Annotated in this window: 41 protein-coding genes and 12 pseudogenes (2 of these 53 cut by a window edge); 24 read left to right on the forward strand and 29 right to left on the reverse strand. The window is 63.8% G+C overall.

Annotation, left to right across the window (positions count from 1 at the left end; genetic code table 11):
* The 4 genes and pseudogenes from MB84_RS25055 to MB84_RS31775 form a co-directional block, all read left to right on the forward strand.
* Positions 1 to 700 carry the final stretch of a hypothetical protein gene (locus tag MB84_RS25055; protein ID WP_052654325.1) on the forward strand. 1,532 nt of this gene lie to the left of the window's left edge, so 700 of the gene's 2,232 nt are visible here — the last part of the coding sequence; its start codon lies beyond the left edge, outside the window; its stop codon occupies positions 698 to 700.
* Positions 697 to 1,239, forward strand: coding sequence for an autotransporter outer membrane beta-barrel domain-containing protein (locus MB84_RS25060; RefSeq protein WP_052654327.1), 543 nt, complete (start codon positions 697 to 699; stop codon positions 1,237 to 1,239). The genes MB84_RS25055 and MB84_RS25060 overlap by 4 nt, the downstream gene beginning before the upstream one ends.
* Positions 1,240 to 2,279: 1,040 nt before the next feature.
* Positions 2,280 to 2,636 (forward strand): hypothetical protein, encoded by a 357-nt coding sequence (locus MB84_RS25070; RefSeq protein ID WP_052654331.1) that lies wholly within the window; start codon positions 2,280 to 2,282, stop codon positions 2,634 to 2,636.
* Positions 2,637 to 2,716: 80 nt separating this feature from the next.
* Positions 2,717 to 3,155, forward strand: a pseudogene (locus MB84_RS31775) (DDE-type integrase/transposase/recombinase); the annotation flags it as partial.
* On the opposite strand, the pseudogene MB84_RS30120 reads toward MB84_RS31775, so the two are convergent.
* The 3 genes and pseudogenes from MB84_RS30120 to MB84_RS25080 all read right to left on the reverse strand — a co-directional run.
* Positions 3,130 to 3,488, reverse strand: a pseudogene (locus tag MB84_RS30120) (IS66 family transposase); the annotation flags it as partial. The pseudogenes MB84_RS31775 and MB84_RS30120 sit on opposite strands and share 26 nt — an antisense overlap.
* Positions 3,370 to 3,981, reverse strand: coding sequence for a transposase (locus MB84_RS31130; protein WP_245725608.1), 612 nt, complete (start codon positions 3,979 to 3,981; stop codon positions 3,370 to 3,372). The gene MB84_RS31130 and the pseudogene MB84_RS30120, both read right to left, overlap by 119 nt.
* Positions 3,982 to 4,095: 114 nt before the next feature.
* Positions 4,096 to 5,007, reverse strand: a complete 912-nt coding sequence (locus MB84_RS25080) for a hypothetical protein (protein ID WP_157122941.1) — start codon at positions 5,005 to 5,007, stop codon at positions 4,096 to 4,098.
* 204 nt (positions 5,008 to 5,211) lie between these two features.
* Between MB84_RS25080 and MB84_RS30125 the strand changes: the two are divergent.
* Positions 5,212 to 5,612: pseudogene (locus MB84_RS30125) on the forward strand (DDE-type integrase/transposase/recombinase); the annotation flags it as partial.
* Positions 5,613 to 6,039: 427 nt separating this feature from the next.
* On the opposite strand, the gene MB84_RS31510 reads toward MB84_RS30125, so the two are convergent.
* Together MB84_RS31510 and MB84_RS31780 are read right to left on the reverse strand one after the other, a co-directional pair.
* Complete coding sequence (locus tag MB84_RS31510; protein WP_281192332.1) at positions 6,040 to 6,162, reverse strand: hypothetical protein; 123 nt, start codon at positions 6,160 to 6,162, stop codon at positions 6,040 to 6,042.
* Positions 6,141 to 6,245 carry a hypothetical protein gene (locus tag MB84_RS31780; protein WP_169835075.1) on the reverse strand — a complete coding sequence of 35 codons (105 nt, stop codon included), beginning with the start codon at positions 6,243 to 6,245 and terminating at the stop codon, positions 6,141 to 6,143. The genes MB84_RS31510 and MB84_RS31780 overlap by 22 nt, the downstream gene beginning before the upstream one ends.
* Before the next feature lie 484 nt (positions 6,246 to 6,729).
* On the opposite strand from MB84_RS31780, the gene MB84_RS25095 reads away from it, so the two are divergent.
* On the forward strand, positions 6,730 to 7,482 hold the full coding sequence (locus MB84_RS25095) for a hypothetical protein (RefSeq protein WP_052654338.1): 753 nt from the start codon (positions 6,730 to 6,732) through the stop codon (positions 7,480 to 7,482).
* A gap of 67 nt (positions 7,483 to 7,549) precedes the next feature.
* On the opposite strand, the pseudogene MB84_RS30135 reads toward MB84_RS25095, so the two are convergent.
* Positions 7,550 to 8,434 (reverse strand): annotated as a pseudogene (locus MB84_RS30135) (IS3 family transposase); the annotation flags it as partial.
* Between MB84_RS30135 and MB84_RS31135 the strand changes: the two are divergent.
* A pseudogene (locus MB84_RS31135) lies at positions 8,374 to 9,163 on the forward strand (IS5 family transposase). The pseudogenes MB84_RS30135 and MB84_RS31135 sit on opposite strands and share 61 nt — an antisense overlap.
* Before the next feature lie 6 nt (positions 9,164 to 9,169).
* Here MB84_RS31135 and MB84_RS25105 read toward each other — a convergent pair.
* A complete protein-coding gene (locus MB84_RS25105) occupies positions 9,170 to 11,323 on the reverse strand; it encodes a phage integrase family protein (RefSeq protein ID WP_052654340.1) in 2,154 nt (717 codons plus the stop codon).
* 819 nt (positions 11,324 to 12,142) lie between these two features.
* On the reverse strand, positions 12,143 to 13,993 hold the full coding sequence (locus tag MB84_RS25110) for a soluble NSF attachment family protein (protein ID WP_157122947.1): 1,851 nt from the start codon (positions 13,991 to 13,993) through the stop codon (positions 12,143 to 12,145).
* A 180-nt stretch (positions 13,994 to 14,173) separates the two neighbouring features.
* Between MB84_RS25110 and MB84_RS29275 the strand changes: the two are divergent.
* A pseudogene (locus MB84_RS29275) lies at positions 14,174 to 14,930 on the forward strand (DDE-type integrase/transposase/recombinase).
* A gap of 447 nt (positions 14,931 to 15,377) precedes the next feature.
* Here MB84_RS29275 and MB84_RS30145 read toward each other — a convergent pair.
* Positions 15,378 to 15,539, reverse strand: coding sequence for a hypothetical protein (locus MB84_RS30145; protein ID WP_157122949.1), 162 nt, complete (start codon positions 15,537 to 15,539; stop codon positions 15,378 to 15,380).
* Between the two features lie 424 nt (positions 15,540 to 15,963).
* Here MB84_RS30145 and MB84_RS25125 point away from each other — a divergent pair, with 424 nt between their 5' ends.
* From MB84_RS25125 to vsr, 3 genes are all read left to right on the forward strand, one after another.
* The gene (locus MB84_RS25125) at positions 15,964 to 16,281 is read left to right on the forward strand and encodes a hypothetical protein (protein WP_052654347.1); all 318 of its coding nucleotides are present in this window, start codon (positions 15,964 to 15,966) and stop codon (positions 16,279 to 16,281) included.
* 134 nt (positions 16,282 to 16,415) lie between these two features.
* Complete coding sequence (locus MB84_RS25130) at positions 16,416 to 17,447, forward strand: DNA cytosine methyltransferase (RefSeq protein WP_245725609.1); 1,032 nt, start codon at positions 16,416 to 16,418, stop codon at positions 17,445 to 17,447.
* Positions 17,448 to 17,450: 3 nt separating this feature from the next.
* Positions 17,451 to 18,809, forward strand: coding sequence for a DNA mismatch endonuclease Vsr (gene vsr, locus MB84_RS31640; protein ID WP_342672667.1), 1,359 nt, complete (start codon positions 17,451 to 17,453; stop codon positions 18,807 to 18,809).
* Between the two features lie 59 nt (positions 18,810 to 18,868).
* On the opposite strand, the gene MB84_RS25140 is transcribed toward vsr, so the two are convergent.
* From MB84_RS25140 to MB84_RS25150, 4 genes and pseudogenes are all read right to left on the reverse strand, one after another.
* Entirely contained in the window at positions 18,869 to 20,701 is a 1,833-nt protein-coding gene (locus tag MB84_RS25140; RefSeq protein ID WP_169835076.1) for a tetratricopeptide repeat protein, read from the reverse strand.
* Positions 20,702 to 21,210: 509 nt separating this feature from the next.
* Positions 21,211 to 21,825 (reverse strand): annotated as a pseudogene (locus MB84_RS31150) (IS3 family transposase); the annotation flags it as partial.
* A 103-nt stretch (positions 21,826 to 21,928) separates the two neighbouring features.
* Entirely contained in the window at positions 21,929 to 22,123 is a 195-nt protein-coding gene (locus tag MB84_RS30150) for a hypothetical protein (RefSeq protein ID WP_211279399.1), read from the reverse strand.
* Positions 22,124 to 22,507: 384 nt separating this feature from the next.
* Complete coding sequence (locus MB84_RS25150) at positions 22,508 to 23,293, reverse strand: hypothetical protein (protein ID WP_052654352.1); 786 nt, start codon at positions 23,291 to 23,293, stop codon at positions 22,508 to 22,510.
* Between the two features lie 1,315 nt (positions 23,294 to 24,608).
* On the opposite strand from MB84_RS25150, the gene MB84_RS25155 reads away from it, so the two are divergent.
* Together MB84_RS25155 and MB84_RS25160 are read left to right on the forward strand one after the other, a co-directional pair.
* Entirely contained in the window at positions 24,609 to 24,941 is a 333-nt protein-coding gene (locus MB84_RS25155) for a hypothetical protein (protein WP_157122953.1), read from the forward strand.
* 272 nt (positions 24,942 to 25,213) lie between these two features.
* Positions 25,214 to 26,161 (forward strand): hypothetical protein, encoded by a 948-nt coding sequence (locus tag MB84_RS25160; protein WP_052654356.1) that lies wholly within the window; start codon positions 25,214 to 25,216, stop codon positions 26,159 to 26,161.
* A 295-nt stretch (positions 26,162 to 26,456) separates the two neighbouring features.
* On the opposite strand, the gene MB84_RS25165 is transcribed toward MB84_RS25160, so the two are convergent.
* From MB84_RS25165 to MB84_RS25180, 4 genes are all read right to left on the reverse strand, one after another.
* Complete coding sequence (locus MB84_RS25165; RefSeq protein WP_052654358.1) at positions 26,457 to 26,753, reverse strand: hypothetical protein; 297 nt, start codon at positions 26,751 to 26,753, stop codon at positions 26,457 to 26,459.
* Positions 26,754 to 26,807: 54 nt separating this feature from the next.
* Entirely contained in the window at positions 26,808 to 26,954 is a 147-nt protein-coding gene (locus MB84_RS30155; RefSeq protein ID WP_157122955.1) for a hypothetical protein, read from the reverse strand.
* Positions 26,955 to 27,096: 142 nt separating this feature from the next.
* Positions 27,097 to 27,303, reverse strand: coding sequence for a hypothetical protein (locus MB84_RS30160; protein ID WP_169835077.1), 207 nt, complete (start codon positions 27,301 to 27,303; stop codon positions 27,097 to 27,099).
* An 883-nt stretch (positions 27,304 to 28,186) separates the two neighbouring features.
* On the reverse strand, positions 28,187 to 28,813 hold the full coding sequence (locus MB84_RS25180) for a hypothetical protein (RefSeq protein ID WP_052654364.1): 627 nt from the start codon (positions 28,811 to 28,813) through the stop codon (positions 28,187 to 28,189).
* Positions 28,814 to 29,266: 453 nt separating this feature from the next.
* Between MB84_RS25180 and MB84_RS25185 the strand changes: the two genes are divergently transcribed.
* The 3 genes and pseudogenes from MB84_RS25185 (at position 29,267) to MB84_RS25200 (ending at position 33,408) form a co-directional block, all read left to right on the forward strand.
* Entirely contained in the window at positions 29,267 to 30,289 is a 1,023-nt protein-coding gene (locus tag MB84_RS25185) for an IS110 family RNA-guided transposase (RefSeq protein WP_052654366.1), read from the forward strand.
* A 1,909-nt stretch (positions 30,290 to 32,198) separates the two neighbouring features.
* Positions 32,199 to 32,396 (forward strand): annotated as a pseudogene (locus MB84_RS25190) (hypothetical protein); the annotation flags it as partial.
* A 502-nt stretch (positions 32,397 to 32,898) separates the two neighbouring features.
* Complete coding sequence (locus tag MB84_RS25200; RefSeq protein ID WP_052654632.1) at positions 32,899 to 33,408, forward strand: ferritin-like domain-containing protein; 510 nt, start codon at positions 32,899 to 32,901, stop codon at positions 33,406 to 33,408.
* 97 nt (positions 33,409 to 33,505) lie between these two features.
* Here the strand turns inward: MB84_RS25200 and MB84_RS25205 are convergent, their stop codons facing one another.
* From MB84_RS25205 to MB84_RS25215, 4 genes and pseudogenes are all read right to left on the reverse strand, one after another.
* Positions 33,506 to 34,726: an ISL3 family transposase gene (locus MB84_RS25205; protein WP_046292470.1), complete on the reverse strand. Its 1,221-nt coding sequence runs from the start codon at positions 34,724 to 34,726 to the stop codon at positions 33,506 to 33,508.
* Positions 34,727 to 35,019: 293 nt separating this feature from the next.
* Positions 35,020 to 36,155, reverse strand: a pseudogene (locus MB84_RS31785) (helix-turn-helix domain-containing protein).
* Positions 36,156 to 36,349: 194 nt separating this feature from the next.
* Positions 36,350 to 36,636: pseudogene (locus MB84_RS31160) on the reverse strand (transposase); the annotation flags it as partial.
* Between the two features lie 328 nt (positions 36,637 to 36,964).
* The gene (locus MB84_RS25215; protein WP_157122957.1) at positions 36,965 to 39,115 is read right to left on the reverse strand and encodes a hypothetical protein; all 2,151 of its coding nucleotides are present in this window, start codon (positions 39,113 to 39,115) and stop codon (positions 36,965 to 36,967) included.
* Positions 39,116 to 40,214: 1,099 nt separating this feature from the next.
* Here MB84_RS25215 and MB84_RS30170 point away from each other — a divergent pair.
* Both MB84_RS30170 and MB84_RS31165 read left to right on the forward strand, forming a co-directional pair.
* Positions 40,215 to 40,412, forward strand: coding sequence for a hypothetical protein (locus tag MB84_RS30170; protein ID WP_157122959.1), 198 nt, complete (start codon positions 40,215 to 40,217; stop codon positions 40,410 to 40,412).
* A 1,836-nt stretch (positions 40,413 to 42,248) separates the two neighbouring features.
* Positions 42,249 to 42,638, forward strand: a complete 390-nt coding sequence (locus MB84_RS31165) for a group II intron maturase-specific domain-containing protein (protein WP_245725611.1) — start codon at positions 42,249 to 42,251, stop codon at positions 42,636 to 42,638.
* Positions 42,639 to 43,065: 427 nt separating this feature from the next.
* Here MB84_RS31165 and MB84_RS25225 read toward each other — a convergent pair.
* The 4 genes and pseudogenes from MB84_RS25225 to MB84_RS25240 all read right to left on the reverse strand — a co-directional run.
* A pseudogene (locus MB84_RS25225) lies at positions 43,066 to 43,521 on the reverse strand (integrase core domain-containing protein); the annotation flags it as partial.
* Positions 43,522 to 43,537: 16 nt separating this feature from the next.
* Positions 43,538 to 44,623, reverse strand: coding sequence for an IS110 family RNA-guided transposase (locus MB84_RS25230; RefSeq protein WP_046289963.1), 1,086 nt, complete (start codon positions 44,621 to 44,623; stop codon positions 43,538 to 43,540).
* A gap of 238 nt (positions 44,624 to 44,861) precedes the next feature.
* Complete coding sequence (locus tag MB84_RS25235; RefSeq protein WP_084010107.1) at positions 44,862 to 45,536, reverse strand: DDE-type integrase/transposase/recombinase; 675 nt, start codon at positions 45,534 to 45,536, stop codon at positions 44,862 to 44,864.
* Positions 45,533 to 46,027 (reverse strand): transposase, encoded by a 495-nt coding sequence (locus tag MB84_RS25240; protein ID WP_245725619.1) that lies wholly within the window; start codon positions 46,025 to 46,027, stop codon positions 45,533 to 45,535. Before MB84_RS25240 ends, MB84_RS25235 begins: the two co-directional genes overlap by 4 nt.
* 97 nt (positions 46,028 to 46,124) lie before the next feature.
* Here MB84_RS25240 and MB84_RS31790 point away from each other — a divergent pair, with 97 nt between their 5' ends.
* Positions 46,125 to 46,301, forward strand: coding sequence for an IS3 family transposase (locus MB84_RS31790; RefSeq protein WP_084010108.1), 177 nt, complete (start codon positions 46,125 to 46,127; stop codon positions 46,299 to 46,301).
* A 907-nt stretch (positions 46,302 to 47,208) separates the two neighbouring features.
* On the opposite strand, the gene MB84_RS25245 is transcribed toward MB84_RS31790, so the two are convergent.
* Positions 47,209 to 49,209 (reverse strand): metallophosphoesterase, encoded by a 2,001-nt coding sequence (locus tag MB84_RS25245; protein WP_052654374.1) that lies wholly within the window; start codon positions 49,207 to 49,209, stop codon positions 47,209 to 47,211.
* A gap of 478 nt (positions 49,210 to 49,687) precedes the next feature.
* Here MB84_RS25245 and MB84_RS31880 point away from each other — a divergent pair, with 478 nt between their 5' ends.
* The 4 genes and pseudogenes from MB84_RS31880 to MB84_RS30610 form a co-directional block, all read left to right on the forward strand.
* Positions 49,688 to 49,990: a hypothetical protein gene (locus MB84_RS31880; protein WP_483825101.1), complete on the forward strand. Its 303-nt coding sequence runs from the start codon at positions 49,688 to 49,690 to the stop codon at positions 49,988 to 49,990.
* Positions 49,991 to 50,566: 576 nt separating this feature from the next.
* Complete coding sequence (locus MB84_RS25250) at positions 50,567 to 50,893, forward strand: transposase (RefSeq protein WP_245725612.1); 327 nt, start codon at positions 50,567 to 50,569, stop codon at positions 50,891 to 50,893.
* 23 nt (positions 50,894 to 50,916) lie between these two features.
* Complete coding sequence (gene tnpB / locus MB84_RS29300; RefSeq protein ID WP_281192333.1) at positions 50,917 to 51,060, forward strand: IS66 family insertion sequence element accessory protein TnpB; 144 nt, start codon at positions 50,917 to 50,919, stop codon at positions 51,058 to 51,060.
* A 118-nt stretch (positions 51,061 to 51,178) separates the two neighbouring features.
* Positions 51,179 to 51,544, forward strand: a pseudogene (locus MB84_RS30610) (IS110 family transposase); the annotation flags it as partial.
* Positions 51,545 to 51,803: 259 nt separating this feature from the next.
* On the opposite strand, the gene MB84_RS25260 reads toward MB84_RS30610, so the two are convergent.
* The 3 genes from MB84_RS25260 to MB84_RS25270 form a co-directional block, all read right to left on the reverse strand.
* Positions 51,804 to 52,682, reverse strand: a complete 879-nt coding sequence (locus MB84_RS25260; protein ID WP_052654380.1) for a hypothetical protein — start codon at positions 52,680 to 52,682, stop codon at positions 51,804 to 51,806.
* A 1,291-nt stretch (positions 52,683 to 53,973) separates the two neighbouring features.
* On the reverse strand, positions 53,974 to 54,570 hold the full coding sequence (locus MB84_RS25265) for a plasmid pRiA4b ORF-3 family protein (RefSeq protein WP_052654382.1): 597 nt from the start codon (positions 54,568 to 54,570) through the stop codon (positions 53,974 to 53,976).
* A gap of 245 nt (positions 54,571 to 54,815) precedes the next feature.
* A complete protein-coding gene (locus tag MB84_RS25270) occupies positions 54,816 to 56,036 on the reverse strand; it encodes an ISL3 family transposase (protein WP_046289972.1) in 1,221 nt (406 codons plus the stop codon).
* Between the two features lie 1,519 nt (positions 56,037 to 57,555).
* Here MB84_RS25270 and MB84_RS25280 point away from each other — a divergent pair.
* Positions 57,556 to 57,671, forward strand: partial view of a hypothetical protein gene (locus MB84_RS25280; RefSeq protein ID WP_157122969.1) — the 5' portion only. The gene runs 220 nt beyond the window's last position; the window shows 116 of its 336 coding nt (coding positions 1-116); it begins with the start codon at positions 57,556 to 57,558; its stop codon lies beyond the right edge, outside the window.

The raw sequence follows: 57,671 nt of genomic DNA on the forward strand, positions 1-57,671 counted from the left end.
CATGGCCAAGACGATGGACGAGGCGCTGCTCGCGGCCGATGCGCTGGAACGTCATAGCATGCTGCGCCTGACCTACGGGGCGGGCTCGGCAATTTTGGCCGTGGCGCTTGCGGCCCTGCCATGGCTCAAAGAGAAGGACGACCCGGCGGCAGAGCTCGCGAACGACGTCCTCACCGCCACCTTTGCCACCTCCGCGTTGGGGTGGATCGCCTATTGCGCCCGCCAGGTGTGGGCGGGCGCCCGAGCGAAGGCATCGACGCTCAGTGAGGTGCCTTCGGCACACGATGTCGAGGCCATCCACGCGTGGTTGGCGACGCCGGTTCAGACGCTGGAGCAAGAGTTTGACCAACACGCTGCGGGCAGCCGATTCTTCGTGAGCACCCTGGTGGTGCAATATCTGGCGCTGGCACCCAAGCGCGAGGCGCGTCCGGAGCGGGACGCGACCGCCGACGAAGCCGGTGACGTCGTGCGCACCAAATTCGCCATTCGGCTGCTCAGCTTTCTGCTGGGCAAAACGCCCTCAGCCATTCGAGCGCTGCGTATCGAGGCGCGCTCGGCGGACCCTGCGGCGCGGGTTATGGCGGTCGCAGTGGTGGCACGGTCTCTGCTCGGGCAGGCGGGCGTGGAGCAGCGCTTCGCGCGCCCTCACCCCGGTGCGGTCGGGCCTGGCGTTCAGGCTCCCCTGAACGCCGCACCGTGATCGTGCCCTACCGCGGCATCGGCCGAGCGATGCCGCGCGCACGGCCTGAGGCGGGTGACCCCGGGGGCGCTTATCCTGCCTCGCGGACGGGCCTGGACGTCTCGCGCGAACAGGGCAAGCGCGTAGCGCTGGACAACGGCTGGCAGGTGGAGACGAGCGCGCAGCGCATGAGCCAGTCGGTGTCCTTTCGCAACACCACTGATAAAAACGGCGTGTCGGTGGCCCTCGGCACGAGTCACGCCTGGACGACGCTGGCGGGAGTACGGTTTTCGTACCCGGTGGCGGGCATCCCATCGTCATGGACGCCGTATGTGGGCGATGGCCTGTCTTACACATGGTCGGGGGGGCGCGAATCCGGTGCTCGCCGGCGCCGCGTTTGCGCTCGGCAACGTGGGCGCGGCGGTGCGCGTGGCAGTGGGCGCAAGCGGTCAGGTGATACCGCGCTGGCGCTCTATGGCGCACTCTACGCGCAGACGGGCGTGGACAGCTACGGCGTCTTGGCGATTGGCGGGCGGCTCGGGGTGCGCTACCGCTTCTAGGGGCTGTCGCGCTCATGAGGTCGCGCGCAAGCGTCGCCGGGGGCGCGTCGGTCGTGGCGCGCTCAGCGCCTCGCAGGGCTCCCCCAGGGCCACATGGCGTCCCCTGGCGCCAAGTACTTGCCCCATGCGAGACGCGGGCATGGCCTCGCTGCCAACCCGGACGGTGCGGGCACACCGCAAACTCTGAATACGCCGCCTCGTTATGACACGCCGTCTGATCACGCGGTGCGCCGGCGCCAGGCGGGATTGGCAAACCCGCGCCGGCGGATGCCGCCGGGTATCGCGCCCCCGGCAGCGGTCCGGCCACCGGCCGCTGGACAGAATAAAAAGCGTGTCGGCCGGCCTGAGGGTGACAGCGCAGAAAATCCGCGGGATGATCGGTCAGGTCGGGGTGAAGACGGCGACGTGCCGACCCGGTTCCGAACGCGCTTCGCTGTGCCCGCAGGCACCCGAAGCTCCAGACTTGCAACCGTAAGCGGAGGGGTTTAAAACGGGATTGCCGGGTGGGGGCGGGGACTGAACGGGGCCGTTACCGGGAGGGTCGCCGACGCCACGTGCTATCCGCGCCCGACTGCCGGACCACGCGGCGCGCAGCGCCCCGCTCGCGGGCGGCGAGCATGGTCATTGGCCGGTGACTCGTCAGCTCCGTTCGCAACACCTTCGACAGCGTCTGTCGGGCGTTGTGCGGGTGATCGGCCACGGGCATGGATAATGAGGTATCCACCGCTCGCACAACGCTGACGACCGGCTTGCGCCAAGACGCGAAGGCGCGCGTCCGACGCTTTGAGCCGACCGGGCGGGCGCGCACTGCACTCGCCGAGCAACCCGTGAGGGGCGTCGCCAATGAAGCGCCGCGGATCAAAGCCGACTTCCCCGACCGACGTCCGAGACGCGCGGGTAAAATGTGCCGCACGCATCTATTTGTGGGCCTGATACACAGGGCGGGCGACACAGAGCGTTTCGGCTGAGATAATTCAGCCATGTCGAACCACCCATCACCGATGACCTTAGGTCATCGACCAAGCCAAACGGGGGGCAATATGAGTCGCACCAACTTCATCGCTGTCTGCCTGGGGCTGGCCGCCGCATTGTTCGGCGGCAACGCCGGCGCCCAGTCTTATCTGGGCGCCGGCGATCTCGGCAGCATTCGTCAGGGGAATCAGGCGGCGCCTGCGCTGCACCCGTCGACCGGACTGCGTGCGCCGGCGCCCGTCGCCGACGCGCAATCGGCCAGCGAAGCCATCAACCGGGTCGCCGGCGAGCGCAACGGTACGCAGCCGGGCCCGAGCGCTCAGGATGTCGCCGCAACGCGGCGGGCGCTCGATACGCGCGACTTGCAGCACCCGCGTCAGACCCGCACGTTCGATGCGATCGCACGCCCCTCGCGGCCTGATTGATCCGTTGCGCTGGCAGCGCTGAGCGGTGAGTATTGCCCGGTTGTGAGGTGGGTAGAGGATAGAATGCGACATGTGAAAAAATCCTCGGTCTCAGTCAGCCCCCGGCGCTCGAACGGGCCGCGAGCTCGTTCGGAGGCTACCGATTTTCGCCAGGCATTATCGGCTATGCGGTGTGGCTGTATGACCGTGGTCCGTCGAGCCTGCGCATGGTCGAGAAATGTGAGCGTGCCGCGGGGTTGAACTCACCTACGAGACGGTAGGGTCGCTGGGCGACGAGGTCCGGTCTGTCGATCGCCCGGCGCCCTCGTTCCATGGCGTCGGAGCGCGGCGCAACGTGGCACCTCGACGAGGTGCTCGTGACGATCCACGGCAAAAGCACCGGCTGTGGCGAGCGATGGACGAGCCCGGCGCGCTGCCGAGGGGCTGGTGCAAAGCCTTCGCGACACGGCCGCCGCCAAACGGCTCATGCGCCATGACTGTCCGCGCGTAATCATCACGGACATTTTGCGGTGTCGGGCAGGGACTGAGCCACATTCCAAGGCATCGTCTCGTCGATACGATTGGCCGGGTGATCGGTAATGCGCTCGAGCACGTAGGCGAGGTGGGCTTCGGGGTGGGTGCCGTTCAGGCGCTGTACATTGCGGCTGTGCGCTCACCGCCCGAGCCGGCGCCGGCAAACAGATCATTGCGACGGCCGATCGCCACACCGCGTAGCGCACGCTCAGCGATCCGGTTATCGATCTGCGCTGGCCCGTCCTCGCAGTAATCGGCGAGCGCGGGCCGGCGGTTCAGCGAGTACGGAATCGCTTTGGCCGTGTCGGACTGGGCGGAGAGCGTCGGCGGCACCGACTCGACCTTGGCCGCCGGACCGTTGAAGCCGCAGCGCATGTCGGTCACACCCGCGGCGATCCACACACGCGCGTTTGATGGCACGCCGATCACCGGCATGCCTCCAACACCGTGCGAAGCACCCGCGCATCAACAGGACCGGAAATCTTGACTGCCGTCTTCCCGATCCGCACTTCGACCGTGCCTGGATCCCGCCGCACCTCAGCAGATTTGGGGTGCGCGCGCGGGCCCTGCGTGCTCGAGAGCCGCGCGCGCCGCTGACGAGCGTCACCGGCAGCAATGGCGCGGATTCGACGGCAAGCTGCGCCCGGTACTGGCGCCGCCATGTCACCAGCATATTGGCGTCGATGCCGTGCTCGCGCACAAGCTTTGAAACCGACACCCCCGGCTCGCACGCCGCCGCTGCCAGGTGCGAGCGAAACGCCGCATCGTAGTTCGCACGACCACGCCGACCATTCCCGGGATTCTTTGCCGATTCCAAAGTAGTTCCCGTCACTTACGTAGCGGGCGCTGCTTTCGCAATCCTTCATCTCGCTCACAAGACGGTATGAATCGAGCGCGTGCATGGCCAACGCATCCCTTCGTTAATCGGGTACCGCACCCCGTCCGATTAAGCAACGACGCTGGAAGTGGCGTGAAATGCTGCAAGTGAAAACGAGGCAAGGTCAACACCGCCTTCGGCGATCTGACGGGCCTTTTTGGCTTGCTCGTGCAGACCCTGCCGCGCGTAGTCCGTCGCGGCGTTGAGAGCTTCTTTTTTGCCTTCGGCGTGATGGGCGGCGACGTCATGCGGGTCTTGCGACCGCATGCTCAGCAAAACCACCGCAGCCTCAAGGCGGCAGTCCGCAGCCTCCAGGAGCAAATTCTGGTGCACGTAGACTGTATGGGCCAGGAGGTACCTGTGCGCACCCTTTAGGAGCTCGCCGGCCTTCACGCTAGCTGCCGCCGACGCGTGGCACGCGTCCGCAGCCATTCTGGGCAACTTAAGCAGCGTGTAGGCGTCCTTAGCCCAGCCGTAGGTTTTTTCCGCCTCCGCGTACTTCTGAGCCTCCATGCTATTATTTGCTTTCGTCAACAAGGTGTCTACGGCCAAAGCACGCCGGTCTTCAAGCGTGAAGTATTTCGCAAAGGAGTTGTCTGCCACGACTGTGCCGTCAAGGTTGCTCGCCAGCGCCTCTTGCCCGTAGCACGTGATCCCCCCCTTCAGCGTCTGCAGCGCCATGTCCCGCCTTCCCGGAATCGAACTCGAGTCCGCCCCCGCTGTTTCGGCGCACTTGTGAAGCGCCAGGTTGGCGAAGGCCTTCACGCCGCTGGCGTGATCGCCGCCGTAAAAGAGCAGGTCCCAGAGGAACGCCCCAATTGACATTTTTGAGATTGCCTCATAGGCATTTTTGACGGTCTCCGGCTTTGAAAAGTCAACCGTCTTGAGCAGGGCATCGATCCGCTCGGCACTTGTTTCGGGAGCGTACCGCATGGCAGGGCCTGCGACGCTTAAGGGGGGCAAAACTTTGGGGAGGGACATAAGAAGGCTCCGGGCACAGATATGAGTAAAGTATGTTTAATAGCACGGTCAGAAGCCCGGCATTTCGGTATTCCGGTCAAAACATGTGTAACGGGAAAATAATAGACGACCTCTGGCTTCTGCCGGCGGCGCACGCTGATTCGCGGTGAGATCGTGACCTGATGACCTCGGAGGGCTTACGGCCTTCCCCCGGATCACGTTCACCGTGTGTTTCTATCGGAGTGGGTCGTGCGTCGCCTCATGAAACCAGGCGGCCCGCCTGCAGCCAGGCCCCGGGCGGCGCCGATACCGTGCTTATCTCGGGAAAACCAGCCCGGCGCCGGATAACGTCATCAAAGCGCGATTTCCATGCTCACGCCCCCAACGACAAGCGGGTGACGGATATCTCCGAGGCTCAGATTCCTGCGCGAAAGGTATCTCTGTCACCCATGATCGACTGCTTCGATGGCATGATCGTCAGCGGGTCGATGGGCACAGGCCCTGACGCAAAGCGCGTGACTACCATGGTGGGTGCGGCTATCGAGACCGTGACTGAAGAAGATAAAACGCCGATCGTGCATTGCGATCGGGGTGGCCACTACCGTTGGTCCGGCCGGATATCGCGGCGTGTAAAGGCTATGCCGAGTCCACCACCGCCGTCGGACAGACGAACCCGCGTGCCATCGGAATGTATGTCGTCTCGAGTGCGAACACCCGTTTGGCGCTCGCGCTTCATGCCGCGCAGCAGGTACGGCAGGACCTTGTGCGGTGCGTTGCGCCGACTCGTGGTCGGCTTGCAGTACAGCGTCTCTACGCCCATACGCTTCATGAGCGCGTGCACGCGGCGGCGGCCAACCTCGTGGCCCTCCCGGCGCAACAGGCGCGCCGGCATCTACGCACCGGCGAACGGAAACTCCATGTGCCGTTCGTCGATTCACCGCATCAGCAACGGTTCGGCTTCGCTGACCGGCTGCGCCCTGTCATACGCGCTTGATCTCGCGATACGGTCAAGCCGAACTTGCTGCAAAACCGGTAATGCGTGGCCACGGTCGATCATCTTTTTGCGCTCAACAATCCCGCCTTGTCGAGCGCGCTGCTTAAAAAATCATTTTCCAGCGTGAGCTGGCCGATCTTGGCATGCAACGTCGTCACGTCTACTGCAAGTGCCGTTTCCATTCCGTGATCTGGTTCGAATGCACACCGAACTGCTGTGCTGGTTCAGCCGGCGTGCGTTGGCCCTTGACGGCCGCCAGAGCCACTTTTGCCTTGAACGCAGCTGAGTGCGTGCGTCGGGTCCTCTTCGTCAGTTCCTCGGTCCCTTTGCCTGCATTACCGCTGGCTCGGGCCCCGGTCGTTCCACGTATTTCGCCGTCCGAATTCGCGCAGCCACCTCGCCGCTATAGCGGCGCTTTTCTGATTTTATCTCGAGGCTTTCCGTTACCTCTGCCGGAAAACTCCGTCCGATCACCGTTTCGCCCGCTTTGTCGGACGGCGGCCTGCGCGCCGCCCCTTGCGAACTCGGGGGGGCGTGGGCGGCGCAAGGGCGAACCGGGGGAGGGCGGCCGCCGGCGACGGCACGCGCCTCAGGTATTCACCCGATAGTGGCCCTGCCGGTGCGACCGATAATGACTGCGAAGACCTGCCTGGCCGCGTAACGGCATCATGGCTGACGATTGCCGCGTTGGCGCGTCGTCAACCAAACAACCGGTCGATACGGCAACGAGGCACTATTGAGGATGCTTTATGGATATTCCGTTTACTCGGCTGTCGCAGCTTAGCGTCACGCGCACCCCACTTCTGTCCAGTCCCATTACGCGCACGCCAGAGGGCGTCCGTGAGTTTGTCGAGAACTTTAGCGCCATGGGGCGCGCCGACCGGGCCTGGGACTGTTTGATATCGTCGTTATTTTACAAGACGAGTAAGAAAGAGCTCCTTGTCGCCATCGCCGTCAACAAGGTGGCGTTGCTCCAAGGCGGTCTTGAACTTCTGGAGGACTCGAGGAATCAGTGCAGGGGTCCGGGGCAGCGTCTGGAAGATTTCACATACTACGCCGATTTACTGCTATCCGAGTTGAGACCCGAGGGGCGCGCCGAACTGTTATCGGGGCCGCCTGAGCTGAATAAATTCATGACACCCTTCATAACCTTACCGCGAACGACGGACGGTATCAGCATTGTCTTGGTGCCCGTATCTTCTTGGTTTCGCGACCGTCACCACGGTGAAGACTGGCGGCTAACGCAAGCTGACATGGCGGGCTGGAGGAAGCAAAATGATGACAAAGTGTACAGCTTCATCCGCGAGCTGGCAAACTTCGACCGCGGGCACCTTCAAAGAACAGTACGCCCGGCTCTCTGTCGCATCACGCACATGATTGCTGGAACAAATGAAGACGGCAAGTGGCCCGAAAATTGCACCGACACGGACAGGGCGAACCGACCGCTTTGTGAGAGGATCGCTGATAGACATCTTGTTTGGCCCAAACTCAACGTGCGATGAGCGGGGGTCCCCGTTTCGGGGTATTGTCGGCGTTGTCAACTTATTGCCGGTTGACCCTACACCCGAATTAGTACCGATCAGAAGTAGAAATTTTCGGCTTCGGGGTTTCGTCCGTCAAGGCGCGCTGCCGCGCCCGACGGGCGAATCCGGCGGGGGTCTGTCACTGTAATGCGGCGTGGGGACGGCTCTCGTTATAGTACTGTCGCCAAGCGGCGATTTTGCCTCGGGCGTCGTCCAGCGACAAGAACCAATGCTCGTTCAGCTACTCCTGTCGGAAGCGCCCGTTGAAGCGCTCGACCTTGGCGTTGTCGGTCGGTGTTCCCGGTCGACTGAAATCGAGTTCGACGACGCCGTGTTCGTAAGCCCACCGGTCCATCGCCTTCGAGATAAATTCGCTACCGTTATCGACTTTGATCGTCTGCGGCACGCCGCGCTCAGCCACAATCATCGTCAGGACTCGCACGACGTCCTCTCCCTTCAAGCTCTGCCCGGCATCGATGGCCAAGCTCTCCCGCGTGCAGTTGTCGACCACTGTCAGAGCACGTAAGCGTCTGCCGTCAAACAATGCGTCGGTGACGAAGTCTATGCTCCATATCTCATTGATGGCCGTGACGATGCTTTTGGGCTGGCGCAACCGCGCTGACTTGTTTCGCTTCGGCCGCGTATGCCGCAGCGATAAACCCTCGGCCCGATAGAGCCGATAGACCCGTTTGTGGTTGTCCTGCCAGCCTTGGCGCTGCAACATCACGTGAACACGGCGATAGTCGTAATGCACGCGAATCTAGGCAATCTCTTTGATGCGCGCAAGCAATGCCGACGAGTCCCGAGCCACCGATTGGTATCCGTACAGTGACCTCGACATGCGAAATAACGCGCACACTTCGGTCAGGCTTGCCCGATACCGATCACGCAACTCGTCGATCAGTGCCTGTTTGCGAGAGGGCGTCAGCGCTGGACCCTGCCCCGATTCACGTACAGCAGGAATTTGTTAATTTCCTGTTTGTCCTGCCCACAGGAATTCAGGGGAAGCGTTGCCGCAGGAGCCCGGCTTGGGCAGTCGCATGACATGTTGGCGCCGCTTGCGAAATTGGCAATCCAACGGCGTGTGGGAGCGATGGCATCCGGCCTTGCTCAAGCGCCTGCGCGAGCATGAGCGGATCGGCTGGGGCGGCCCTAGCGCTGGATGACGCCTGCGTATCGAGCTTTTGGTGGGAAAACAGACGCGGCCGAACCCCACAAATCGAGGCAAACTCGGCGGCAAGCGTCACTTGATTGTCGACAAGCGAGGCGTGCGCCTGGCGCCGCCGGTCACGGGAGCCAATCGCCACGACTCGATGGTGTTCGAGGCGCTCGTTGACGCGATACCGAGCGTGTGCCGGGCCTCAGTGGCCGCCCCCGTTGCCGTCCTGACAACTGCACGCAGTCAAGGGCCATGACTTTGCCTGTTGACGACAGCCCTTACACAAGCGGGGCATCATTGCCCGGGTTGCTCGTCGAGGCATCGAGAAGAACGACCGCCTTGGCAACATCGGTGGGTCGTCGAGCGTATGCATGTGTGCCTGGCTTGCTGGGCTTGGGCAAGTTGCGCATCCGCGTCGCGCGATCTATTCACGCTCCTCTCGCTTTGCTTTTCCTCGCTCGCGCCGTTATCTGGACTCGCCTCGTTGACCGGTTTTGTTAACCGCGCTTAGTAGCGCGCTGCGTCGCGCGCCCCGCCGACGGCCTTCAGGAAGGCCTCGGCTTCCCGGAATTGCCGCGCAATCTCGGCCGTCGCGTAGATCGAGGTGGTATCGAGTGACTCGTGGCCGGCGAAGTTGCGCGCACTCTCCAGACTCATACCCTGCGCCAGCGCATGCGAGACAAAGGTGTGGCGCAGCCAGTGGGGACTGACCTGTGCTAAGGCCTGTGCATACGGGGCGTGCTCTCGTTGCGCCAAGGTCGCGGCCGTCGCGAAGAAGCGCTTGATCGCTTTGTATAACTGGTCGGGATGGATCGGTTTGGCCTGCCGGGCGAGCCGGGCCAGGGCGGCGGCCGCGTCGCCGCCCGCCGCGCCCGCTTCGCGTCGCACGCGACCGATATCGCGCTTATCGGGTAGCGCCGGGATCAGGGGCGTGCTGGCCGGGCAGGCGAGCGGATCACGCGGCAAGCCGCGCGAGGCGAGGTAGTCCCCGAGCGCGGCCAGCACCGTGGGCACCAGCGGAATGAAGCGCTCCTTGGCACCTTTACCGACCACGCGTAGTAGAGGAATGCGCCCGAGCTCGACGCCCGCGTAGCGCTCGCCAATGTCGTCGGTAAAGGCGCCCGCGAGCTCGGCGCGGCGCAGGCCGGTGCTGTAGGCCAAGATCAAGATGAAGCGCATCCGGGCGGCGGCGGCCGAATCGGGCAAGGTGTCGAGCACCCGCATGACAAATGCCCAAGCCTCATGGGTGAGCGCGTGCTCGGCCTTGATGCGCGGCCGGGCCGCGACGCGTCGCGCGTGGCCGGCCTCATCGGTGCTCGTGCCGAGGAACACCTTGACCTTGGCAAACGCGTTGTGATCCAGGTACTGCGCGTTCACCAGATCGCCAAAGCACTTCTTCAAGGCACCGAGCGCATCCTGCCGACTCTTGAGCGCCAACGGCCCACGAAACGGCCGCCATGCCGGCGCGTGGCGCGGCACCGCGCGGTGCATCACCCAGCGCTCCGTGGGCTGCGGATTGACCAAAAAGACATTGATGTAGTCGCGCGCATCGTTGATATCGAGGCTCGAGAGTGCCTTGCCCTTGGCAAAGATGGCCCACAGCAGCAGGCGTTCGGCCTCCGTGTGGTACTTCGCCCGGGTGTTCGCGTTTTCGTAGTCGGCCAGCCAGAAGTGGATCGCCTGCAGGTCGTGGTGCGCGCCGCTGTTGTTCTTGACGCGGTTGCGGTTGGCGCCGTCGGCGCCGTCGAGCGCCCGGGGAGGGCGCAAAAACTCCAAGGGGACGATACCGGTGGCGGCCTCGCGCGTGAGCTGCGGCACGCCGGCCGCGTGCGCGGACGGATGGGTCACCGCCCGCTGCGTGAGCGCGAGGCCCGGCACGTCGCGATAGTGCTCGAGCCAGGCCGTGATGCGGCGTGCGCCAATCTCGCCCAGGCGCGGCACATGGCGGTACCAGCGGTAGCCCCCCGCGTTGATCGTCTCGACCAACTGGCCGATCGTGGCAATGCCCACGTCGGTGAGACGCAGCGCCACCGCCGTGTCGAACCAGCCGAGCACATGGTGCTCGCGCTTCGGATCCTCCACCAGCAAGCGCGAGAGCGCCTCGAGCGCGGCCATTTGCTTGGCGCGCAGGCGCGCGTTGCGCTGCTGACGGCGCAGCGTCGCGGCCGCGTCGCCGCCCTGCGTCGCGAACCGCTCGTGGAACAGCGCGAGCAACTCCTTCTCGGTATAGAAGCCGTGCGGATCGTGATCGGCCGCGAAGTCCTCCAATGAGGGCTGCGCGGCGGCGGCGGGGGCCGCGCAGCCCGACGCCGATGCTGTCGCGGCCAGCACCGCCGGGCGGAGCGCGAGCAGCCGCGCGGTGGCGAAGTCTTGGCGTTTGCGCGCGGCCGCGACGAACGCGGTGACGAGCCAGGCGCGCGTGCCGGCCGCTTTGCGGGCGTCACGGCCGAACTCCAGGTACCGGTCGGCCAGCTCGGTCAGGGCCAGCCCCTCCAGGTAGCCCCGGAAAAACGCCAAATGTTGCAGGCCGATCCGCCGCTCCGGCGCCGGGGTACGCCGCGCCTCGCGCAGCCGTCGGCGGGGGGCGGCCCCCGGCGCGCTCGCCGGCGGCGCGGGCGTGTCGCGAAACACAACGTCCTGAACCTCGGGGGGGCGGGGCATCCTGTGTCCTCAAAAACGGGCGGTGGGGCCATCGGGCGGCGCGTGCCGGGCTGTGGCAGGCGGCCGTCGGCGGCTTGCGTCGGCGGCTTGCGTCGGCGGCCGGCGTCGCGTCGTCCGGCGCGCGCGCCACCCCTGACGGGGCGGGGCTCGGGCTGAGCGACACTGAGAATATACCTATTTTGTCGAAAAAAATGAAGGGTCGCATAGTTAAAGCTATGCGACCCTTCATTTAAGGTTTCGGCAAAAACCGACCCGTCGCGGGGCAGGCGGCGACCGCTCCCGGCGCGCCCGGCCGTGCGCCGCCCGCGCAGGGCGACGGCTGCGCCCGCAGGCGCCGCGTCGGTCCCCCCGTGCAGGGACACCGGCTCACCTCTTCAGGCCCCCCGGCGGTGAGCGACACCCGGCACGCGGATTCGCCCGAGCCAAGCGATGGCTGACGGTATTTCTCCCGCTGTTACGCGGGGCGGACGCAACGACCCCGCCGCGGCCGTGAGCCGCGGCTTCGGCACCCCCGTGCCGCCAAGGCCCGGTCACGACGCTCGTGATGGTGTTGCCGCCTCCATTCGGGGGCGAAGCGCCGCACGTGCGCACGGTCGTCCCCGTCGTAGGGTGGGCGCCTTGGGTCGCGCACCGTTCGGTTTAATCGCTCCGCGTCGGCGGCGGCAAGGGGCCACCCGAGCGGGCACCCGAGCCGCACCGTGGGCATTACCGAACCGCATGGCGGCGGGGGGGCGGGACGGGGGCGGGACGGCCCATGCCCCTCACCGCGATTGCCCGGGCCAACGCGCGCTGCGTCGGTTCGGGCAGCCCCGCGCGCCGTCAGGCGTCGACAGCCGGCGCGTACCGCCGCTCTTGCATATGGGCGTCGCCGATCCGCGCGTAGGCGGCCTGCTCCGTCAAGCCGGCGCGCATGTAGGCGTGCACGGCGCGCATAAGCAGCCCCGCCTGCCGGAAGGCTTGTGCGGCCCGCTCGTGCCATTGCGCCGCCTCGTGCACATCCGTGGCACTCTCACCCGCCGTCGTGTAGAGCTCGGCGGCCGACTCGAAGTCTTGCGCGGCCCGCTCGCGCCATTGCGCCGCCCGGCGCGCATCCACGGCATGCTCGGCCGCTTTGATAAAAAGCGCCGCAGCGATCAGCAAGGCATCGGCGGCGCGCGTGGGCTTGTGCTCCGCCAGGTAGGCGCCGGCGACATGCTCGTAGCCGGTTGCCGCTTCCGCGAACAGCGCGCGCCCCAGGTAAAGGTCGGCGAGCTCGGCCCAGATTTTGCCGGCCTGCACGTGCTCCCCGATTTGCAGGCAGGCGCGGGCCGCCCGCTCATAGGCGGCCAGTTCGCCCATGCCCGCCCGCACGTAGACTTTTATGGCCTCGTCGGCTCGACCCGCATGCACCCATGCCAAGACGGCCTGCTCATGCTGCCGAATCGCCTCAAACCCGAGGGCGGCCATCTCGAAGGCGTTCTCGGCCTGTTCGTGCATCCCCTCCTGCATGGCGTAGCCGTGGGCGGCACGTGCCCAGTTTTTTGCAGCCTTCTCGCCCTTACCCGCCCGCGCGTAGGCTTTTGCGGCACGCTCGTATTCCCCGAGCAGGACATAGCATGCCGCCGCCATCTCGTCCGCTTGGGCCGCGTCGCCGGCCATGCCCAATTGCCGATACTCGCGTGCGGCCCGCTCGAAGGCGAGTGCGGCCGGATAGCCCGCCAGCTTCTCCAGGTAGGCGGCGGCCTCGGCCTCCCGGGCCGCAAGTTGGGCCTGCGCCGCCACGCCCGCCGTCGTGTAGGCTTGCACGGCCCGCTCGAAGTCTTGTCTGATGCGCTTGAAAGCCTCTTTGGCGGCCTGGCGCCGTCCCGCCTTCAAGTGGGCGAGGGCCACTCGGCGCAGGGCCTTCGCCGCCGAACGGGAGGCGTCCGCGGCCTCCACGATTTGCTGCGCCCTCATGTGGGCATGTACGACCCGGCGCCAGGCGCCGGCGGCCCGCTCATGCAAATTCTCCTTCGCGTAGGCCTCGGCGGCCGCTCTGGCGTCCGCGGCTGCATCCACGCAGGCGGCCTGGGCGTTGCCGGGCAGATTCGCCCGTCTGTAGGCCGCTTCCCCGAGCCGGAACGCTTCGTCGGCCGCCGTGTCGGTGGCTTCGGTCCACCTGTAAATTTGTGTGAGTGTTGCGCCGGCGAGATCGCGCAAAACTTGATCCTGTTCCATCTGCGCAACGAACCGCTGGTCCCGCCATTCGTTCATAAACATGTCGCCGACCATGCCGTGCCGGTCCTCAAGCGTGATGTACTTTTCAAAGTCGTTCTCCCCCACGCCCACATCAAAGCTTTGCCGTAGCGCGTCTTGGGCGGTGGGCGACAGACATGTGGCCAGCGTCTTGCGTGCGGCGTCCCGGTCGGCCCGAATTAACGCAGGATTCGCGCCGATCTCCTCGGCGCATTTGTAAAAATAGAGGGTGACGAGGGCATGCAGGGACCGGGCTTTCTCACCTTTGTGAAAGACGCAGTCGATGAAGGACGACAGCGGCCCCATGCGGGTGATTCTCACGCGGGCGTCGTGCATGGCCTGCTCGCTGTCGAAGCTGCGAGCGGTCAGCGCGGCAGCGAGGACGCCGCGTCGTCGGGACGACAGGAGCGGGGTACGCGCGTAGCCGCGAAGGGTGATGGGGGGCAAGCGCGCCATTAGAACGTTCCTTGCAGAGATCATGGGGAACCCCATCGTTACCCCCGTCAGCCGTGCACCGCATCCGCATTTCGGCACAACCTTTCGTAAACGGCTCCGGCAACACGCACGTTGGCATTGGCGGCGGCGCCCGCCGGACGGCACTGTCACGTTGGCGGTGAGGGGGCAGAGGATAAAGCGATGAGAAAAACGACATCGAGCTATCACGGCCACCGAATGCCCCGAACGCCCCGAACGCCGGCGTCGGGGCTTCCGCGTTCCGCTCAGCCTGCGCGAGATCGACGCGTTGCGGTTCGAGCGCGGGGTGTTCGTCCGCGACGCGACGATCCGCCGCGGTGCGACACGTTTGGCGCGGGCTTTGCCCACCGGGCCCAAGCGGCACGCCGCACGCCGCAAGCCCGGTGGCAGGTGGCACCGCGACGCGAGGGGCGTGAGCGGGTAGGGCGCAGCCTGCGCGGTGAGCCGTACTTGCAGCACCCGCCGTGGCGCGCCGTCGACGCGAATGGCGCGGAACTCGAGCTCCTGCTGCAGAAGCGGCGCGACAAGGCGGCCGCCAAGCGCTTCTTCAAGCGCGTGCCGCGCTCAAACCCGGCCGCACAAGCTCGTGACCGTCCCACGGTGCGGCGATGCGGCGGCCAAAGCCGAGCTCCCGGCGCCGGCCAATGTGAAGGCTGTGTTCGTCAAAGCCGCGGCCCGGCTCAATAACCGCGCGGAGAACCGCCATCCGCCTACGCGGGAGCGCGAGCGGCGCAGGCGCGGCTTTCGCGACCCGGCGCGCCCGCAAACCCGCCTGTCGAGCGTCGGGCCCATCCGGCAGCACTTCACACGCGAACGCCATTGGCTGCGCGCGCCGCGCTTTCGCAAACCGCTCGCGGTGCTCCTGGCTCAAGGGCGTGAATTCGCCCACGTGACCCCAACGCCGTCTCATGCTTTTTGAGACGCGGGGATTCATGCAGAGGCTTCGACAATCTCCCTAAGTTAGCAACGCCCGCTGTCGCAATAATGACCGGGCAGGTCATTACCGAGACTGCCGCGAATACCCACCGTCAGCCGACGAACGTTAAGGGGGAATGGCCGTTTCGACTTGTCACCCGACAGCCAAGGAGTGTGCCGTCGAACGTCGCTTGCGGATCGCGTCAAGCCGGTCGCACGGACCGCGCGCTGACATATCGGTGCCACACGCATGAGTCAGTGCCGCGCGGGAGCGATCCTTCGCCAAACCGGCTGAGACCGGTCGTTCGACGGTTAAGCCGAGGCGGTCGCATCGTGGACGCAGACCTCGTTCCGGCAACCCGGCCGTTCCGGGCCAAGGGCCAGCTAGAGCGAGCACGAACGCGAGCACGAACACGAGCACGAGCACGAGCACGAGCACGAGCACGAACGTCTACGCCGCCATCGCCAGATCCTGCTTCCCATCGGTGACCACGGCGTTCGCCTCCGACTCGCCATTGGCCGTGCGCCCCGGCTCTACGGTGATCAATCCGTCGCCCTCGAACGCGGGGCCACGTTCCAGGCACAGGGGGTCGAAGAGCGGTTTCTCATGCACGGCGATGATGACTTGCCGGTCAGTCTGAAACGTCGAAGCCCGCTTTTGCGCTGCTCGATCCTTGGCTTGAATCCGCCAGCATCGGGGGACACGGCCCGACAGGCACAGGCACGAGCGTACTCAGGACGGTTCTGGATGGGGGCGCGTCAAAATGCGTGGGCGAGGATGGCGTGTCCCGTGACGACGCTGCGGGCGTCGACCGAAAGGTACGCCGTTTTCGCGAGGGGCTTCCGGATCCACGGTATCGCGTCACCGATTGACAGGGCTCGGGTGCGCCCGCTCGGCTGTGACGTCTCGCGGATTGTTGACACCCGCGTCGTGTTCTGTGGAATTTTTGTTCTCGTGCCACACATAATTTAATGAGTTAGTGTAACATTTTAATGTATATACATACCATCCGTGCCCGAGAGCACGGTGCGCGGCGATGACCTATACGGAATTCTTACGGCATGTTGGGAAGGCGGGGCTGACCGTTAAGGGCTTCGCGGACTTGATCAAGATGAATTGTGTGTCGCTGAGCAACTGCGCGAAGAAGGACGAGGTTCCTTCCCATCTGGCGGTGATTGCCGCCCTGATGGGCGAAATGGCCGATAAAGGTGTGGATTATCGGAGCGTAGTGGCCCGGATCGAGATCGCTCGAAAAAAGCCGCGTGGGGCGGGAAAGGAAGGTCGGTTTGGCGGAGACCCCGAGCGGGAGCTTGATTTTTTTAAGTCGGACACCGTGGAAGACCGGCATCAGTGACGAGTCCACGCCATGGCCGCACCCATATGCCGGTTTCGGCGACAGAACTGCCAATGAAAACGCCTAAGACGAAGCAACGACATATGCGACAAGACAAACTTCGCCTCATAGATCTGTTCTCCGGAGCGGGCGGTATGACGCTCGGTTTCACCGATGAACGATTCTGCGGAGGGTTTGAATGCGTTTTATCCGTCGATAATGACTCGGCCGCCATGGACACCCATAAAGCGGCTTACGCCGCCCCGGGCGTGGTGGGAAACATCGAAACGTGGCTGGAGTCCGATCCCGACGTGCCGCAGGCTGACATTGTCATCGGCGGCCCCCCGTGTCAAGGGTTTAGTCTCTTAAATAAGAATCGGCAAGGCGACGGGCGGCGTGCGCTGTGGGAGCCGTATATGGATGTCGTCGCTCTGAGCGGCGCGAAAATGTTCGTCATGGAGAACGTCCCCGAATTGCTACGTTCCGGCGAGTTTGACGATATCGCAAAACGTGCCCAAAAAATGGGCTTTAGCCTGATTTACGACGTTGTGAATGCTGCCGACTACGGCGCGGCCCAGACCAGAAAGCGAGCGATCGTCATCGGATGGAAGCGCGGCGAAACCGAAGCCCCGACACTTCCCCAGCAAACCCACTCGAAGGACGGAGCGAACGGTTTGCCCCGTTGGCGCGTGGTACGCGAGGTCATCGGTGAGTTGCCGGATCCGGAAGGCGTCGAAATTCGGGACTGCCGGCCGCCACTGAACCTCCATTTCGGTAGAAGCCCGACGGAAGTCAGCCTCGCTCGCTATCGCGCTGTGCCGATAGGGGGCAACAGGTTTGATCTGCAGCGCAATGCACCGGAGATCACGCCCGCCTGCTGGATCCGAAAGACCTCCGGCGGCACCGATTTGTTCGGTCGACTGTGGTGGGACAGACCGAGTGTCACGATTAGGACCGAGTTTTTTAAGCCCGAGAAGGGCCGTTATTTGCATCCCGAAAAACACCGCCCGATTACGCATCGCGAGGCGGCTCGCATCATGGGTTTTCCGGACGATTTTCCGTTTCGCGGCTCCAAAGTCGAAATCGCTCGCCAGATTGGAAACGCCGTCCCCCCGCCGTTGGCGGCAGCGATTGCCAAGGTGGCGCTGAAAGCACTGTCCGCCAATCTGATGATCGAGGCGGCGTAAGCCGTGGCCGACGTCCTGACACCGGCGCAGCGAAAGCGTTGCATGAGCCGTGTCAGGAACAGCAATACGGATATTGAGCTTACCTTCCGTAAAGCGTTATGGTCGGCGGGGTTGCGCTACCGGCTAAATGTAAAATTGCCGGGCAAGCCGGATATCGTCTTCACCGGTCACAAACTTGCCGTATTCGTTGACGGATGCTACTGGCACGGGTGTCCGGAGCATGGGCGGATACCGAAAACGAATGCGCGGTTTTGGCGTGACAAAATCCACAAGAACGTGGCACGGGACAGTACCGTCACCACGATCCTGGGGGCGAACGGTTGGCGCGTACTTCGGTTTTGGCAGCATGAGCTCCAGCGTAATCTCGCAGAATGTGTTGCGCGAGTGCAGGCGTCGATCAAGCAAATAGACGATACAAAGAATATGGTACGACGCTCTCAACGGAAGGACCCCGAATCGCTCCGCAAGGCGCTTATCGTTCTTCTCACAAATTTTGAGGCTGAGCTAAAAAGAGATGACCTCCGCGGCAAGGTCGTCGCGCTCGTACCCGCTCACCACGGGCTCCGCGATCTGGGCAGCTCACTGATCCTCGACGAAGCCGCGCCCAGCGCACGAGATCGGATCCTGTTGTATTTGACCAAGTATCCGCGTCAGATGATTGCGGGCGATGAACTCATGGTCATCTCCGGTATCGGCGAATGGGCGCGACGTGTCCGCGAGTTGCGCGTAGAGCACGGCTGGAGCATTGCGTCAGGCGTAGCGATTAAGGAAATGCTCGAACAAGGCGAGCTCAAGCCGGAGGATCTCGCTGCCGGCAAATTGGACACGAACGATTACATGCTGCTTGACGAGCGGCAGGATCGAGACGCGGCGTTTCGGTGGAACACGGCCAACGATATTCGAAAAACGAAAGCCTCTGTACAGGACAAGATTCTGGAGTTTTTGAAGGCGAATGTCGGGAAACCCGTCACCGGCGAGGAGCTTCGCTATGTTGCAAACGACAAGACCGAGTGGGCGCGGCGCGTAAGAGAATTGAGGACAGAAGAGGGGTGGGCTGTCGCGACCCGGAATATGGGAAGACCGGAGCTCCCCATCGGCACCTATATCCTTGAGGATCTGCATCAAGCGCCCCCGCACGATCGGAGAATTCCCGACGATGTCAGGCGCGCTGTTTTGCGGCGCGATGGCTATACATGTCTTCATTGCGGATGGACTCCGTCCGAATGGAACAAGGCCGACCCCCGACATCTGGAACTTCACCATAAGGTTCAGCATGCACATGGCGGAAAGAATGACGAGGAGAACCTGATCACATTGTGCACCGTCTGTCATGATGTGGTTCACCGTGACGAGAAGGTGTAATCCATTCCGTTAAACGGGGTCGTCTCCACATGCTTGTCCCCGATAGGTGTTCCCTTTTTTTAAGTGGACCCTGTCTCGGGGCTTCCGCTCACCACAGAAGATGAGTTCGTCGGTCGCTGATCATTCATCTGGCTTCGATGATGGTCATCGGACCCCGGGGCGTTTTTCGCGGTGCGCGGAAGCTTCAGGAGCGCGGCGCGCAGAAGATCCAGGAAGGCCTGGCCCCGGAGCACATCCCCTTCGACGAAGGCGCTTCGCAGGTGGGGCCGCTTGGTGGGGATCAGCGCGGCCGCAGTGGACGCCAGGATGATGTCATACATGCCGTCCTCTCGGTTCATCGCGCACCACTCGTCGCGCGTGCGCGGATGGAATTTATCGGAGGACACGAAGTCCTCGCCGTCATCCATGCGAAACGTATACGCGCCAACGCTGAAGCGGTCGCCGTCAGGAAGGTTGGGCAGACACTGGTCGATAAGAGCGTTGATGTCTGCGATCATCTCGGCTTGGGGAGCTTGTTTTTCAAATGCGATCATGGCGCGGATCCAGCCCACCCGGACGTTGGCCGCTTCAGCTTGCTCGAGCAGTTGACCCCTTAGCGAAGCATCGTTTATTTCGGCTTGTGCGGCCGATTCGTAAGCCGGCGCGGCCCGCTTGTTGGCTTCTTCGGCCAGCTCGTAGGCGCGTATGGCCGGCGCCAGCCGACCCTCCTCCGTGTAGGCTTTTGCGGTTGCCAAGAAGATTTGTGCGGCCAGCTCGTGGGCTTGTGCGGCCAGTTGATACCGACCCCGCTCCGTGTAGATTTCCGCGGCCATCCGGCAGGCGTCTACAGCCGCATCGTACTGATCAGTTTGTCGGTAGGCTCGCGCGGCGGCCATGTAGGCTTTTGCGGCCTCCGTGTGCCGACCGGTCCGTCGGTAGGCTCGCGCCGCCGTCATGTAGGCTTTTGCCGCCTCCTTGTACTGACCGGCCCGCATGAAGGTGTCCGCGAGCGTCTCATAGGCTTTCGCCGCTTTGTCGCATTTACCCGCCCCCATGTAGGTTTCGGCGGCCGCTTCGTACGCTTTTGCGGCCGACCCGTAATCACCGTTGTGCAAATAAATGCCCGCAGCCGTCTCATAGGCGCCTGCGGCCGCCCCCGGCAGTTCAGCCCACCGGTACGCTTGCCCGGCCCGTTCGTAGACGCTTGCGGCCAACGCGTCCTCGCCGATCCGCGCATAGATTTGCGCAGCCATCTCGTAGGCTTCCGCGGCCTGCTTATAATCATTCGTCTTGGCGTACGCTTCTGCGGCCTTCACGTAGGCGTCTGCGGCGAACGCGTAGGCGTCTGCGGCCCGCGCGTCATCACCCGCCAGGGCGTAAGTTGCCGCGGCCATCCGGAAGGCTTTTGCCGCCAGGCTGTGACACCCCGCCTGCTGGTAGGCGCGCGCCGCGCACGCGTAGGCTTCCGCGGTCTGCAGCTCGCGGCCCGCCAAGAGCCCCTCGGCCACACTTTTTTCGTAATATAGGTGGCCGGCAAGACACCACCTGTCTTGAGCCGTGAAGTATTTTGAAAACCCGGTGTCTTCCAAGTTTTGCTCAACGGTGCTTAGCAGCGCGTTTTTCGCCGTCTCCGAGAGGAGTCCAACCAGACTTTTTACGGCGTCCTCCTGGATGCCCGGAATCCAGAGCGTAGTCTGATTTTTTTTTTCGGCGAGTGAGCGCAGGACGAGGGTACCAAAGACGTTCATAAACTTGGTTAGGCCACCGCCGTGAAAGGCCGAATCCCAGATGCGACTCGTCACTCCCATTTGGACGATGCTCTGATACGCGCGCTCAACCGCCTTCGGATCATCGAAGTTAAATTCGCGGTCGTCTTGCAGGTCCGAGATGGCTTGAAGGCATTCGGCGGACAAGAGAGGCTCGCACGAATAGCTGCGAATCGGGACGGGGGGGAGCGGAAGACCGGCAGGCATAAGAACGTTCGATATTTTCAGGTGGTTTGTCGTGGTCAACTGTCGTGGTCAACCCATTCCGGACACTGCGTTAAGCTTTTCTTGCGTTACCGTGCGCTTGCCTCGTTTTCACGCACGGCAACTCACGCCGCCGGAAGCCTCGTTTCGTCATCACACGGCGGGGGTACCCGATCGATAAATGGATGCGTCGGCGATTGTAAAAGCCTTCGATCCGGTCCCTCCCATCCCGTCTTGCTCGGGCTCGTGTTTCGTCGCGGCGTCGCGACGTCTGCTCGACTTTCAGCGTCTCGAAGACGCTCGCCATCGGCGCGTTGTCCCATAAGCACCTCCTCAATCAGAGGTGCTGCGACGACCGGTTGAATTCGCCCCGCACGCCGCGATCGCTATGCACCATCACGCCGCCGAGGCGGCCGACGTTGTGACCCCGCCTCCTTTTCACGTACCGCCAGTCATGCAGCGACCCACGTAGCCTCGTCGTCGACAGGGGAGCGAAAGTCGATTGAGGTGTGCTGCGTCGTCGATTGTAATAGCCTTCGATCCGGTCGACGATATCCCGGCGAGCCTGCGCTCGCGTTGCGTAGCGAACCCGATGGATTCTCTCGACTTTCAGGGGCTTGCGGAAGCTCTCCATCGGGCGTTGTCCCCCGCATTGGCGCGACGCCTCATGGAGATTGTCGCCCTAAATCCGGCTGCCGGCTTCCGGTATACTGCACCGCTCTGTCGGAATGTGGCAGCAGGCCCGGGGCCGGTTTGCGGTGCCACCACGCGCTGCGCAATGCCTGACTGACCAGGTTGGCGTCAAAACGTTCGGACATTGGCCCGCCCACGACCCGAGGGTTCGCCGGATCGAGAATCGCCGCCGGATACAGCCGGCCTTCGCCAGTCCTGACAAACACGATCTGACCAACGTGATCTGACCAACGTGATCTGACAAACGTGATATCGCTGACCCGGGCGCGATCGGGCCGCCCGCCGTCGAAACGCCGATCCAGCAGGTTCGGTGCGCCGTGCACACGGGCGTCGCATCCCTGCGTGCGGACATCGACCGCCCGACGATGCGCCGGCGTCTCAGGTCCGGAATCGCCGCCCGATACACCCCGCCTTCGTGCGTCGCCGGGTACGTGATATCTTCTTCTCTCCTTCCTTCACGCTTGATTCGGCCCCCCCCTACGTCGACGAAGGGCTCAGGCCGGTCCGCCATGACTGACGTGGTTTGCGGGAGGGCAGGGTGGCGTCGCGTTCGATGCGGCGTGCCGTACGCACGCCGATGCCGGTCTTGGCGGCCGCGACTTCCCGAGAATGCGGTTGGCGCTTGTTCATGTACGGATGAGCCTGTGGGTCGGGAATGCGGATTCCCGCCATGCGCCGGCCGCTTCTTCTTCGCGCTTCGATCAGCCCGTCCTGAAGCCCCGACCCGGCGCTGCCGGTGGCGCGTCGTCTCCGGCGGCCACGCTTACGATGCCCACGACGCCTCGCCACCGGCCAAAACACGCGTCAACGACCGGCCAAGATAATTGTCGCCGCCCAATCGGAGGACGTAAATTTGGAAGGGAATTCCGGACATTGCGTCGCAAGATCGCATGTCCGCCTTGGTGCGGATCACTCCGCACAGTGTGTCGCGCTATTTTGCGTGCGCGCAAATATGCGTGAATTGTGTCGCGGCCCGATCAGATCGGCCGCCTGTTGCGGAAGCGGGGAGGGTGACGGCGCCGGAACACGGCTTGCCTCCGTAGTCCGCGTCAGGCGCTATTTTTGGGGGCCGAGTGGTTTGCACATTCCGTCGAGGGTCTTTTTGATTCGCTCCGCGAAGGACTGATTGCGGGAGTCGTTGCTCCATATGGTCTCGTCCGGATCGGTCCCCAAGGCCATCATGACCGAGGTAAAGGCTTCGGAGCACTCGCCATACGCTTGCAGCCGGTCGGCGAGATTGCGAGGCATGTACGGATAGGTCGCTTGTAACTCCGGCAGATCGCCGCAGTCGTCCGAAACCGGGGCAGTTCCTTGTGCACGCCGCGCCGCATAACGGGCCACCAGGCATGAATCCGAGTATTTGAGGAGCGGCATGAGGCGCTCATCGACGACGGCGGTCACCGCCTTCTCGACGGCCTGCAGGCCCGGCGCCACATCGCGATTTTCCGCCTCTGTGCCGAGTCCGCCGCCCTGTTGGTACAGAATGTAATCGGCCCCCGGAATCGTCGCATACGCGCGGGCGGCGGCTGCCTGATACAGCTTAAGTGCGCTCAGAAGCGCGTCTGGCGGCGTCTGGATTCTGATCTCCGTTTCCAGGTGAGCCGCCGCTCCCTGATAGTCAAACAGCCATCGGTGCGTTTCCACGATTGCTGCGCGGCGTGCGGCAAGACGTGCACCGGCGTGTTCCCGTTCCGCGTTGAGCCGGTTATAAAGAAACGTGATTGTCGTGCCAACGATCGCCGTCATCACGAAACCAATCAGGCCCACAAGCAGCGGATGGCGGCTCCAGTGACTGACGTTATTTTGTTTGACTGTGGCATCCGAGGAGCGGGTGTCGGTCATGCCATTCTCCCTATGCGGTTTGCGCGGCCTTAAGGTGTTGCCGGTCCTGCAGCGGCTCTGGCCGTAGCATACGTGCTGTGCATGATTGCGTCGAGCGACGGGTGCCCGATCGGCCCAAGTTCGCGGTGCCTGTCGAATGGATTATTCCGCGGCCGCGCCTGTCCTGCCGGGCAATTTGACTCGCCCGCGGCGGCCTGCGGGCACCCATCGCGTGCAAGGCACCCACCACCGGACCCGGGTCGTCAAACGCATGGGCGTAGGGCTTGCGCGAAGACGGGTTTGGGCCGGCGACGAAGCTTCGTGCCGCGCGCTTGCGTCGCCGTACGGCGACTGCAGGGCCGCAACCGTTATGCCGGCGGCCGGCGGCCAGCTGATCGGCATTCGAAATGCTGCGCGCACCGCTCAACGAAGAAAAGGCCCACCAAGGGCAAGCGGTCCTCGTACTTTGACGAAAAATCCGCCGGGGACGTGTGGGCTGTTGATTTTCACCAAATGTTGACCGGGGGTGGGACTGAACCCACGGCCAATCCGTCAGGAAAGGGTTGGTTCGGGTACGGTGCGTTCTCGGCGCCTTCATCTGGCTCGGCAACTTGCCGGCGCGTTCGTATTTGCGTGCCGTCCGCTCGCTTATACCGGTCCTGGGCGCCGCCAACTTCCGGCTCGTTCCTTTGCGTCGTTCTTCCACCAACAATCTGATTTCTCCGGGTTGCTTCATGCGGCCTCCTTGCGGAAGCTGCACGATAAACAAGAGCCAGACCGAACTCGGCCCAGCCCTCTTCAACCGGCAGATCTAATTGTCGCCACCGGAATTTCTAATTGTCGCTGGACATTATGCCGCGCCTTTGTCGTAGACCGTATGAAAACTGTCACGTATTCGTCAGTAAAAGTGCCACTTACGACCAGCCTAACCGCACCGAACCGCTCACACCTCTGTGAACCTTGCCGGGTGGGGCTTTGCGGGATGTGAAAGGATGGTGTCACCGTGCGCCTGAGCGATGGCGGAGATTTCACGGGCGTCAATGCCGGCGCTCGGTCAGCCGAAGTAGAGTTCAAAGTACCGACGCATAACGCCTTGCAGTGCTGTGCTTTCATCCAGTGCGCCGCAAAGGGCGTCCGGCCGTGGCTACCCTGGCTCGCACGGCAATAGGTGCAACGGTAGGGGGCCTCAAGCAGTTGAACACTGAGCCGGTACGGCGCCTCATGGCCGCAGCGCTGGCACGCGGTTTCCAGGGCTCGATGGTGCGCAGGGCAAGTCTGCTGGTCTGCATCGCTGATGCGGGACGCTGGGGTAGCCGCGCGCCATGCAGCGGCGGCAATGTCGAAAGACATCGCTGTAACGGCACCGCTGGATTGTGCGCAGGAATGCTGTGCGCAGCCTATCGATCGGCACCGAAAGACTGTCACGCAGGCGCTCGAGGTCGATCAGTCTCAGTTCGGGCGCGACACCCTTGTACGGATCGGAGTCGGGGCCCATCAGCCGAGCGAGCACTGGTTCACCAGCCTGTTGCGTAGCGATTTCAAGGGGCTTAACCGCCGGGAGGGCTCGGCGGCTGAACGCGCGCATGCGCAGCTTGCCAGTGTCGGTGAGTTGACCGGTTTTGTGAGCGCCGCAAAATCAAGGTTCAGCGCCTGTTTTCGAAAGAATTAGCTGGCGTCATATTCTTAGAATGACCCACGGACGCCGCTTTTTTGAGCCAGTCGGGGTGAGGGGTAAAGCGGGGACATGCGCGGCGGCCCGCCCGCCAATGTCCCCGAAACGTCGGGTTGTGTCAGATGTCCGGCGTAACGTCCGGCCCCCTCTGGTTCGAGGTCTGACGATAGGGACGCCCCCTCATGACCTGCACCGGCGAAACCGGACCCTTCCGAGGTTTTGCTTCTCACCAGCCCCTCATCCCCTCCGTCGCTACAGGAGAACACGTCATGCCCATGCACCTAGGCCAGGTCACAAGCCCCGTCACGCAGTCCAACGTCGGGACAGAGAATGTCGCTCCCGTCAGGGCACTTGACGACGTGGTTTTCACCATCTACCACGACGGCGAGGACACCCCCATCACGGTCAGGGACTTTGAGGAGGCCCGGACGGCCACGAGCCTCGAAGCCCTCAATCCCAAGGTAACCTTCTGGAAAATTTTGGCCAGGGACGTGCTTCCCGTCGCGACGAGGGTCACCCGTGCGTTGGTGTTTTGCCTCCTGCATCCGGACGCCCCCGACGCCCGGCAAAAGGCACTGCGATTCTTTACCGACCTCATGACGTATGCGCATCGTGCCGACCAGGGGCAGTTCGTCTACCACGAGATGAATGCCGAGACCGTCACGATCTGCCTCGCGGGCGTTGACGCCGCCCCTCTCACCTTAGGGGTATTGCTAACGGAGACCGCCAAGCGCGCGACCGAGAATCTCCGAGATATTCCTGACCCAACATACGATGAACTCGCGCAGCTGCTCGTCGCTGGCGGATGCACGAAGGACCCCGACTTCGCACTGGCCAGCACACCGCAAAAGACCGCGCTGGGCAAGCTCGCGCTCCAGTCGACGTACACCGCGTTAGCCGAAGCGCTTGCGCCAAAAAAAAACGTTAGCCTGCAACTCGTGGGGCTTGGTGAGGGGGGCCAGAAGACGCCCAAAAAACTTGAGAAATACCATGAGCTCGAGGAAAGCAAGGAGGCCGAGGACAGCAAGAAGCCCAAGCCAAGTGCAGGGCGGGCCGAGCTGGCAGATCTGAGGACGTTGGGGTTCTTCAGGCAGGGGGAGAACAACTACGCCCGCGCGTACGCGGAGTTCCGGGGGCCAAAAGGAGCGATCGGGGCATGGTTCGTCATCACGGACAAACTCCACTGCGTTCGCGTAGAGCATCAGTCCGCGCTTTGAATCCGTACCGCCATGCGGCCTTCGGCCGTCTTCACGGGCGGCCTTTTGGGGCCGGGCAACATCGGCTGCACATCAACACGCCTGCACCCGGAACTCATCGGTGTAGCGACGATTCGGTACGCCTTTTTCGCCCATATCGACCTCCGTTCAACAGATGACCCAACGTCTCCGCTGTACGTCGTTTCGAGGCAAGGTCAGGTTGTCAGCGCGAAGGCGATGTCACCGACGTGCGCGGGCCTGGCGCGCCGGCGCCCCAATGCCACACCAAGCATCGTCGCCTGCATCGCCACAAGCATCAGGCCCGGCAGGCCGGCGCTGAGTGTGCTGCGCGCCACTTCGAGATGACGCGCTCAAGCCGCGCCTCCTTCCGGCTTTCGGCCCCGCAGGCCTTAACGACAGGATTGCAGGTGAACGCGTCGACGAGCGGACCGCCCGGGCGCGTGTCCCGAAGTTTGCCCCGGCGCGCGGCGGGCGCGAGGCGGTATAACGCCATCATGGCCGTCATCCCGACATCCATGATCGAGCCCACGCCTACGATCACGCCCATCCCCGGCCCATGCACGCCGAGCGGCGGCGTGGTGCCCTCAAGCATCGCAAAGCACGCCCGGAGCGCCATCCGCAGCGAGTCGTTTAACCGGCCAAGCCCCTACGGGCCGCGCGTGATCTTGCGCACCGTTTCGCCGGCGAAGCTGCCCGTGTGCCAGTCGGTCGAGAAGCGTTGCACGCGATGGAGCGCATGCCCGGCGATGTCGCTCATCCTCTTCAGCGTGAGGTGGATGAGCGCGGCGAGCATCGTTTGGCGCAGTAGGGTGCCGGCAAGGCCCAGGCCATTCGACGCACAGATCGCGCGCGTCGCGCCGCGCCAAGAGCCGCCAAGAGCCGCCAAGAGCCGCCAAGAGCCGCCAAGAGCCGCCAAGAGCCGCCAAGAGCCGCCATCAGCCGCCATCGACCGCAGCGTCGTGTGCCCATGCGTTGATCGGGTGCGCCGCGAAGAGCGGCGCGAGCACGTCGCCGAGCGTGACGGCGAACGCGCAGGAGAGGGCCGCAGCGAAACGCCACGGCCCAGCACGCTGGCGCCGGAAGGTGAAAGCGAGCGCGTCGAGGCACGGCCGCTCGCCGGCGCGGGTCGTTGTCCGGGTCATGACATGAAGCTCGGGCCGCCCGATGCGCAGAGGCATCGAACCAATGTGGTCATCGGTACGCAATCCGTTGCGCGACGCCGCCCCGGGACGGGAGAGAACGCAACGGGAATTTTGCGATCACCTCGGGGCGGCGACACCGTCATCGACACTTCGCCGCCTCATGCGCCAGCGTGCCGTCCGAGCGCGAGAACCGCACAGGACCGGCGTGACGAAGTAGCGTTAAATGCCCATCTCGGACGTCAGCGGGGCGCACGGCTCCTGAGGCGCGCCATGCGTGAGATGACCGCTTCCCTGAAATCCGCGCGGCAGTGTGGGGGTGTTATTTGGGGGGCAAGGTCCTATCGGACGCGAGCACCCAGACGCAAGCGTAATGCATTCCGCCGTGCCGCATCTCTATGCTGACGCGACGCGCATCCTCGCGACAATGAAGGCCGCAGCCAGCCTTATCAACGAAGGCGTTTCCCATGAACGCGAGGCGTCCCGCACCGCGGATCACGCGTGCCTCACCGAGGCAACGCCGGCAGCGGCCAGAGGGAAGGTCCCCCGGGCGAGTTAGCGAAACGTTTCCAAACGTACCGTGGACGGCGTGCCGAGCGCCCCGCCCGGGCCACGCTCTGACGGAGGCGGATACGCCAGGAGACGGAACACGACATCCGGCGCCGCCCGCGCACCGCGCCGCCCGCTCACGGCGCGAACGCGGCGCATCGCTACCCGAGCCGCGGGGACAGGCTCATTGCGTATCGAACGAAATCTGACGGAGCGGGCGGCAATTTTTGTCACCCCGCCGCGTTTTTTGACCACCTACCGGCGTTGCGCGCAAACCGACGGGCATGAGAATGTCGAGCCCCGCGCACCGGGCCCCGACCCACGGGTACGCTCCGGTTCAATGTCGGCTTCGGACCATGCCGTCTCGTGCCTGTTGCGCGCGCGCCGCGCCGATGGCGGTCTCCACGTGCTTTCTCTCTTCAGGCGGGGGCAGCACGGCCGGATAACCGAGCGTCTCGATCCAAAGCTCCCGGGCCCAACCCATCGTGTGGTACAGATGATGAGCCTCCTCGGACTGCACGGCAGACACAGCCTCTTGCAGCACGTTGCCGAGTTCGCCGCCCGTTTTCTGCGCCACGGTAGCGAGCAGTTCCCAGTTTTGGTGGTCCTTGGTTTCCGCCAGCACGACACATTCGGCAGCGGTAATTTGCGCGAGCGCTTCGTCGCCGGCCTGACGTGCCAGTTCTATTGCCTTGACGAGCGACGCGCCGTGGTGTGCGACGACCTCACGTCCGGGCGTGCGCGTATTCGGATCGAGCCCTAATGCGGAGAACACATCGTGCAACACCTGCTGATGGTTTTTCGTCTGTTCAAGGTATTCGTTCCATTCTTTCTCGAGCTCTGTATTTTTTACACACGTTAACGCTGCCGTGTAGACCTGCTCTCCGCCGAGCTCGGTCTCGTACGCCTGAAACAACAGCTCCTGCAGGCCGGGGTCATTGGATTGCATTTTGCGGGTAGTCATATCTATCTCCTGCCAGTGGTGGGGGACTGCCTCGGATAACAACGCATGCAATTACCGCGCCGGCCATGCCGGCCCGGCATTGGCCGAACCGGGTCACGCGAGAGCGTGCACAATGAGCCCCGTCCGCGAGACGCGAACCGGCACCCCACCCCCCAACGCCGGCGAGCGCGCCGCCGCGCTATTCTATTTGCCGCCGCGACGCTCACGCTCCGGTTACGGTTCTAATACGAGGCCTGTGCGCGATATCTGAAACGCCTGACGCGCGGATGGTTCGTACACGGAGCGACTCCCGACGTAGGGAGACAGATGGTATGAACGCCGCCCTCCCTTCGCGCTGGATTCAGGCCCCGGACACGGAAGTGACTTTGGAAGTGTTGGGTCCCTCCAGAACCGAACGGCATCAATGTGCCAAAGTGGAGGTGTCGCGACCACTTGAGGAACGGAGGGACCATCATGAATACTACGACGTTCGGGCTCGACATTGCAAAGCGGGCTTTCCAGATGTATTGGGTCGAAACGGAAACGGGAGAGATTGTGAACCGGCGGTTCACGAAGCAACAGGTTATAGAATTTCTTGGCCAGCGACCGGCCGGACGGGTGGCTTTGGAAGCCTGCGGAAGTGCGCACTGGTGGGCACGCAAGATCGTAGCGCTGGGTCATGAAGTCGTATTGCTGCATGCGAGATTCATCCGCCCGTTCGTCCAGAATAACAAGACCGATGCGACGGACGCTCGTGCGATCTGGACGGCAGCACAGCAACCCGGCATGCGTTCGGTAGCACCGAAGACAGCGGATCAGCAGGCCACGCTGGCCCTGCATCGCATGCGTTCACTGCTAGTCAAGTCACGTACCATGCAAGTCAACCAGTTGCGCGGCCTGCTGTACGAATTTGGCGTGACGCTCAAAGCGGGTCGCGTCGCCGGCCTTGCCGAGGTCCGCGAGCGACTACATGAAATCGAAGAGGTCGTTCCGGGCACGTTGTTCGATGCGCTGCGCGACCAGCTTCAGCACATCGAGCGGATCGACGGCGAGATCAGGAAACTCGAGAGACAGATCGTTGCCTGGCAACGACAGGAGGCGGCATGTCAGCGGGTCGCTACGATTCCAGGTATCGGACCATTGACGGCGACAGCCCTGGTCGCGACGATCGGCGATCCTGCTGCATTCAAATCCGCACGTGAGCTTGCCGCGTACCTCGGCCTGGTTCCCAGGCAAAGCGGTACAGGCGGCAAGGTACGGTTGGGCGGCATAAGCAAGCGCGGCGACAGCTATATACGCATGCTACTGATTCACGGTGCACGAGCGGTCATGTTCAAGAGCAGGAGCAAGGGCGCCTGGAGCGAGCAACTGTCCCTGCGTCGGCCTACGAATGTGGTTGCCGTCGCGCTGGCAAACAAGATGGCGCGAACAGCGTGGTCGTTACTCGCGCACGACAAAACTTACCAGACAGACTACGCAGCACAAAGGGCTAGCTGAAAAGCAGGGGTATCGAGCACGAGTCACGCAGACAGGTTGCGAAGGTCGATAACGATGTGATGGCGAGACAGGTTGGTCCGCAAGAACGTAAGCCTGATTGACGCTGTGCGCTTCGAGCGCGCTAGACAGTAGAGGTCGTTCTTGGCGAATTCCATCAGGGCGCGCAGGCTGGCCTGCAGACGCCGGATATAAGCCTGCAACCAAATTCTCGTCCAATGTCACAACGATATTACCTTGCAAGCCGGGCGGCGTTCATATAAGAGTCAAGCAGCATGGCATTGGGCGCCGGAAGACGCAGGAAGGCGCGCAACAGCGCGCGCCCCCTTCAGACGGCGCTAAGCGGCGTGAAGCACAGGAGTGCGGCGTCTTGCTCGCACGTGGATCGGCATCATGACTTCCGACCTCGTGGCCGTTTGCCTCCCGACGGGGTCGGCCGCCTCGTTCGTCTGTTCGGGCCGGGCACCCGATCGGGACGACGAGTCAGGCGGCCGGTGTCTTGCCCCTAACAGCGGGGAAGTCGGCGACGCTATTGTTTTCTCAGAGGCGGCTCGCTTGTGTCACGGTTGCAGCCCGCCGGCCGGTCCATCGCTCACGGGTCGTGTGGCGGACGCGCCGAGGGGCGCTGAGGCGGACTCGCGGCATGAGCGACCCGCTGCAAACGCGTGTGTCCGCTATCGCGTCATTGCGTCGTGTACCGCCCCGGGGGCGGTCCTTTTGCGGTCCTTTGCTTCACCCTGACAGCTCCGATCCAAGCACGCTGCCGGAGCGGTTATCGCGGTTATCCATGGAGCGGGCGCGGTACACTGCGGGGTGAATTGTGAGGTTTCCGCTGGCGCGTGAGGAGATTGGCGGCAAAGGCCGATCTCGCGCGCTGTCGCTCGCCAAGAGCGTGTCGCGAGCGCACTGAGGGCGCGTTGGGTCGCAGTACCGCGATACGCAACGGCTGCCCGGGGTCCGCGAAAGAAGCGGCCTGTCCCCCGGGCGGCTGCATTCCCATTCACCCTAGGTGCGGGAGCCGCGGGTGAGGTGAGCGCACGGGCCACTGTCGTACGCCGACGCGGTTCACGGGGGCCTCGTGTCGCTCCTGATGTCGGCTGTGGGTCGCTTCCCGGCGGTGCGTTGAAACGCCACGCAGCAGTGCCCTCCGCCGCCCGACGTGAACTGGATGAGCAAACCGCGATCCATGCGCCCGCAGTCTCGTATTTATTCGCCGTTGGCGGGCTTAACACGCGTCACCACGTTTCGGAGTCACGGTCGAGCGCTTTACCCAGCCACAACCGAGCAACGAGACACGGTGCCGCGGGTGGTTTCACCGGCGGCGTGTGAGATGTCTCGACACCAGTCTGCCGACGAGATACATCGTGGAGTTCGCGTTCGGTCATTGTGGAGGCGGGGCAGTGGGGCGCCGCTGAACGGCGGCGTCAGCATTTTTGGATCCGTCGTGGCATTGCGACGTTCGGGCTGTTTCTTCCTCGTCGTCCTCCTGTAGCCGGCGGTCCCGGAGCCGCGCTTCGCACGTCCGCCGGGCTTCCCCGGCCGCACGCATGTCCGGTCGGGGCGGCACCGGCTTACCCCGACGGGCGGGGGCGGCCGAGCGCCTGAACGGGGGTGGCACGCGCGCGGCCGGGGCGTCGCCCCTCCCGGGGATCGAGACTCGCGCTGCGGCGGCTCCCGGAATCCAAGGGACTGACGCCAACCCCGCGTTCCATCGTTCGATGACCTGCGGCTATCGCGGCGCGACGCAGGAGGTTCGGCGCAGGTTTGCGGCTCGCTGCGGCGAAGCGCTCTTTACATATAAGTGTATTTTTTCCAACAACCGCCTTTCTTCCTGTCCCCAGGGGCAGGGAAAGCGCGATGGCACGGCAATTGCAGCCGAGATGGGACACTCGTCCACCCACGAGCAAACCTCATGGAAAGCTTGACGTACTTGCCGGACGCGAAAGGCACGCCGCCGGGTAGGCGGAAATTCACGGGGAAGGAAACGGTCGGCAAGCCGATCAACAAGCCGATCAGCAAGCCGGACGACGACGCGTTCGCCCGCGTGCGCGTCATTTTGATGAACGGCGTGCAGAGCGACGCCCTTCGTCTGACGCATATTCTCTCGCGCATGTGCACTCAGCGCGATTTCGTGGCGAGCGTGCTGCACAAGGCAGTGCAGATGGGGGCGAGGGGAAAATGAAGGCGCGACTCGAACCCTTGCGCGCAGCGCAGAAGAGGCAGCGCATTTTGCGTTGCTCTGCGATTGCATCGTCAAGCCGAGTGCGGATCCCACGGCGCAGACCCCGGCGGCGGAGGTTTGCGGCGTGACGAGCCCGGGTCTTGTGCAGGTGATGTGCGATCCGCGCACCGACGTGTCGCAGGCGCTGACGGCGCTCCTCTCGGGGGAGGCGACGGATCAATGCGGCCGGGAGTGACCGATCGCGACGGCGCGGGCGCGAGGGCTGTCGGAAACGGCGGATGCCTTCCGGGATGCGCCGGCGCACGAGAACGAGCATCTGACGAGCGTCAAGCAAGGGCCGTCGGATATCGCGACGGGCGGGGCGTGAGCTTGCGGTACATGCCGTGGGGAAGCTTTGCCAAACCGGACGCCAACGTAAATGGAGATTGACATGAACGAATCGATAGACCATCTGGTCGACTGGCTGCAAGACGCTTATGCGATGGAAAAGCATGCCGAAACCATGCTCAAAGCGCAGGCGTCGCGACTTAACAATTATCCCGAGCTGAAGACGCGAATCGAGCAGCATATCGACGAGACGATCGGGCAACAGAAGGCGCTCGAAGCGTGCTTGGAAGGACTCGACAGCGGCCCTTCCGCGATGAAGGATCTTGCCGCTCGGATGGGCGCATTCGCACAGGCGCTGGGCGGTGGCCTCGCGTCGGACGAAGTGGTCAAGGGAGCGATGGCGGGCTTCGTCTTCGAGAACATCGAAATCGCCGCGTACACGACGCTCATCGCAGCCGCCCGAGAGTGCGGGTGCGACGACGTACGCCAGACTTGCGAAGCGATCCTTGCGCAGGAGATTGAAATGGCGCGGTGGCTGCTGGCGCATCTTCCGCAGGTCACGGCGGCCTATCTGGCTCGTGATGCGGTCGACGACGATGCAGCCAAACGTTAATTGAGAACGCGCACAGGATATCTTCGGACCCAGGGGGGAATCGCGTGTCGCACCCGGTTCCCTCTTCGCCGCAGCTTGTCTGCGGCTTTTTTTTGGTTCATTGAGCATTACCGGGGAAGGCGGCGCGGATTTTGAGGAAGAAATATTCCTCGTCGCGGTAGCCGTAGGCGCGCCGCTTAATGACCTTGATAGTGTTGTTAATGCCCTCAACGATGCTGGTGTTTAGACGATGTCGGCATCTGGCCAGGATGCCATGCAGATAGCCTTTCAGACGCTGAGCGAAGGTGTTCAAGGGGGCTATTCCGCTTTGCTCGGCCTGCTCGCACCAGTGGTGCCAGGCTTGTTTTGCCCAGGCAGGTCTTCGGTAGAACCAGAGCCGCTTGAGTTCGTCCCTCAGGACATAGACCGTCAGCAGCGGCTGGTTGGCTTGCAGCAATTCGTCGAGCCGGACGGCCTGCTGCCGGTCTAGCTTGTCGCGGTTGCGCAATAACAGCCAGCGGCTCGATTTGATGACCCGGCGCGCGGGACGGTCCTGGCGCAGTTGGTTGGCCTGATCCACGCGCACCCGATCAATGACCTCTCGTCCGTACTTGGCCACGACATGGAACAAGTCATAGACGATCTCCGCCCGTGGGCAGTGGGCCTGGATTTCTAACTCGTAGGCCGTAGTCATGTCGATGGCTACGGCCTTGATGCGTTGGGCGACCCCACGCGGCAATTGCTCGAAGAACGCCCGAGCCGTCTCGCGTGAGCGTCCTGGGCCGATCCACAGCACCTGCCTGCTGATCGGATCGACGACTACCGTCGCGTACCGATGCCCTTTATGCAGGGCGAACTCGTCCATCGCTAAATACTCGATCCTGGACCAATCCGGTTCGCGCACTGACGCTCGGAGCCGGGCCTTGTCCAGCGTCTTGACGGTATGCCAACCCAGCTCGAAGAACCTCGCCACCGCCTGCACGTTGCTCGATTGCAGCAATTGGCTGCAGGCCGCCGCAAGCCGATCCGTCACCCGCTGGTAGCGACCCAGCCAAGTAAGCCGCTCCAGGCGCGGGCCACCGCATTGCTCACACAACAAGCGCCGGCGTGGAACATGAAGAACAACCCGGTACTCAAATAACGGCAGATCTCGCACCCGGCGCACCGTGGTCTCATGGACCTGGCGACATCGTGCGCCGCACTGCTCGCACAGCATCACCTTGGCGGTTGGCTTCAAATAGATCGACAGCGTGCGCCCTGTGCCCTCGGGCCACTCCACGCGTTCGACGGCATAGCCCTGCCAGCCTCCCAGCGACTCCAGCAGCTTGCGATCCAGCATCTCCACGCACTCCTGATGGCAAATTCCTGCCATCAAGAGTACGAAAACTTGTCAAATCCCTCCACGCTATTGCGCGATGAACCTTTTTTTTGGAGCATCGTGGCTCGATGGACAAAGCCGCGCGCATGCCGAGGCAGAAGTATTTCTCATCGCGCGGTCTGCGCATGCCGGTCGATGTGCACCCGGAACTGACCCGTTGGGGATGCGGCTGCTTTCTCAGACTGTTTTACGTTGTCAGGCCGAGGTTCTCGCGTGTATTGGCTGAGACTTGAGCTGACAGGTGGTTGGACGGATTAAGCCGCCACGGCGAGTGAATGAGCAATGCGTTTCTTCTTGGCGAGCGAGCGAGAACTGAGGAAAGTCTGCATGGGCGTCTTGCCATCGCACCGTCGATCTTGATGTTCTCGCCGCATGTTGGACGCGTCAAACGCGTCAGGCCGGATATCGCGGTCGGCACTGCGGTGCGGCGGCGCCGTCGTGTCTGGCGTAGATTTTCTTGCGAAAGGCGACGCGATAGCACGCGTTTAGCCTCGCCTTGTGCGACCGCATCGACGATGCCGTTGGTCCGGGCGACCGGGCACAAGTCCGGGGGTGGCCGATGTTTTCCAACGCCGGCCGACGCTCATACGCATGAGGCTTGGGGTGACCGCAATAGTCGGTGCCATGATCGGTGAGGAGGCGCATCGGCGGGATGCCGTGGCTATCAAAGAAGGGCACAACGCGGTCGTTGAGCCAATCGGCCACCGGCCGTGGCGGTGTGCGATCGTGGCGCTTGGCGAACGCGACCTGCGCGTCGGTCTCGACGAACGTCGGCCGTCAGCCCCGGCCCACCCCGTGGAGCGTGCCGACGCAGAAGGTGTTGCGAGCGCCGCGGTCGCGGCGACACGCTGACTCGCATGCGCCGTGCGTTGCTTCTCACGCTTGGCCGGCGCGAGCGCGGCGAGGCGAGTCGGATCGGGTCGGGTCCGGGTGAGCACCGGCCCTTGCTGCGGGGAGTCGGCCTGCCACGCCGTCAGGCGTTTGTTCATGGTCACGAGGTAGCGAGGTCCTGTCGTGAGGTCCTGTCGTGACGTCGCCGGATACCGCGCACGCCTTGGGGCGAGACGTGCCACGCATGGCGTTTGAGCGCCTCATGGGCGAAGCGCATCGGGCCGTAGGCGGGCAACGCCAGGGCCGCCTCGACCACCGCGGCTTCGACCTGCGGCTCCACGCGATGCTTGGGCGGCGAGCGCCGCCGAGAGATTGCCTGCAGGGCGGCTTCGCCGCCCGTCTCGTACAGAGCTTTGAACCGGTAAAAACTGTCGCGTGAACAGCCCGTCACGCGACCGGCTTGACCGACATTACCGAGCCGGCGGGCCAGCTCGAGGATGCCGACGTTGGCACGAATGACTTTCGGACCTTGCGTCGTGGTGGACTCGCTGCGGTTCAGGGAGCGCAACGTTGCCGTCACCGGATGCGACGAACCATGCTGTGCTGGGAGAAACCGCCAACGGTCAGACGTGGTCCAAGCTATTACACATTAAACAGAGGTACACGTCATGGTCGGCTGTTACGGTCCACGCGAACGGCGTTCAGCCCGAGTGCTCCGTCATGCCGCTCGACGACGTCCCGGGCGTGTGGCCAGGGCGGCACGGTTGTACCATCGATACATGCCCGGCTCCCGCCGATCCGGTCCGGCTCACGTAAGCGCCTGAGCCGGGCCCGATGCAATCGTTCCCCGACGCCCTCGGATTGCCGATCTCGCAACCGGCGCCGGCATGCCATGCCATGCCACTGCCAAGCCAAGTGCTTGCGGCGGATTTTCCCATGGAATTCCGGGGTGCAGGACAAACAGAATGCCGTTGTGGGGCCGCCCGATTTTCCACACGAGGCCGCCCGTCTCCCGCCGAAGACGCTGCAACCGGCCACAACGATTCAAGCGCCTTTCACCGTTCATTGCTGATTTTTCGTCGTGCCATGCCACCTCCGACGCTGCCGTCGTGGCTTTCGATGACATAGTGTTCTCAGCCACTCCCATCACAATCGCAGGCGCACAGGCGGCTCACCTGCGCATCACTGACGCGGCCGCCGGCGAAATGATGTCAGCATGAGGACGGTCGGCGAGTCTCCCGCGCGCTCACGCGGCACCTCGCCCTTGGCCGGACGCACTGCCGGCACCTCGCGCGCGGCCTTCCCTGCACCCTCGGCGCCGAGCGTGCAGCATCGGGCGGCGCCGCCGCCCCTTGGCGCCGGCGGCGCTCACTCGACGGCCCGCTCGTCGTGGTGTACGCCCACGACCTGCGGGTCGTGAGGCAGGGCTAACGTCGGTCGCTCGATATGCGCGGCGTCCGAGATTATCTTTTCCAACGCCGCCTTTCCCTTAATATGGGCGTCGATATATTCGACCGCGCTGATACGCGATTCTCGGGTGCCCTCCTGCGCGATCGTCGCCAGCCCCATGATCCCGGCATGCGGAAAGCCGACCAGTGCCAACACACGCTTGGCGCTCTTGCGGCGAAGGTCCGCGGCTTCCTCGGCAAGCGTCTGCAGGGCCCCTTTGTCGAGCGGCTTAGGTATCGCCAGATATCGCAGCAGCAGCACGCTAAGGAAAAAGCGCCCACGCAGCTCCACGGTGACCATGACCGTCTCCAGGTCGGCGAGCGGGACACTTATCCAATGCGCAATTTTCGCGCGCTCCGCCGGCGTAGCCGTCGGGCTGAGGGCGTGCTTGCGCGCCCGGTCGGCCTTGTCCATCCGAACCGCGGTAGAGCTAAGCCAAAACGTCGTCACTCCCGCCGAGACTGTTGTCACGGCTTTCATCCGCGAATCGCCCGCTCTTGCCAGCACGAGTGCACCGGCGACGCCGGACACCCCGGAGGCCACCAGCCCGTAGAACAAGCGGAATAGGGCCCACTTAGATTGCTCGTCGCAAGCCTTGATCTCATCGCTCACGTTCTGCGCAAAGGCGGTGCGAACCTCTTGCGTTACCTGCGCGAGGGCCTTGAGTTCGTTCATGTCCGCGCGGCCAAGCAGCGTCTTAAACCTGGTGTGCTCCCGCGACGTGCGCACGCTCTCGTCCAGCGCCTCCAAGACGGCGAACGGCGTGCCGGCCGCCGCGACCGAGCGCGAGAGGGTGACCTCATCAAACCTTCGCAACGCCTGCCCGGCCGATTTTGCGCGCGTGCGCTCCTGCACGCCCTGCAACCCATGAAGCAGACCGGCGCCGGCGCCGACCATGGCGCCGACCGTGCTGGGCACAACGGTTGAAAATCGCTTCCAGACATTGCCGATTAACGTGAGCGTTTTCGCCGCGACGCCGCCCAACTGCAGCGGTGTGTCACGAGCCAACATCGTCAGCGACGGCCCCTCCGACATTTTCTGATGGGCCAGGTAACCCGAAATCTCGTCGGACTCAAGCGCCGCCAAAGCGTCCTCACTCGACGCACGCCTCACGTCCGCGGCGTTCGCCTGCGGGCGCTTAATGCGCGTGGCGTCCACAATGTATCGCGCCCTCGCACCGCCCAATTGTCTGAGCCTTGCTTTAAGGTCGCGGCGCCCGGCACTCTGGTGGAGCCGCTTTTTGCACACATAGATTGCCTCGGTGGCCCCCGCGCCGATCATCCCCATGAAAAAGAAAGGTGCGCCCCTCTCTCCTTGTTTGAGCCATTGGGCCACACCGTATCCCGCCGCCATGACCGACCAGAACCAGTACAGCTTCGATCCCCCCTTTCGCAGTTTCTGTTGTGGCACCACCGTTGCCTTGGCGATCTGCACCAATACCGAAGCGCGCGCGTCCGTCTCTCCTGCCGGTGGCGACAACAAGGGCGCCTCAAGCTCCGCACGGCGATTTGGCGCGCCCTCCGCCGCAATCAGGAGTGCCACCCGCGGCGACGTGTCGGAGCCGACGGCACCCGCTTCCAATCGGATGCCACCGCTCGGAGCACTCGCGCGCGACCACGTAGGCCCGTGCTCGCGCGCCGCCCCGTCGCTTGCGGGCAACCGCGATGAGCTTGACGCATCGGGCCCCGCGCGCTCGGTCGTGCCGGGTGTGCCGGGCTCGTCAATGCCGAGCGTTCGTCGCAGGTCTAACGAGGCCTGCGCCGCGTCCATCCGCGCCAGACGCTCGACGTATCGCTGATGCGGGCTCGACGGGGAGAAATCGTATTTTTCTTCTTCCTCTTGCTCACTTGCGGGCGCGAACGCCGAGTCAAGCGCGCCGGCATGCCCGGCGTGTCGCACGGCGGTGTCAACGTCCTGGCCCGGGCGCAGACCACTGTCCAGGGCACTGTCGTGTCCGCCTTCGGTCGGGGGTTCGTCGGCCTCGGGCGGCTGACCCGGCTGACCTTGCGTGATATTCGCCGGAGCAGGACGGTATTGGTAACTTCCTGCGCCTACGGCACCGGTTCGCATGTTGGCTCTCCATGGCAAGCGAATGAAAAGGTGAGGCAATAAAACGGCGAGCGCCTGGCTGCGATACGGCCCACCCGGCTCCGCCCGCACGTGTTGCCCGCCGCCATCCGCGGCCCCCGGACAACGCCCGGCGCCGGCAGGGGCCGGCATGCCGCCCACGGCAGCGGGGGCCGGGGCCATAAACTCGGGCGCACCGGCCCCGGGCGCATTGGCGCGTTATGCCCGCCCCCGCGCCGCTCGCCGGAATTTCGTGGTGAAGCTCCTACGCGAACGGCTCCTTCCTTTTTACAGGGCGTCCGCACCACCGCCTTTCGAAATCAAGTGGCAAAACCCGGTTTTCGGAAATCACGGGGGCGCCGTCGCCATCGTGCCGCGCACGCGAATGAGTCCCCGCGAGCGCACAAGGCGACGCTCAAAAATTTGTCAGCCGCCGACACGGCGTCCCCCGCGGGGCCAACTCCGCCGCAGGATCCGGTGCAGGCCCTCGGCGCTGGCGATGCGCCCGGCCACCGTCCCGGCAGAGGTGCCACCGAACATCGGTCCGAGGCGTCGTGAGACAGCCTCACGGTCCTGACCGCCGCCGAGGTTCGGAGGGCTCGACTGACCCGGCCATATGAGCGACGCGGGTGGGCGCCGGACGCACGCCGCCGCAACCGGCATCAACGTGAGCCGCGGGCGCGGGCGGCAAACCGGGGGGCCGTTCACGCACGCGCACCGGACCTGGCCCATTTCCCTACGATAAGACCGCCGGGTATGCCGCAGCGGGTCGCACGCGCGCGATAGGCGGGCGCCGCCGACACATCGCGTCCCCGCGCCGCGCGGGCGGTCCCCGCGCGGGACACGCACTGTGCACAGACGCGGCCCTGCAGGCGCTCGGCGAGCCGCCGTGCGATGCGTACGCGGACCGCGCGCGTGCTTTGCCACCGCCCGCGGCGCCATCTTCCCCCACCACCGGAACGGCGAAAAAGGTTCGCGCGCGCCGGCCGACGTGCTGCGTCCTCCCCACAGTGCACCGGCCAACGTCGAGGCGATTGGGGCACCTGGCACCGGCAACGGGCAGCCTATAATGGTTTGCACGTCACACCACCGAGGTCAACCCATGGCGATGAGCTCGCGAATCATTCGCTTCCTGCTGGGCGTGCCGGGCAGGGAATCCGACGCGCAAAAACTCGGCCGCCTCTGCGCCCTGGTTCCGAACGCGGTCAATCCCTACCGTAAGGGAACAGCAGCGCACACTGAATGGGCGTCATCCCGAGAAGACCGGCAAAAATTGCTCGCTTATATTTTCCTGTGGTGAGCCCAGGCAAAGCGATGCCGGCAAGACGCGCCGATGAAGACCTCTCTCGCGCGCCATTGGCCTTCGCCCCTGAACGCGCTGCACGCCCCTATGAGGCGTTATGACGCGTGACACCGGCGGGTGGGCCCGGCCTTAGTACATGTGCGCCGACAATTACGCCGCCGTGGCAGCTTGCGCTATGAGGGCAGGGTGGCAAGGCGCAGCACCGCGACCGGCATGGCTTTCGTGAGCACGCCTATGGGCGTGGGCAAAAAGGGGGGTGGGACGAGCCTTCGCGCCGCGGGAACGCCGCTGTCGTGGCGAGCGTGTCTGCCAGCACGCAAGCGACCTGCGCTCATCCGCTTGAATCAACCTGCGCCACGCCACGTCCGCCGTCTTTGCGCATACGTACCGGCGGTGCACCCCGGGCGGCACACCGCTCACGTGAACGCTCGGACCCATGACAGCGTCCTGCACGCCCCCGTCTGCATCGAGAAGACCCCGAGGGGTACCGGGCATGCGTTTGAATGGGATGCAATTGGCTGACCTCCGGCCTTTGGCCCGCCGCCGCGCCAAGGCCCCAACCCCGATCGAGTGACAGGGAGCGCGTCAGAGCCGGCCATCGAGGGCGCTACGGCCTTTGATTTGGTCCAGGCGAATACCCAACATCGCGTCCAGCCCGGCCCCCGGCACGCAGGCGACAGGCTGCCGTGGGCGGGCACTCCCGGACCGGCGTGCCGCGCAAGCGCCGGCGCAACAAACGGGGCGGGCGCCGGGCCGCGCACTGACCGGCGGTCAAGCGCCACCCTTGGACTCTGTGAGGCGCTGTGAGGCTATTTGAGGCTCCGGGAGCGCCCCTGAGGCCTCGTGAGCCCGGCGGACGCGCGGCGTGAGACCTATGCACGGACGGCCCCTGAAGCATAGGAGCCGCGCGTCCCGGCGCTGCCGGTCTCCGATTCGTCTGACTCGCGAAGTCGGTGACCTCGCCAGCCCTCACTGGCTTGTCGCCTAAGCGAAGCGGTGGCGTCGTCCGCGGCATGCTCGTGTGGGGCGTCCTCGAAGCGCTCGTTTGGCGAAGCGCCGAGCACCGGAGGGGCCCGACGAAACCGTCGGTGCCGCGAACCTGTAGCGTGGTAAAGCCCGAAGCGTCAGCGTCCGCGCAAGCCCCCATGGCCGTCAAGCAAGGCGTGCTGTCGCTGATGTATGGCACTGCGTGTGACGATGCTCGCGGTCGAGGCGACAGCACGATAGCCGCCCCTCTCGTTTCGCGTCCCATGCCCCGGCCCCCGTGCCCCAGGGGCCCGCCGACTTGGCCTCAACAAATCCGCACACCGCACCCGCAACGAACGCGAAGACGACGAGCAGTAGTACGAACCGCCACGCCTTACGCTCAAGCGCGAGGCTTGCCGCGACCGGAGGGCACCCCGCTGGCCACTTCGACACCGTTCATCATCGTCTGCTTCTGAAGGGAATCCGCAAGCGCGTTGCCGACCGGCGTTTCCTTGCCCTGCTCTGGAAGTTCATCAAGGCGGGGGGCTGTCTTGATTGAGATCTGTTTCGCGCCGCGAGTGAAGGCGTTCCCCAGGGCGTCGTCGTCTCGCCCCTGTTATCCAACATCATGCTGCACGAATTCGATGCGTGAATGCAGAGGGACTATCTGGGCATGAAGGTGCGCAAGGTTCGGTGGGCGTGGAACTTCGCGATTCTGAAACGGCGTCCGATTGCTGTTTCAGAAAACCGGCAGTGGACACCGGCTATCGCCTACTGTCGGTATGCGCATGACCTTGTGATCGTGGTCAAGGGAACTCGCGAACATGCCGTGAGTTCCCCGAAGGCGCACCGAAGCTCACCCTGAGTATGGAGAAGACCCGTATCACATACATGAACGACGGCTTCGTCTTCCTCGGTCACCGCATCCTCCGCAAGCGTGGACCCCGCGGGCGGATGCGGCCGGTGACAACGATTCCGTGGCAGAAGTACCGGGGCTTTGCCGAGCGGCCAGTCAAGCAACGGTCGGGCAACCACGGCATGAACCGGATGGACCTGATGGAGAGCCTAAACCGGCAAATCGGCGGCTGGGTCGCCTTCTGTCAATCCACCCATTACACGGCCCCCATGCGCAGAAAACTTGACCGGACCGCGTTCCGGAAGTTCGAAGATTGGCTCGCGCGCAGGTTTCGGCGCGGATTGAGGTCGCTGACGCGCGATCATGCGCGGGCACCGGAACCGCGACAGGCCAAGGCATGACGGCTTCATGGCCGGAATAGTCGGGGTTGGTACGGGGCGGTGACGCTTCGGCGTCTGGTTACCAGCCGGAAGGGCCGGTTTAGGTGGCGTAGCCCCTCGGAAAATCCGTACCTCATGTGTGACGAGACACGCAGCACCATCGAGTCGCGCTATGCCGATGTCGCCTTTGCTATGAGCAACGCTGGAATGGAGAGCCGTATGCGCTGAGAGGTGCAAGTCCGGTCCGGGGAGGAGAGTCCGGGGGATAGCTCGACTACGCCCGCTCTCTTACTCCACTTGCGACTGACGAAGGCCGGTTCTATCCGACCGGAATCAACGACCTGTACAGCGGTGAGATGGGGGGACGCGAGGAGGGATTGCATGACCCGACAACTCGTCATGCAGGCACGGAATTTTTCACGCTAGTTGTCGCCTCACCGAATAAATTTCAGGCGGCCGTTCTCTGCCGGCTACGGCGTTGCGCGGCGACGTCCTGGTGGTCGATGCGATCCGGGTTCAGGTGCACAGCATCGACGCGCTGCCCGTTGCGCGTCGGGCCTTTCCAGCGCAGCGGATGGCGTTGCCGGGCGGCCTCATAAAGCGCCGCACGTCGATCCGGAATGTCCTGATCGAGCTTGGCATGGCGCTGCGCCGGCGTCACGAACCGGGTCGCGCTGTGACGATGCTCGTGGTGGTACCAGCGCACCAGCGCGCCCACCCGGGTGCGTGCTGCGAGCAGGGTGTCAAATGCCCCCGGCGGGTAAGTCGGCCGGTACTTCAGGGTCTTGAACAACGACTCAGAATATGGGTTGTCGTTGCTCACGCCCGGACGGCTGAGCGAGGGCATGACGCCCAGCGCCTGGAAGGTGGCGAGCATCGTCGCACCTTTCATCGGGCCGCCGTTGACGCCCTTCTAAAGGTCAAGAGGTAAATTGGGTCTGCGCGATCTGGCGGTAACGTTGCCGGATGGCGTAGAAGACCTCTCGTGCGATATAGCGCTTGAGGCATCGAATCGCTTCAAGCTTTGAGTGGCCCTCGCTGACGCGTTTGGCGACATAGGCTTTTGTGCGATCGTCGGTTCGCAATCGACCGATGGCGATAATGTGCAGGGCGCTGTTGGCCGCGCGATCTCCACCGCGATTCAGTCGATGTCGTGTCACCTTGCCAGAAGACGCCGGGACGGGACTCACTCCACAGAGGGCGGCGAAGCTGGCCTCTGACTGAAGCCGGTCGCTGTTGTCGCCAGCGGTCAGTAGCAGTTGCGAAGCGGACTCATAGCCAATTGAATACCGGGAGACCAGATCGGGGGCGAGTTCATCGACCAGAGCCGCGATCATGACATCGAGGTCGGCGATCTCGTCGTGCAACTCGAGATACCGACGCCCCAGTGATTTTAATGCAATCCGGTTGGCAGAGATCAGGCTCCGATAGTCAGACAGATCGGGACGCCACGCGGCCAATGTTCGAATAAGCTGCATCCGTGTCATCTTGCGCAGCGATTCGCGTAACTCGTCAGGCGCGCTGATGATGGTACTGTGAATTAGTTGCAATGCAACGCGCCTCGCGGAGATGGCGGTCTTCCGGCAGACTTTCAGAACGCGCAGCGATTCAATCATGCCGTCGCGTGTCTTGGGCGTGACTGTACGCACACCAGCAAAGGCAGCATGCGCCGCGTTGCAAGCGTCCAGCGTGTCGTCCTTGCCGCGTTTGCGCCGGTCGCTCCTGTCGGGTGCCGTGACCTCAAGCACCGTTACGTGGGCCAGTTGAAGGTAGCGAAGCAAGCCCGCTCCGTAGGAGCCGGTGCATTCGACGCCAACCCGGGCAAGCTCTCCGAATGAGCGCATCCAGAGCAGCATCTGTTTGTAGCCATGCCGCGTGGTAGGGAAGCATTCACTGCCGAGCAGACGATCGTGTTCGTCAACGACAGCTGCAACATGCACGTCCTTATGGGTATCCACGCCGCCCACAACGTTGCGATATCCAGAAATAGCCGGTTCTTCTTTCATGAGCCTTGCTCCGGTTGCCGATGAGATTGAGGCGATTTCACCGGCATCGAGTACCTGGACAAGACAGTAAAGCGACAGAGCGTCAGGCCCTTCTTGAGTCACACGTATCGACGAGGCGAAACCTCGCCGCTCGGCGGTTCCGGACGATCGACAGGTCAGGGGAAAGACACTACGTCGATCGGAATGTGGGTCAGGTCGCCCGGAACGCTTTACGGCACCAAAAGTCGCCGGACAGCCCTCATTGAAAGCCGCGAGAAGCCCGGAAACATCTGATACCCGTATTCTTACTATCCGAATGCAGAATCACCTGATTGGGCTGTATCGCTTCGCGCGCGCACCAGTCCTTGAGGACTTCGCCAACCAGGACGCCGCTTTCCTGCGCATAGACCTGCCAATCAACGATCTTGCGGCTGACCACGTCCAGAAACAGGTACAGATGGAAATACTGCCCGCGCACCGTCGTGGGCAGGTACGTGATGTCCCGGCTGTACAACTGGTTAGGCGCGTAGGCGCAAACCGCACGCGGTTTGCTGCGGGCCTGGGCCGGCCGTTCGCTGCGCCGGTGGGCGAGTTGCTTCTCGGCCTTCAGAACCCGGTAGAAGGTCGACTCCGAGGCGATATAGCGTTGCTGGTCTGCCAGTCGCGGCACAATCCGGCGGGGCGGCAGATGACCAAATTCGGCCGAATTCGCCACCGACAGAAGCTCGGCGCGCTCCCCGGCGCCAAGCTTATGGCGCGGCTCGCGGTGTCTTAACGTGCGCCTGCCCACTGCGTCAGGTTTTGCTTGCCGCCGGCGTTCAACGGTGCGCGCGCTGAGCCCCACAATCTTGCACGCGTGTGCCTGGCGGGCCCCGGCCAGGGTCGCCTCGTGGATGAGCCCAATCAATGCTTGGCGCTGCGCAGGCGACGTCATTCGGCCTCGTCCCCGAGCAGCGCACGGTACTTTTTTTGCAGCACCAGCGGCGCCGCAGCTTCCGCCGGCGCCTTCTCCTTGCGTTTCAACTCGCGCTGCAGCTCGACATTGGCCTGCTTCAGATCGCGCACTTCTTGCGCGCTCTCGCGCCGGCTGACGGCGGCCCCACCGGCGCAAAAATCCGCACGCCACTGCGCCAGATGATGCGCAAACAAGCCGCGCTCCCGAGACCAGCCATGCAAGGCTTCGTCGACCAGCCCGTGGCTCTCCTGCAAGGCCATCAGCCGTTCCTCCCGCGACCAGTCTTTCGGTCGTCGTGGGTCTGCAGAGCTCGGGCTCCGGTTCGTGGCGCTGGCGCCTCTCGTCCTTTTCCTTAATGTCAGTACGTTGACGTTCAATTCGTCGGCCACCGCTCCAACCGTGCGGCTCCCGCGCTGCAGAACCTTCGACAGCGCCTGCGCCTTGAACTCAACAGAATACGTTTGTTTCACTTTCAACCTGCACCTCTGACTCTACTTGATAAGGAAGTTCAGAGGCGACAACTATTCTGACGCCGGGGGATAACGCCCCTCGACCCGTTCGGGGCAGGTGAAAAACCGAGCGGATGTCCAACGCCCGTTTTGCTACGCGCGAGCGCAAGCCCGGCAAGCGATCACTGAGTACATCGAACGGTTCTCCAATCAACACCGCATTCAGGCCCGGCGCAATGATTTATCGCCTGTGGCATACACCCGCCGATACGTCTCTGACAAACGCGCGGCCTGACATGCTCCATCCGTTGGGATACACGGATGCCGACCGACATGAGCCTTGCTCAGCCGGGCAGGCACAGCGTCCCTCGGGGGTGAGCCCGCGCCCCTGGCGCATCATGCGCACGGCCTCGCGGCCGCCCGGCACGAGGCGGGCACAACGGAAATATCGGAAATTTTGGAAACCCCGCATCGCGCTGACGCGCCGATCACGCCGATGGATCGCGCGGTCCTGCGCAACGCGGTTATTCCGATACGGGTGCCGGCGGATTTCGACGGGCAGCTCGCGCCGGACACCAAACGCCTGCAGCGCGGCACGGTTCGCACCGCTTGTGGGAGCGGTCACGGCCTTTCGCGCGTCCCCCGACGAGGGCTTTTTCGACGAAACGACGTGCGGCGTCGGCAGCACGGCGCGCGCAGCGGAAAAGCGATGGTGTGCCCCCGCCTTGTCCACCGCCCGGCAGCATATTCCCCCGGCCTCTGACCCGGCTATGGGTCTCGCCCATGCGCCGGCGCCCACCGATGGGGCGCCGGCGCGCACGTATCGCTCTGTCGAAAAACCGGCAGCCCCTTGATGACCCCGCGTCGGGTCGTCGAGGGGAGCCACCGCCAGGCCGCGCTCGACCCTCATTTCGTCCGGATCGCTTGAGCTCAGCGAATCGGCGACGTCCCCGCGCACGCACGGCCACATCACTGCCCAGGGGGGCGGTGCAACCGCTTCAGCCCCTTGGCGATGCCCGCGTGCAAGGGCTTTGTGGGCGGCCTCGCAGCGCGCTTCATCGACGAGGTTCCCGGTGCCCGAAACCGTAGCGTCCACCTGACTCTCCCGATGGCGACGGCCCCCTTTTTGCCAGGCTGCGAGACGGCACTTTTTTATCCGCCCCGGACAGCCCCTCGTCCTTGGCGCACGACCTACGCACCCCCTAGGCGGACACAGGGTTGGGGTTCCCCGAGGCGTCGATGGCCCCGTTGCCGTTCGTCACGGGCGCGGGCTTACTCAGCTTGGCGGGGGCGATGCTTGCCAAGGTTAACCAAGGATTTGCCTTAGCCGTGCCGACGGGCGGGGCGGCGGGGTCGGCCGCCTCGGGCACGTACAGGGCCAGCATCGTGGGGCGGATGTCGTGGTTCCCACCCGCGCCACCCGCGCGCGCATTCATGGAGAATACCCCGCCGCCTATCTTGCGCTCGTCATCGTGACCTTTGAAAACGATCAGACGATGGCCCTTCGCCGCGAAGGCCTCGACCACGCTTTTGTTGTCCTCGAAGGACGGCCGAAAGCTGGTGTGAAAATCCAACTGATCTCGGCCGCTATGATACATCGCCAGACGCCCTTCCCAGAACTCGGGGGTGAGGTACCCTGGTTTATTGTAGGTCTCCAACCAAGTTGCGATTTCCACCTCTTTTGCATCGCTCCAGCGATCCGCCGTGCACGCGCCGGCGGGAGCGTGGGTAAGCAAAATCTTGGGATTCATGGTCAGGCCAAGGTTGGCCGCGTCACCGTAAGTGATGGACATGAGCAGCTGTAACTTCTCACTGGGGCGCAGCGCCTGGGCGTCTTCCGGCATGGCCACCCGCCGGCTGTTACGGACGTCCTCGAAGAGGTCCTTGGGATTGCCCGTGAACCTGAAAAAACCCTTGGCGGTCTGTACGGTGCCGTCTGGGCCAATTCTGAAGCCTTGGTGGTTGGCGATCACGCCGCTCTTTTCATCGTAGTAAATGTCGTCAAAGACGGCGCGCTCGTGCGCCTCCCACTGCTCGCGCGTCGCCCAATCGGCGGCAAAGCCAGCAAAGTCAGGGACGGGGCGCTTCTGGCCGCGCTCGTCCACCCTCACCCGGTAATCATCGTGATTGCCCGCAAGAAAGGTGACGCCAAACCTTTTCAGCCAGCCGCGGATGAAACCACCCCACCTCATATTCGACGCCAATCGGTCGTGAATGAGATCGCCGAGGAAGATCAGCGGATCGATGCCCTCGCGGAAGGCCATCTCGCCCCACAGGTCGTCAGCCAAGTCCCAAAGGCCTTCGTTTTTTTGAAAGTCTGAAAAGTTGCTATGGTCCTGGAGCACATAGTCCGCTTCCGCTTGCAGACGTTGGGCCAACATGGCTTGCCCCACGTCGGTGAACAGGATGTAGCCCGACCCAAACGCGGCCAGCGCGCCCCGATCGTCACTACCGTCGCCATCGCCGACGAACTTCAGAATGGGGCGGAAGTTTAGCCGCGCAGGGTCCACCGCGTTGCCGCTCGTGTCCACGACGGGGGGCGCGAGCAGTTGCGCATGATACTCGGCGGCCTCGGGCGTGAGTTGATCCCGAATGTTGGCAAGCACCAAGTCCACTTCGGCGCGAATCACCATCGCTCTAAGATCATCGAGCTGCGCCAAACACGCCCGTCGGGGAGCGTCCTGCTCCCAATGGACCGCATAGCTGCTCAGCCGGGCCGCCGCTGCGGTCTTGGCCACCATGCCCGCGATGACGGCGAGCGTCGCGCCGGCAGCGCCGACGGTGATGGCGAACGGCAGCGCCAACTGCGCCGCGGCCACGACCACTGCCGCAGCAGCGATGGCCCCGAGCAGGGTGCCCACCCGGTGGAGCATGTGGGTCATCCAGCCCGGCGGCGATCCGCTCGCCATTTGGGCTTTGAGTTCCTGCCGGACACCATCCAATGAGTACCCGGTTTCGTACAGTGACGTGAGTACCGTCTTGAATTGCGACGCGGCCGCCCCTTCACCCGATTGCGTGTCAAAGTGATAGGTGGCATTGGCGGGCTTTACTTCCTCGAGGTCCCGCTTCAGCGCTTCGACCGCCGTCAAGCACGCTGGCAGAGTGTCGAGCCCAACTTGTCCGCTGCGCAAGGCCGCGTCGACCTGCTCCGTGAACACCCGCAACTCGCCTTGCTGCAGCGCCTGCAGGGCGTTGCTGGTCACGGCCAGGGGGGCCCTTGAGGTCCCGCCCGCTCAGCGTCTTGCCGGGCTCGGCCACGGTGGGGGGGTGGTTCGGGAATTCGATCGGTTTGGTCGGTTTGATCGGCATGGTCGGGCTGGCGGCAAGCTGAGCTCAAGGCGAGTGAGTGGCCCACCCAATATGCGCCGCCGCGTGAGCGCACTCCGCCTTCATTGCAGGACCGCCGGCGGCACCCGACGTTACGGGGTCATGGTAGACGCGTTGGCGCGCCGTTGATCTCAGGTGGACACCTGAGCTCAGGCGTGCCCGTGACTTTCGCCAGGGCTATCGCATAAAAGCATGACGCCTGGAAAGCCGGGGATTGAGGTTGCGCGTGCAAACGCTGCGGCGAAGTCGTTGACTTTTGTCTTTTGTGCGGCGAAAGACGCACCGTAAAGTCCTCGGTATGGAAGAAGCGTTGGGGGATCTGTGCGAGACGCGCAGCAGAACACCGATGCATCGGTGCACGCTCTGACACGGACGCGGCGGGTGGCGCTGTGCGCCCGTCCCGCCGGCGCAGTCAGTGGGTCCGCAATCGCGGTACGGGGGCGAGCGAAGCCGGACCGGCTGCGTGGCCATGTGCCGCCGAAGCAAGGCATCGCGTCGCACCATCCCTTTGGGCGAGTGTTCGCGGCGCTCGACCTCGGTCTATGTGACGTGCGGTGGATGAGCGGACTGTGCCCGGCTCCGGCGGGTCAGATGCTCGCCCTCGATGGTAAGGCGCCCATCCGCGCGGCGCACGCGTCATCCGTCGGGGCGGCCTAGGGCAGCGGCCTAAGTGGAGGGCGCGGGCCGGTGCGCCCGGCCGACACGCGCAACGAGATTACCGCCATCGCGGCGTTGCTCGCTGCGTTGCGGCTAACGGGCGCGATCGTCACCCATGGAGGCCGTGGGCTGCCAACGCCCTATTGACCATGCCTTGATTTCATGTACCGCAGGAAGATTGATAATTTCCTGGTTGTCCCGAGGATTGCCGGTCAGAGCCATCCGTGCCGACATGGCAACACACGCACGCGTTCAGGGTTCAGGTCCTCAGGCTTGCCGACACCGTCGGGCCGCCTGCCGCGGCGCGCAGGCTCGCGGGGGCCGGGGGGCGACCTTAGGGAGGTGGCGTCGGCGTGGCCGCCGTTCCGAAGGCGGTGTCAAGACGCGGGGTCGTGAGCTCAGCGCTGCACGTGTGTCGCGCCCGACCCGCGCGCTGCAGGCGGAGAACAGCCGGCCGCGAAAAGCACTCGATTCATCCCGTCTTGTGAGCGAGATGAAGGATTGCGAAAGTGGCTCCCGCTACGTCAGTGACGGGAACCACTTTGGCATCCGAAAAGAATCATGGGAAGGGGCGGCGTGGTCGTGCGCCCCACGATGTGGCGTTTCGCCAGCGGCTGGCAGCGGCGGCGTGCGAGCCCCAGGGTGTCGGTTTCAGAGCTTGCGCGCGCGCATGGCATCAACGCCAATATGCTGTTCAAATGGCGGCACACGTATCGGGCGCAGCGTGCCGTCGAACCCGCGCTATTGCGGCCGGTGGCGCTCGCCCCCATATTCGCCCCCATCGCTGCTCAAGTGCGGCGGGATCCGGGCACGATCGAAGTGCGGATCGGTCAGGCGACGTTCAAGCTTTCCGGTCGCGTTGATGCGCGAGTGCTCCGCACGGTGCTGGCGGCATTTCGGTGATCGGCGTGCCATCAAACACGCGGGTGTGGATCGCCGCGGGGGTGACCGACAGGCGCTGTGGCTTTAACGGTCGGGCGGCCAAGCTCGAGGCGGTGCGGCAACAGGATCCGTTCTCGCGGCCCATCTTTCTGTTTCGTCGCCGGCGCGGTGATTTGGTCAAGGAATGAACTGAACGCGGCCCTGCCTCGAATGTGAGAGCCAAGGGAGGGGGATCCTCAAGGGCCAACGGCATCCGTGTGCCCAGGTGGAAAATGCACGCATTTCCCGGCCACCGGAGGTTCCGAAGTGAATGCTACGCCGGTTGGAATCGACATTGCAAAGCGTGTTATGCAGGTGCACTTCATTGACCCGCACACAGGCGGGATCGTGAACAAGTCGATCAAGCGTGCGCAGTGTCTCGAGAACTTCGCGAATCGCGCGCCGTGCCTAATCGGGAGGGAAGCCTGCAGTAGCGCCCATCATTGGGCGAGACGGTTGATGCGGACGAGGCACGAAGTCAGGCTGATGCCGGCGCGGTTCGTGACGGCGCGGTTCGTGAAGGCGTTGAACATCCGCAACAAAAGCGATGCAGTCGACGCGAAAGCGATCCGGCCGGTGGTACGGCAGCCGAGCAAAGCGGTGGCGGTAAAGACAGAAATGCAACAAGCGGTAAGGAATGAGGCACGAGTCAGCGACTTTCACAGGGGCTCGCAGCGGCAACACCGGCTGCGACAAGGCCGGATGTAGCGCTGCAGCCCATCCTGTCACTCGAATCACGCGAGAAACTTGCGCAAACGGGCCGCATTCATATCGCGCTGTACTGGAGCGAGGGGCGCACGGTGCGTGCCGGCCAAGCCGCTGGAGAAGGGGCGACAGTGCCCCGCCGATGAGCGGGATAGCAAGTGAAGCGTTTCGCGCGGGCGCCGACGCATCAGGGACGTATTCCGACGCCCCCGCCGGACCGATCGCGACACAACTTGCCACCGAACACCCGAATTTTCTCGCAGATCTCCTCATCCGACTCGTTTCCGGAAATGAGCAGCAACTGCGGCAGTTGGCTTTTGACGTCGGCCGGGATCTCCGGGTCCGGTACGGCCAGCCCCGCGGGCAAATAATTCACGTTGCCAAACAAGAAATCCGCCACGTCCACGCCAAAGCGTTGGTGGTCTTCGCGCAACAAAAATTGCGTGGCCGCCAGCATAAACTCCAGAAGAGGCCGACATTGCGTGACCGGCGTGAGGTCGGGGCCCGTCCAGGGCGCGCGCCGGCCCAATGCCTGGGCGAGCGAGTCAAGGTTGGTATTTTCAGAAAGCGGGAGAAGGGAATCTGCCGGCATTCGGTTCTGCCTTAATAAATAGGGGGCGTAGGCACCGTAATTGGCGTCGAAATCCGTCGCCAATTTGACGCGTATGCCCTCGAGGGTAAGTTTCCTCAGTAAGCTCACATTGCCATCGGCATCCACGATTTGGACGCCCTCCCATGTTTCGCAAAACTTGATCTCGCGACCGCCTCGCGTACGCACGCTGACTTCAGCGCCCGCCCCTCTTTGCCTCGGCGAAGCCGTGATTGCGCGATGAAGCTCGACGGCCGCTTCGCGAAACTCCTCCCTTTTCGGGATCACGTTGCACCGGTTTTCCACCGCATACAGGATGCCGTAGCCAACGCCCAGGGTGAGCACACCGATCAAGCCTTTGACGATTTTTGTGCAGGGGGTGTTTTCGTAATTGCCCGCCGCCTGACCGAGGTCGCGTCCCGGGGCCGAGTCGGCCGAGAACGCGCGGAAAAAGGTATTGCCAGAAATATAATCCACGACGGATGCCTGCGTAAGAGGAGCGGCGAGAGCGCGTTTTTCCAGGGTCGGCAGTGCGCTCAACGTATCGGCTGACCAACGGGCAGGGTGCGGTTGGCCCGAGGCCCGGTGGCTTGAGCCGGCGCAGGCGCGGCAAACGTTGCCGTGCGGCCGTGGCGTGCGAGCGCCGCACGCGGCGCAAGAGGTTCCGCCATTTTCCGGCGTACCACGGGGGACCCATCCGCCACGCAGCTGCGCAGTAGCGTGCGTTGCGCGCATCGTGAAGTGGCACCGCCCGCCACGAACGGCGCGGCGGTCTCGCCCATCGCATGGACGGACTCAACAACCGGGGCAACCGGGAGATTTTTACCGCAGGCCGTGGCGTGTGACTTTCGAAATCATGGCGGGATGCCTGATTTTTGGCAGGGCGGGTCGCGCGCGTAGGGCGACGACGCTCGCGGGTGCGCCGGCGCTCGGCGTGCCCTCGCCACGCCACTGTCGCGCGTTGCGCCTGGGCTTAGCGACAGTCGTCGGCAGAGGGGGAGCAGGATCGAAGGGCGTCGAGTGTCCGCGGTGGACTGGCGCCGCGCGAGCGTCGCTTCAGCTTGACGCTCGCGCGGCGCAGAAAGCGCTCGTGTGTTGCCTCGACCGCTTAATTGCGCTCTCGCGAGCTTGAGAATCTCGTGGGCACGACGCCACCCGTTGACCTTGCGCTGCAAGGCCGTGCGTCGCCCGCGCGCCTCTGTGTGCACGCCATCGCGCTCAACCGGGTGCGAACGAGGCGCGTTTGACCCGCGCGTGCAACGCCTGAGGCGTGCACGCCGAACATTCGCGTGATCGATTCGGCCGCGGCCCACATCGACGCAGGGGCGTTACGCGACTCGCGCACCGAACGCATTGCGCGCGCTCGGACTGCCGGGGCATACTTGGATACCTCCTTATTCATGGCTACCGTCCCTGAAGCGTTGAAGCCTCCACACCCTCCGGGGTGTTTCGGAGCGGTTGCCTCTTTGGGGGGTACCGACCTTTTTTGGACGAACTCGCTTGAGCTCGGAGGGCCGAGCGAGCCATGGGGACGATGATGGTTGGGGTCGTGCCGCCCAGCCGTCATTTCAGCCGTCATTTTTTCGCCGAGGTCGTGGCGCACGACGAATGCATGCAAGTTGCGGAATTCATCACGCAACCGACCGGGGGAAGCGTCGTTCAGTCGATGATCGGACGGCTTGCCGGGGCGCGTGTCGCCGAGTGCCACTGCGCGCCGGTCCGCCCGGTCGTCTACAAGTCAGCGTGTGCCCCCGGCCGTCTTGACGGGCTATCGATTTCCCCATCGATTGGTCGCCAGTCGCATCAATGCTGCATTGGCAGCCCGTATATCGAATCGCTCTGAATCGAACCCCGGGCCGACCCACTGACGGTAGTGCGTGGCCGCCTCGCTGTGCGGGTTATCGCGCACGGCGCTCAGGAACACTTCATATCCGCGCGGACCCCCGACATCTTCGGGCGGGCAGGCACGCGCGCCATCGAGAACCCTGGACTCGCCCCAGGCTTCGTCTTCAATCGTTTCCATGTTTTCGACGACGATCCGGTGATACCAACCGTCACCGAAGTCATATTGGTAAATGATGTGCGAGTCAGGCCGGAGCACTTTATTCAGCTTGGTTTTCCGGTCATCCAACGTCTTGGCCAAGTCCATGAGCTCCAGTCCTGCGTCGATATCGAGCTGGGCATACGTCTTGCCGTCGATCAGGAAGTCGTGGAGATGGGCGTCTTCCCAGCCGAAGGCGGCTTGCAGGATGTGATGGAGTTTGCGCAGGGTGTCGGGACCCTCGACCGTGATGCGACGCCAGATGGGCGGCTCGATATGCAGCAATTGCACGTGCAGGGTATAGCGCTGGAACGACTTGGCCATGTGATCTCCGGTATCTGGAATGTCGATGGCATTATCCCTTCATCGGCGCCACCCCGACGCGGCGGGAGGTAAATTCATCAAAAATCTCTTACAGCAACAGTCGCGTACAGCAAAAAGCGTGGTGCCGGATTTCCCAATTTCAGTCGCCATTCGAGCTCGTTTTAGCACCCAAGTGCCACGGTGCAGCTCCGACGAAAAACTATGGGAACAATCTCAACACGGGAACGAACGGACAAAAGGATGGTTCATTGAGCATTACCGGGGAAGGCGGCGCGGATTTTGAGGAAGAAGTATTCCTGGTCTCGGTAGCCGTAGGCGCGCCGCTTAATGACCTTGATAGTGTTGTTAATGCCCTCAACGATGCTGGTGTTTAGACGATGTCGGCATCTGGCCAGGATGCCATGCAGATAGCCTTTCAGACGCTGAGCGAAGGTGTTCAAGGGGGCTATTCCGCTTTGCTCGGCCTGCTCGCACCAGTGGTGCCAGGCTTGTTTTGCCCAGGCAGGTCTTCGGTAGAACCAGAGCCGCTTGAGTTCGTCCCTCAGGACATAGACCGTCAGCAGCGGCTGGTTGGCTTGCAGCAATTCGTCGAGCCGGACGGCCTGCTGCCGGTCTAGCTTGTCGCGGTTGCGCAATAACAGCCAGCGGCTCGATTTGATGACCCGGCGCGCGGGACGGTCCTGGCGCAGTTGGTTGGCCTGATCCACGCGCACCCGATCAATGACCTCTCGTCCGTACTTGGCCACGACATGGAACAAGTCATAGACGATCTCCGCCCGTGGGCAGTGGGCCTGGATTTCTAACTCGTAGGCCGTAGTCATGTCGATGGCTACGGCCTTGATGCGTTGGGCGACCCCACGCGGCAATTGCTCGAAGAACGCCCGAGCCGTCTCGCGTGAGCGTCCTGGGCCGATCCACAGCACCTGCCTGCTGATCGGATCGACGACTACCGTCGCGTACCGATGCCCTTTATGCAGGGCGAACTCGTCCATCGCTAAATACTCGATCCTGGACCAATCCGGTTCGCGCACTGACGCTCGGAGCCGGGCCTTGTCCAGCGTCTTGACGGTATGCCAACCCAGCTCGAAGAACCTCGCCACCGCCTGCACGTTGCTCGATTGCAGCAATTGGCTGCAGGCCGCCGCAAGCCGATCCGTCACCCGCTGGTAGCGACCCAGCCAAGTAAGCCGCTCCAGGCGCGGGCCACCGCATTGCTCACACAACAAGCGCCGGCGTGGAACATGAAGAACAACCCGGTACTCAAATAACGGCAGATCTCGCACCCGGCGCACCGTGGTCTCATGGACCTGGCGACATCGTGCGCCGCACTGCTCGCACAGCATCACCTTGGCGGTTGGCTTCAAATAGATCGACAGCGTGCGCCCTGTGCCCTCGGGCCACTCCACGCGTTCGACGGCATAGCCCTGCCAGCCTCCCAGCGACTCCAGCAGCTTGCGATCCAGCATCTCCACGCACTCCTGATGGCAAATTCCTGCCATCAAGAGTACGAAAACTTGTCAAATCCCTCCACGCTATTGCGCGATGAACCAAAAGGATAGGGTACACGGCACAGATCCGCCCGAAGCGCGGTGGCCGGGGGCGCACACCGAGGCGAAGACGTTTGATCGCAAGCAGGCTGCGGCGGCGTGGATCATCAAGCGGGTGAAGGAGGGGGCGCGTCCGGGGGCCATCGAGGCCGCAGCGGTGGTTGCCCCTCTGTTTGGCGAAGTGATTAGGACGTCGACGAATCGAGCACGAAAATCGGGCGGACGACAGCCCAAGTCTTGAATGCCGTCGCACGAGCGCCCATCGGGGAGCAGCGTTGCAGCCAGTTGGGAAGCACCGATGACGGTGATTTCGCGAAGCGCCTGGACGCACTTCCCCAAACCGTGAGCAACTGTAGGTCTCGCATCGGGGCGGTCGTCAACGTCGCGCGACCGGCTCGGGGCTGTCCGCTGGCGGAGCCAGCGCTGAAGGATGCGCGACGAGTGCTATGCCACCTCGCTCACACGGCCAAGTCTGCCACGCGGGCGAGACGTGCAAGTTTTGCTGCGCTTCACTGCTCGAACACTTCGTGGGAATTCGCGAACGACATCCAAAAAGCGCGCCCATGCAGTACATCGTGCCGTTCGCAATATGTGCGACGCGCCGCCCGTAGGAGATCGTGACGATCAAGTGGTCGAACTTGGATAGGAATGGTTCACGATATTAGTTCGGGACATGAAGCACCCGGGACAAAAGATCGGCAACGACGTCCGGTGCGACCTTCCCCCGGCAGCGATGCGCATTCTGTCTGCAATCCCGCAACTGGAAGGCGAAGACCGAATCGTCCCGCACACCACCGACGCCGTTGGAGCAGCACTCACACGCGCATGCCAGTTTCCGCAAAATCAGGATTTGAGATTTCACGACCTGCGCCACGTAGGCACCGGTCGGCTACCCGAAATGACGGCTCGACGATGTCTGCAAGAGGCGGGCGGGTCCAAAACCCCGGCTGAGGCATTCGCTGCAGGCGCTCCACCCGGGCGGGTTTTGCCGGGTCAAGAGCTGCGCGGCGCAGGGCTGCCGGGGGCTCGGCAAACCCACCCCTCGCCACACTCGCGTCCCTGCATCGCCAATAAACGCAAGTGGCGGCCCAAATACGAAAGTTCCCGGCGCTCGGATCCTCTATACTGCGGCCGAAACAAAGGCCGATGTTTGTTTTTTACGCGCGTGCGCGTCTGCGGCCACGGAAATCCCTTATTTTTTCGCGCTGCCCGGCGAAGTCCTGCTAAACGATGCGCCGCGACGGCCGGCGCCGTGCCACCGAGCCCGCGCGTTCGCCCAACAGGGCACGCCATGCGCGGGACACGGAGCAGGGCACGGCAGGTCGCCACGCACGCGCCGCCAGTGCAGACGCGCCGCACCCGGCGCCCCGGCGGCTTACGATGCGGCGGGCCGGGCGACCCCGTCAGCCCTTGCGCCGTGCAGCACCATGAGGATTGCATGCAAGACCCTACGGTTGTGCCGCCCCACGAGCCGCTCGAACCGCTTGAAAACAAAGTGGCCAGAATTGCTCAGTATTTTCTTGAAAGAACGCAGACGATGGATGACGGGCTCAC

Origin of the sequence: Pandoraea oxalativorans (genome assembly GCF_000972785.3) — a bacterium.
Taxonomy (GTDB): domain Bacteria; phylum Pseudomonadota; class Gammaproteobacteria; order Burkholderiales; family Burkholderiaceae; genus Pandoraea; species Pandoraea oxalativorans.

Coding starts and splice junctions, on each gene's coding strand:
- MB84_RS25070 (WP_052654331.1), top strand. CDS start 2,280: ATGAGTCGCACCAACTTCATCGCTGTCTGCCTGGGGCTGGCCGCCGCA.
- MB84_RS25080 (WP_157122941.1), bottom strand. CDS start 5,007: ATGTCCCTCCCCAAAGTTTTGCCCCCCTTAAGCGTCGCAGGCCCTGCC.
- MB84_RS31510 (WP_281192332.1), bottom strand. CDS start 6,162: ATGGAAACGGCACTTGCAGTAGACGTGACGACGTTGCATGCCAAGATC.
- MB84_RS25095 (WP_052654338.1), top strand. CDS start 6,730: ATGGATATTCCGTTTACTCGGCTGTCGCAGCTTAGCGTCACGCGCACC.
- MB84_RS25105 (WP_052654340.1), bottom strand. CDS start 11,323: ATGCCCCGCCCCCCCGAGGTTCAGGACGTTGTGTTTCGCGACACGCCC.
- MB84_RS25110 (WP_157122947.1), bottom strand. CDS start 13,993: ATGGCGCGCTTGCCCCCCATCACCCTTCGCGGCTACGCGCGTACCCCG.
- MB84_RS25125 (WP_052654347.1), top strand. CDS start 15,964: ATGACCTATACGGAATTCTTACGGCATGTTGGGAAGGCGGGGCTGACC.
- MB84_RS25130 (WP_245725609.1), top strand. CDS start 16,416: ATGACGCTCGGTTTCACCGATGAACGATTCTGCGGAGGGTTTGAATGC.
- MB84_RS30150 (WP_211279399.1), bottom strand. CDS start 22,123: ATGGCGGGAATCCGCATTCCCGACCCACAGGCTCATCCGTACATGAAC.
- MB84_RS25150 (WP_052654352.1), bottom strand. CDS start 23,293: ATGACCGACACCCGCTCCTCGGATGCCACAGTCAAACAAAATAACGTC.
- MB84_RS25155 (WP_157122953.1), top strand. CDS start 24,609: ATGTCGAAAGACATCGCTGTAACGGCACCGCTGGATTGTGCGCAGGAA.
- MB84_RS25160 (WP_052654356.1), top strand. CDS start 25,214: ATGCCCATGCACCTAGGCCAGGTCACAAGCCCCGTCACGCAGTCCAAC.
- MB84_RS25165 (WP_052654358.1), bottom strand. CDS start 26,753: ATGCTTGAGGGCACCACGCCGCCGCTCGGCGTGCATGGGCCGGGGATG.
- MB84_RS30155 (WP_157122955.1), bottom strand. CDS start 26,954: ATGCTCGCCGCGCTCATCCACCTCACGCTGAAGAGGATGAGCGACATC.
- MB84_RS30160 (WP_169835077.1), bottom strand. CDS start 27,303: ATGACCCGGACAACGACCCGCGCCGGCGAGCGGCCGTGCCTCGACGCG.
- MB84_RS25180 (WP_052654364.1), bottom strand. CDS start 28,813: ATGACTACCCGCAAAATGCAATCCAATGACCCCGGCCTGCAGGAGCTG.
- MB84_RS25185 (WP_052654366.1), top strand. CDS start 29,267: ATGAATACTACGACGTTCGGGCTCGACATTGCAAAGCGGGCTTTCCAG.
- MB84_RS25200 (WP_052654632.1), top strand. CDS start 32,899: ATGAACGAATCGATAGACCATCTGGTCGACTGGCTGCAAGACGCTTAT.
- MB84_RS25205 (WP_046292470.1), bottom strand. CDS start 34,726: ATGCTGGATCGCAAGCTGCTGGAGTCGCTGGGAGGCTGGCAGGGCTAT.
- MB84_RS25215 (WP_157122957.1), bottom strand. CDS start 39,115: ATGCGAACCGGTGCCGTAGGCGCAGGAAGTTACCAATACCGTCCTGCT.
- MB84_RS30170 (WP_157122959.1), top strand. CDS start 40,215: ATGGCGATGAGCTCGCGAATCATTCGCTTCCTGCTGGGCGTGCCGGGC.
- MB84_RS31165 (WP_245725611.1), top strand. CDS start 42,249: ATGGAGAAGACCCGTATCACATACATGAACGACGGCTTCGTCTTCCTC.
- MB84_RS25230 (WP_046289963.1), bottom strand. CDS start 44,623: ATGAAAGAAGAACCGGCTATTTCTGGATATCGCAACGTTGTGGGCGGC.
- MB84_RS25235 (WP_084010107.1), bottom strand. CDS start 45,536: ATGACGTCGCCTGCGCAGCGCCAAGCATTGATTGGGCTCATCCACGAG.
- MB84_RS25265 (WP_052654382.1), bottom strand. CDS start 54,570: ATGGCCAAGTCGTTCCAGCGCTATACCCTGCACGTGCAATTGCTGCAT.
- MB84_RS25270 (WP_046289972.1), bottom strand. CDS start 56,036: ATGCTGGATCGCAAGCTGCTGGAGTCGCTGGGAGGCTGGCAGGGCTAT.